The organism is Acetobacter farinalis (genome assembly GCF_011516935.1).
Classification (GTDB): domain Bacteria; phylum Pseudomonadota; class Alphaproteobacteria; order Acetobacterales; family Acetobacteraceae; genus Acetobacter; species Acetobacter farinalis.
Genome location: NZ_WOTF01000004.1, coordinates 1 through 56,152 on the forward strand (window position 1 = coordinate 1; position 56,152 = coordinate 56,152).

At 59.5% G+C, this 56,152-nt stretch carries 53 protein-coding genes, 2 tRNA genes and 2 pseudogenes; 21 read left to right on the plus strand and 36 right to left on the minus strand.

Features of this window, described 5'->3' with window-relative positions; all coding sequences use genetic code 11:
- Positions 1 to 475: 475 nt before the first annotated feature.
- Positions 476 to 1,147 (plus strand): DUF6010 family protein, encoded by a 672-nt coding sequence (locus GOB82_RS13265; protein WP_194300397.1) that lies wholly within the window; start codon positions 476 to 478, stop codon positions 1,145 to 1,147.
- A 147-nt stretch (positions 1,148 to 1,294) separates the two neighbouring features.
- Here the strand turns inward: GOB82_RS13265 and GOB82_RS13700 are convergent.
- Both GOB82_RS13700 and GOB82_RS06095 read right to left on the minus strand, forming a co-directional pair.
- Positions 1,295 to 1,907 (minus strand): annotated as a pseudogene (locus GOB82_RS13700) (IS481 family transposase); the annotation flags it as partial.
- A 120-nt stretch (positions 1,908 to 2,027) separates the two neighbouring features.
- Complete coding sequence (locus tag GOB82_RS06095) at positions 2,028 to 2,906, minus strand: LysR family transcriptional regulator (RefSeq protein WP_242007232.1); 879 nt, start codon at positions 2,904 to 2,906, stop codon at positions 2,028 to 2,030.
- A gap of 143 nt (positions 2,907 to 3,049) precedes the next feature.
- On the opposite strand from GOB82_RS06095, the gene GOB82_RS06100 reads away from it, so the two are divergent.
- Positions 3,050 to 3,835, plus strand: a complete 786-nt coding sequence (locus GOB82_RS06100; RefSeq protein WP_166121122.1) for an alpha/beta fold hydrolase — start codon at positions 3,050 to 3,052, stop codon at positions 3,833 to 3,835.
- Positions 3,836 to 3,871: 36 nt separating this feature from the next.
- On the plus strand, positions 3,872 to 4,045 hold the full coding sequence (locus GOB82_RS13270; RefSeq protein WP_194300406.1) for a hypothetical protein: 174 nt from the start codon (positions 3,872 to 3,874) through the stop codon (positions 4,043 to 4,045).
- Between the two features lie 15 nt (positions 4,046 to 4,060).
- On the opposite strand, the pseudogene GOB82_RS06110 reads toward GOB82_RS13270, so the two are convergent.
- From GOB82_RS06110 to GOB82_RS06125, 4 genes and pseudogenes are all read right to left on the minus strand, one after another.
- Positions 4,061 to 4,395, minus strand: a pseudogene (locus GOB82_RS06110) (transposase); the annotation flags it as partial.
- A 77-nt stretch (positions 4,396 to 4,472) separates the two neighbouring features.
- Positions 4,473 to 5,276 carry a GIN domain-containing protein gene (locus GOB82_RS06115; RefSeq protein WP_166121125.1) on the minus strand — a complete coding sequence of 268 codons (804 nt, stop codon included), beginning with the start codon at positions 5,274 to 5,276 and terminating at the stop codon, positions 4,473 to 4,475.
- Positions 5,277 to 5,320: 44 nt separating this feature from the next.
- A complete protein-coding gene (locus GOB82_RS06120) occupies positions 5,321 to 5,893 on the minus strand; it encodes a DUF1700 domain-containing protein (protein ID WP_166121128.1) in 573 nt (190 codons plus the stop codon).
- A gap of 13 nt (positions 5,894 to 5,906) precedes the next feature.
- Positions 5,907 to 6,287, minus strand: a complete 381-nt coding sequence (locus tag GOB82_RS06125; RefSeq protein ID WP_166121131.1) for a helix-turn-helix transcriptional regulator — start codon at positions 6,285 to 6,287, stop codon at positions 5,907 to 5,909.
- A 246-nt stretch (positions 6,288 to 6,533) separates the two neighbouring features.
- On the opposite strand from GOB82_RS06125, the gene GOB82_RS06130 reads away from it, so the two are divergent.
- Positions 6,534 to 10,565: an amino acid adenylation domain-containing protein gene (locus GOB82_RS06130; RefSeq protein WP_265794435.1), complete on the plus strand. Its 4,032-nt coding sequence runs from the start codon at positions 6,534 to 6,536 to the stop codon at positions 10,563 to 10,565.
- On the opposite strand, the gene GOB82_RS06135 is transcribed toward GOB82_RS06130, so the two are convergent.
- From GOB82_RS06135 to GOB82_RS06145, 3 genes are all read right to left on the minus strand, one after another.
- A complete protein-coding gene (locus GOB82_RS06135; protein WP_166121134.1) occupies positions 10,528 to 11,784 on the minus strand; it encodes a glycosyltransferase in 1,257 nt (418 codons plus the stop codon). The two genes, GOB82_RS06130 and GOB82_RS06135, sit on opposite strands and share 38 nt — an antisense overlap.
- A gap of 133 nt (positions 11,785 to 11,917) precedes the next feature.
- On the minus strand, positions 11,918 to 12,295 hold the full coding sequence (locus GOB82_RS06140; protein ID WP_166121136.1) for a nuclear transport factor 2 family protein: 378 nt from the start codon (positions 12,293 to 12,295) through the stop codon (positions 11,918 to 11,920).
- A 110-nt stretch (positions 12,296 to 12,405) separates the two neighbouring features.
- Positions 12,406 to 13,503, minus strand: coding sequence for a branched-chain amino acid aminotransferase (locus tag GOB82_RS06145; protein WP_166121139.1), 1,098 nt, complete (start codon positions 13,501 to 13,503; stop codon positions 12,406 to 12,408).
- A gap of 213 nt (positions 13,504 to 13,716) precedes the next feature.
- Here GOB82_RS06145 and GOB82_RS06150 point away from each other — a divergent pair, with 213 nt between their 5' ends.
- Positions 13,717 to 15,180 (plus strand): protein adenylyltransferase SelO, encoded by a 1,464-nt coding sequence (locus GOB82_RS06150; RefSeq protein WP_166121142.1) that lies wholly within the window; start codon positions 13,717 to 13,719, stop codon positions 15,178 to 15,180.
- A gap of 26 nt (positions 15,181 to 15,206) precedes the next feature.
- Here GOB82_RS06150 and GOB82_RS06155 read toward each other — a convergent pair whose 3' ends face one another.
- Entirely contained in the window at positions 15,207 to 16,037 is an 831-nt protein-coding gene (locus tag GOB82_RS06155; protein WP_166121145.1) for an ABC transporter ATP-binding protein, read from the minus strand.
- Positions 16,034 to 17,122, minus strand: coding sequence for a FecCD family ABC transporter permease (locus GOB82_RS06160; RefSeq protein WP_166121148.1), 1,089 nt, complete (start codon positions 17,120 to 17,122; stop codon positions 16,034 to 16,036). Before GOB82_RS06160 ends, GOB82_RS06155 begins: the two co-directional genes overlap by 4 nt.
- Before the next feature lie 308 nt (positions 17,123 to 17,430).
- Here GOB82_RS06160 and GOB82_RS06165 point away from each other — a divergent pair, with 308 nt between their 5' ends.
- From GOB82_RS06165 to GOB82_RS06175, 3 genes are all read left to right on the plus strand, one after another.
- Positions 17,431 to 18,411, plus strand: a complete 981-nt coding sequence (locus GOB82_RS06165; RefSeq protein ID WP_265794440.1) for an RluA family pseudouridine synthase — start codon at positions 17,431 to 17,433, stop codon at positions 18,409 to 18,411.
- Positions 18,412 to 18,838: 427 nt separating this feature from the next.
- Positions 18,839 to 19,726 carry an RNA polymerase sigma factor RpoH gene (rpoH, locus tag GOB82_RS06170; RefSeq protein ID WP_166121155.1) on the plus strand — a complete coding sequence of 296 codons (888 nt, stop codon included), beginning with the start codon at positions 18,839 to 18,841 and terminating at the stop codon, positions 19,724 to 19,726.
- A gap of 16 nt (positions 19,727 to 19,742) precedes the next feature.
- Positions 19,743 to 20,363, plus strand: coding sequence for a GNAT family N-acetyltransferase (locus GOB82_RS06175; RefSeq protein WP_166121158.1), 621 nt, complete (start codon positions 19,743 to 19,745; stop codon positions 20,361 to 20,363).
- 86 nt (positions 20,364 to 20,449) lie between these two features.
- Here the strand turns inward: GOB82_RS06175 and recJ are convergent, their stop codons facing one another.
- The 5 genes from recJ to GOB82_RS06200 form a co-directional block, all read right to left on the minus strand.
- On the minus strand, positions 20,450 to 22,243 hold the full coding sequence (gene recJ / locus GOB82_RS06180) for a single-stranded-DNA-specific exonuclease RecJ (protein ID WP_242007243.1): 1,794 nt from the start codon (positions 22,241 to 22,243) through the stop codon (positions 20,450 to 20,452).
- A 59-nt stretch (positions 22,244 to 22,302) separates the two neighbouring features.
- Complete coding sequence (gene glpX, locus GOB82_RS06185; RefSeq protein ID WP_166121164.1) at positions 22,303 to 23,304, minus strand: class II fructose-bisphosphatase; 1,002 nt, start codon at positions 23,302 to 23,304, stop codon at positions 22,303 to 22,305.
- Between the two features lie 64 nt (positions 23,305 to 23,368).
- A complete protein-coding gene (locus GOB82_RS06190) occupies positions 23,369 to 24,685 on the minus strand; it encodes a homoserine dehydrogenase (protein ID WP_166121168.1) in 1,317 nt (438 codons plus the stop codon).
- Entirely contained in the window at positions 24,682 to 25,911 is a 1,230-nt protein-coding gene (locus tag GOB82_RS06195; RefSeq protein WP_166121172.1) for an LL-diaminopimelate aminotransferase, read from the minus strand. Before GOB82_RS06195 ends, GOB82_RS06190 begins: the two co-directional genes overlap by 4 nt.
- 159 nt (positions 25,912 to 26,070) lie before the next feature.
- Complete coding sequence (locus tag GOB82_RS06200) at positions 26,071 to 27,168, minus strand: OmpA family protein (RefSeq protein WP_242007233.1); 1,098 nt, start codon at positions 27,166 to 27,168, stop codon at positions 26,071 to 26,073.
- A gap of 187 nt (positions 27,169 to 27,355) precedes the next feature.
- Here GOB82_RS06200 and GOB82_RS06205 point away from each other — a divergent pair, with 187 nt between their 5' ends.
- Both GOB82_RS06205 and GOB82_RS06210 read left to right on the plus strand, forming a co-directional pair.
- Positions 27,356 to 28,039: an ATP-dependent Clp protease proteolytic subunit gene (locus tag GOB82_RS06205; RefSeq protein ID WP_194300398.1), complete on the plus strand. Its 684-nt coding sequence runs from the start codon at positions 27,356 to 27,358 to the stop codon at positions 28,037 to 28,039.
- 127 nt (positions 28,040 to 28,166) lie between these two features.
- Positions 28,167 to 29,171, plus strand: coding sequence for a ferritin-like domain-containing protein (locus tag GOB82_RS06210; RefSeq protein WP_166121175.1), 1,005 nt, complete (start codon positions 28,167 to 28,169; stop codon positions 29,169 to 29,171).
- A gap of 38 nt (positions 29,172 to 29,209) precedes the next feature.
- On the opposite strand, the gene GOB82_RS06215 is transcribed toward GOB82_RS06210, so the two are convergent.
- The 6 genes from GOB82_RS06215 to pqqA form a co-directional block, all read right to left on the minus strand.
- Positions 29,210 to 29,959, minus strand: a complete 750-nt coding sequence (locus tag GOB82_RS06215) for a DUF2987 domain-containing protein (RefSeq protein ID WP_166121177.1) — start codon at positions 29,957 to 29,959, stop codon at positions 29,210 to 29,212.
- Between the two features lie 44 nt (positions 29,960 to 30,003).
- A complete protein-coding gene (pqqE, locus tag GOB82_RS06220; RefSeq protein WP_166121180.1) occupies positions 30,004 to 31,095 on the minus strand; it encodes a pyrroloquinoline quinone biosynthesis protein PqqE in 1,092 nt (363 codons plus the stop codon).
- Positions 31,092 to 31,415: a pyrroloquinoline quinone biosynthesis peptide chaperone PqqD gene (pqqD, locus tag GOB82_RS06225; protein WP_166121183.1), complete on the minus strand. Its 324-nt coding sequence runs from the start codon at positions 31,413 to 31,415 to the stop codon at positions 31,092 to 31,094. The genes pqqE and pqqD overlap by 4 nt, the downstream gene beginning before the upstream one ends.
- Entirely contained in the window at positions 31,415 to 32,170 is a 756-nt protein-coding gene (pqqC, locus tag GOB82_RS06230; RefSeq protein ID WP_166121185.1) for a pyrroloquinoline-quinone synthase PqqC, read from the minus strand. Before pqqC ends, pqqD begins: the two co-directional genes overlap by 1 nt.
- Positions 32,167 to 33,078 (minus strand): pyrroloquinoline quinone biosynthesis protein PqqB, encoded by a 912-nt coding sequence (pqqB, locus tag GOB82_RS06235; protein ID WP_166121188.1) that lies wholly within the window; start codon positions 33,076 to 33,078, stop codon positions 32,167 to 32,169. The genes pqqC and pqqB overlap by 4 nt, the downstream gene beginning before the upstream one ends.
- A 68-nt stretch (positions 33,079 to 33,146) precedes the next feature.
- Positions 33,147 to 33,227, minus strand: coding sequence for a pyrroloquinoline quinone precursor peptide PqqA (pqqA, locus tag GOB82_RS06240; RefSeq protein WP_043550231.1), 81 nt, complete (start codon positions 33,225 to 33,227; stop codon positions 33,147 to 33,149).
- A gap of 369 nt (positions 33,228 to 33,596) precedes the next feature.
- Between pqqA and GOB82_RS06245 the strand changes: the two genes are divergently transcribed.
- From GOB82_RS06245 to GOB82_RS06255, 3 genes are all read left to right on the plus strand, one after another.
- On the plus strand, positions 33,597 to 34,922 hold the full coding sequence (locus GOB82_RS06245; protein WP_242007234.1) for a lipopolysaccharide biosynthesis protein: 1,326 nt from the start codon (positions 33,597 to 33,599) through the stop codon (positions 34,920 to 34,922).
- 78 nt (positions 34,923 to 35,000) lie between these two features.
- Entirely contained in the window at positions 35,001 to 35,993 is a 993-nt protein-coding gene (locus GOB82_RS06250) for an ELM1/GtrOC1 family putative glycosyltransferase (protein ID WP_276510321.1), read from the plus strand.
- A gap of 115 nt (positions 35,994 to 36,108) precedes the next feature.
- Positions 36,109 to 37,149: a glycosyltransferase gene (locus tag GOB82_RS06255; protein WP_166121191.1), complete on the plus strand. Its 1,041-nt coding sequence runs from the start codon at positions 36,109 to 36,111 to the stop codon at positions 37,147 to 37,149.
- 256 nt (positions 37,150 to 37,405) lie between these two features.
- On the opposite strand, the gene GOB82_RS06260 is transcribed toward GOB82_RS06255, so the two are convergent.
- Positions 37,406 to 37,481: transfer RNA gene (locus GOB82_RS06260), tRNA-Ala, on the minus strand.
- A gap of 113 nt (positions 37,482 to 37,594) precedes the next feature.
- On the opposite strand from GOB82_RS06260, the gene GOB82_RS06265 reads away from it, so the two are divergent.
- The gene (locus GOB82_RS06265) at positions 37,595 to 37,894 is read left to right on the plus strand and encodes a YggT family protein (RefSeq protein ID WP_242007235.1); all 300 of its coding nucleotides are present in this window, start codon (positions 37,595 to 37,597) and stop codon (positions 37,892 to 37,894) included.
- Between the two features lie 81 nt (positions 37,895 to 37,975).
- Here the strand turns inward: GOB82_RS06265 and GOB82_RS06270 are convergent, their stop codons facing one another.
- The 10 genes from GOB82_RS06270 to GOB82_RS06315 all read right to left on the minus strand — a co-directional run bounded on the left by GOB82_RS06270 (position 37,976) and on the right by GOB82_RS06315 (position 46,729).
- Positions 37,976 to 38,260: a hypothetical protein gene (locus GOB82_RS06270; protein ID WP_166121193.1), complete on the minus strand. Its 285-nt coding sequence runs from the start codon at positions 38,258 to 38,260 to the stop codon at positions 37,976 to 37,978.
- A gap of 242 nt (positions 38,261 to 38,502) precedes the next feature.
- Positions 38,503 to 38,799, minus strand: a complete 297-nt coding sequence (locus tag GOB82_RS06275; RefSeq protein ID WP_166121196.1) for a hypothetical protein — start codon at positions 38,797 to 38,799, stop codon at positions 38,503 to 38,505.
- 452 nt (positions 38,800 to 39,251) lie between these two features.
- Positions 39,252 to 39,327 (minus strand) — tRNA-Phe (locus tag GOB82_RS06280).
- A 55-nt stretch (positions 39,328 to 39,382) separates the two neighbouring features.
- A complete protein-coding gene (locus GOB82_RS06285) occupies positions 39,383 to 39,565 on the minus strand; it encodes a DNA gyrase inhibitor YacG (RefSeq protein ID WP_166121199.1) in 183 nt (60 codons plus the stop codon).
- Positions 39,562 to 40,647, minus strand: a complete 1,086-nt coding sequence (locus GOB82_RS06290; protein WP_166121202.1) for a ribonuclease E/G — start codon at positions 40,645 to 40,647, stop codon at positions 39,562 to 39,564. The genes GOB82_RS06285 and GOB82_RS06290 overlap by 4 nt, the downstream gene beginning before the upstream one ends.
- Positions 40,644 to 41,276, minus strand: coding sequence for a Maf family protein (locus GOB82_RS06295; RefSeq protein ID WP_166121205.1), 633 nt, complete (start codon positions 41,274 to 41,276; stop codon positions 40,644 to 40,646). Before GOB82_RS06295 ends, GOB82_RS06290 begins: the two co-directional genes overlap by 4 nt.
- A gap of 4 nt (positions 41,277 to 41,280) precedes the next feature.
- A complete protein-coding gene (gene infA, locus GOB82_RS06300) occupies positions 41,281 to 41,499 on the minus strand; it encodes a translation initiation factor IF-1 (protein WP_003622234.1) in 219 nt (72 codons plus the stop codon).
- Between the two features lie 70 nt (positions 41,500 to 41,569).
- Complete coding sequence (gene hisD, locus GOB82_RS06305; protein ID WP_166121208.1) at positions 41,570 to 42,883, minus strand: histidinol dehydrogenase; 1,314 nt, start codon at positions 42,881 to 42,883, stop codon at positions 41,570 to 41,572.
- On the minus strand, positions 42,880 to 43,629 hold the full coding sequence (gene hisG, locus GOB82_RS06310; protein WP_166121210.1) for an ATP phosphoribosyltransferase: 750 nt from the start codon (positions 43,627 to 43,629) through the stop codon (positions 42,880 to 42,882). The genes hisD and hisG overlap by 4 nt, the downstream gene beginning before the upstream one ends.
- Positions 43,630 to 43,762: 133 nt before the next feature.
- Positions 43,763 to 46,729 carry a ribonuclease E/G gene (locus GOB82_RS06315; RefSeq protein ID WP_166121213.1) on the minus strand — a complete coding sequence of 989 codons (2,967 nt, stop codon included), beginning with the start codon at positions 46,727 to 46,729 and terminating at the stop codon, positions 43,763 to 43,765.
- Between the two features lie 592 nt (positions 46,730 to 47,321).
- Here GOB82_RS06315 and GOB82_RS06320 point away from each other — a divergent pair.
- Both GOB82_RS06320 and GOB82_RS06325 read left to right on the plus strand, forming a co-directional pair.
- On the plus strand, positions 47,322 to 48,197 hold the full coding sequence (locus GOB82_RS06320) for an N-acetylmuramoyl-L-alanine amidase family protein (RefSeq protein ID WP_166121216.1): 876 nt from the start codon (positions 47,322 to 47,324) through the stop codon (positions 48,195 to 48,197).
- Between the two features lie 112 nt (positions 48,198 to 48,309).
- Positions 48,310 to 49,989 (plus strand): S10 family peptidase, encoded by a 1,680-nt coding sequence (locus GOB82_RS06325; RefSeq protein ID WP_166121219.1) that lies wholly within the window; start codon positions 48,310 to 48,312, stop codon positions 49,987 to 49,989.
- 53 nt (positions 49,990 to 50,042) lie between these two features.
- Here GOB82_RS06325 and GOB82_RS06330 read toward each other — a convergent pair whose 3' ends face one another.
- The 3 genes from GOB82_RS06330 to GOB82_RS06340 are packed head-to-tail and all read right to left on the minus strand — an operon-like array spanning position 50,043 to position 52,150.
- Positions 50,043 to 50,336: a hypothetical protein gene (locus GOB82_RS06330; RefSeq protein WP_166121222.1), complete on the minus strand. Its 294-nt coding sequence runs from the start codon at positions 50,334 to 50,336 to the stop codon at positions 50,043 to 50,045.
- Positions 50,333 to 51,802, minus strand: coding sequence for a PepSY-associated TM helix domain-containing protein (locus GOB82_RS06335; protein WP_166121224.1), 1,470 nt, complete (start codon positions 51,800 to 51,802; stop codon positions 50,333 to 50,335). Before GOB82_RS06335 ends, GOB82_RS06330 begins: the two co-directional genes overlap by 4 nt.
- A 15-nt stretch (positions 51,803 to 51,817) precedes the next feature.
- Entirely contained in the window at positions 51,818 to 52,150 is a 333-nt protein-coding gene (locus GOB82_RS06340; RefSeq protein ID WP_166121227.1) for a hypothetical protein, read from the minus strand.
- A gap of 130 nt (positions 52,151 to 52,280) precedes the next feature.
- Between GOB82_RS06340 and GOB82_RS06345 the strand changes: the two genes are divergently transcribed.
- The 5 genes from GOB82_RS06345 (at position 52,281) to GOB82_RS13530 (ending at position 56,133) form a co-directional block, all read left to right on the plus strand.
- The gene (locus tag GOB82_RS06345; protein WP_166121229.1) at positions 52,281 to 54,521 is read left to right on the plus strand and encodes a TonB-dependent receptor; all 2,241 of its coding nucleotides are present in this window, start codon (positions 52,281 to 52,283) and stop codon (positions 54,519 to 54,521) included.
- Positions 54,522 to 54,683: 162 nt separating this feature from the next.
- Positions 54,684 to 55,076, plus strand: a complete 393-nt coding sequence (locus GOB82_RS06350) for a hypothetical protein (RefSeq protein ID WP_166121232.1) — start codon at positions 54,684 to 54,686, stop codon at positions 55,074 to 55,076.
- Positions 55,073 to 55,489: a cell wall hydrolase gene (locus tag GOB82_RS06355; RefSeq protein WP_166121235.1), complete on the plus strand. Its 417-nt coding sequence runs from the start codon at positions 55,073 to 55,075 to the stop codon at positions 55,487 to 55,489. Before GOB82_RS06350 ends, GOB82_RS06355 begins: the two co-directional genes overlap by 4 nt.
- Positions 55,486 to 55,818 (plus strand): hypothetical protein, encoded by a 333-nt coding sequence (locus GOB82_RS06360; RefSeq protein ID WP_166121238.1) that lies wholly within the window; start codon positions 55,486 to 55,488, stop codon positions 55,816 to 55,818. The genes GOB82_RS06355 and GOB82_RS06360 overlap by 4 nt, the downstream gene beginning before the upstream one ends.
- A gap of 192 nt (positions 55,819 to 56,010) precedes the next feature.
- The gene (locus tag GOB82_RS13530; RefSeq protein ID WP_265794433.1) at positions 56,011 to 56,133 is read left to right on the plus strand and encodes a hypothetical protein; all 123 of its coding nucleotides are present in this window, start codon (positions 56,011 to 56,013) and stop codon (positions 56,131 to 56,133) included.
- The last annotated feature ends 19 nt before the right edge of the window (positions 56,134 to 56,152 follow it).

Consider the following 56,152-nt stretch of genomic DNA (forward strand, 5'->3'; position numbering starts at 1 on the left):
ACAACCTTGTGGGATGCCGCCGGATCAGTCCTGGATGCTTTCACTCCTGACGAATGCGCCAACTTCTTTACAGCCGCTGGATATGAGCCGGAATAAAGTGGACGTGCTCTAACTGGCGGCGGTGTAACGGCAGGTATCGATTTTGGACTGACGCTTTTGAGTGCGCTTCAGGGTGAAAGAGTTGCAAAAGTTCAAGAGCTTGCCATGCAATATGATCCACACCCCCCATTCAATGTTGGAACTCCGGAGAAGGCTGGTCCGGATGTCACTAGAGACGCTATCGCTTGGATACAGGCCTATGGCGTTGACATGATAGGAACCGCTCATGCGGCTAAAGAAGATATGCAGAAGTACACCATTTTGGGTAGGTAAGATGAGTCCTGTGCATAATCAATATTAATGTCCTGCTTCTACGTTGAAAAACTCTTCTTTTTAAAAATGTTTGTTTTTGGAAAGTAAACGGCCAATGCCACCAATGTCTCCGACATCTGCCACTGTCCTGATGACAATTTCGCCTGTATTAGTTGCGCTAATTGCGATTGCCATTCTATCCCTTCCTTCAGAGCCATCTCGTCAAAGGTTTAGTGCAATTTTTGTGGCCGGGGCGGGGGCCGCTTACCTTGGAGCAGGCTTGGGTCTGTTTGAATTGGTCTTTTGTGGTGTAGTAACATTCCTTGCTTATCGCGGATTGAGTGATTATCGTGCGGTCGGTTTGGCTTGGGTATTGCATTCTATCTGGGATGCAACTCATGATCTATGGGGCCAGCCCATTCTACCCTTCGCCCCCACTTCATCTTACGGTTGCTTTGTTTGTGATTTTTGGCTTGCTGCCTGGTATTTCGCCGGGGCACCAAGCCCTTGGCAACGCGTGACTTGGCATCAAAATTTTTATAAGTTCACTTCTGTTCTTCAGGGTTGCACATTGATTGCGCTTGTGTGCATTGCGGTTCCGGCACAATTTCTGTTTCATTTAAAAGGCGCAATTAGAGTCGCGTTAGTTAGTCATATCATTGTCGTTAGTGTCTACGCCTATGCTATGGGTGGCAAGCTAAAGCGTGATGAGCTGGCTTTTGAGGCTTTGGTTCCCTTTGCAACTTTTTTACGTATCAGAATATGCAATGCGTCATCGCCAGATACTCTTACTTGACCATCAAACAGGGGCAGCATTGTGAAGCACAGTCTTGGGTTTCAAGAAACATGTTTCGATGGACATGAAGTCCGGATTGTATGGCGGAAGAACACGTTGTTCGAATCTGATAATTTCATTAACTTCCGCATGCCGGTCAGGATATGCGGTAATCCGGAAAGGAAAGGCCTCTTTGATAGCTTTGGAGAAATCAACTGAATTATCTGCATTTTCCGCGTCATAGACGGCCAGATGCACTGAACTGGAGCGTCGATCGATAGCGACATACAGAAAACGTTTCCGCCGGTCTCCATTCGCTGTCTGCAATTTTGGAAGATGTTTCTCGTCGATATGGACATAACCGGGATCGCAATCCCGGAACTTTCCCTGTCCACGCATAGATCTGGCCTTTGGAGCGGGAGGAAGCCTGTTCAATCCAGCATCTTTCAGAATACGCCGGATACTATCCCGTTTCAGATACGGCAGGAAATGCCGCACGACAAAAGTCAGATAATTCAGGCCAAAACCGGCAGAACGCCGCAGTTGGCAGACAACGGAGCGCTCTTTCTCCGAGGTTTTACAGGCCAGTTTCCGGGGACAGCTGCTGCGGCCCTGGCAAGCGTCTGAACCACGTCACACGCTACGCCATTTACGGACAGTTTCATCGCTGATCCCATAACGTCTGGCGAGCACGGATGTCGGTTGTCGGTTCCGACGAACGGGCTATGTCAGCCCTGACGGCGGGTGTCGTGCGTGCCTGTAGGTGAATCTGAAGTATCATTCGGTCTCCCTGCAAACGGAAGAAAACCGTGGAGTGTAACGCGATATCGCCCACGCTACATCATCCCAATGACGTTTCGCAATCTGACAGCTAGTGTCACTACGATGACACCGAGGCATTTCAGAATATAGTGCGGCCAAATTGTACAGCAAGATGGTCTATGAAGCGACGCAGCTTCAGAGAGACATGTCTCCTTGTCGGATAGACTGCATGAATCGCTAATTCTGACGTTTTGTAGTCCTCTAATACAAGCTGAAGAGCTCCGCTTGAGATAGATCCCCCGAAAACAAAACTCGGACCGTAAGCGATACCAGCACCTGTCAATGCTGCGGACAGCAGCATCTGCATATTATTGGATGCAAGCCGGACAGGTCCATCAATGATATGCATCTGCCCATCTGGGCTGGTTAAAGTCCAATCTCCGGGGGAAACACCCCCAGTGAAAGCTAGTCTTGGTGCTTTACGCAAATGCTCTATTGTTTCAGGCATACCATATTGATTAAGAAACGATGGCGCTGCGCAATAAACCATACGACATGGAGCAAGACGCTTCACCACAAGATCGGAATCCTGTAGTTTTCCAATACGGATTGCCAAATCGACGCCTTCAGCAACCAAATCAATATAACGATCACTTAGCAGAATTTCAATCGAGACCTCAGGATACATTTCAAGAAAACTTGCTATTATAGGGCCAAGATGCATAGTGCCAAATGTGTCCGGCGCGGCAATCCGCAGCAAGCCCCGCACGTTCTCCTGCGTTTCCCGCACCTCAGTATTTGCATCTTTGACTGCTTCGAGAATTTTCTTACAATGTTTATAATAGACGCTTCCGGCTTCTGTTAATTTCAACGTTCGAGTGCTTCGTTGGAGCAGCCGTGCTTGCAATTCTCCTTCAATTGCCGAGACATGCTTTCCCGCCATAGAAGGTGATAGCCCGAAACGCCGTGCGGCTCCTACAAGACTTCCTTCCTCTACGGCGGAAACGAACACGGCCATGCTGGTTAATTGATCCATTCCACCCTCAACTCGATAATTATATTATCAGACCATGATTTTTTTCGCAGTATTTTGTCTGAAAATTATCAGATGTAAAGTTTCTGCATCGGCCACAGAAGGCCGCACAAATGAAAGGTCTGTAAATGAGAGTCTTATCAAATGGAATTTCTCTTCATGTCGATGAGCAAGGCAAGGGCAAGGGAGAACTCTCCTTAGTCTTTTTACATTATTGGGGTGGATCTTCTCGTACGTGGAAATTTGTTATTTCAGATCTTACATCGACTTTCCATACGGTCGCTATTGATCATCGGGGGTGGGGGGAGTCCGAAGCTCCGGACTCTGGATATTCTCTGGCTGATATGGCTGCGGATGCCGAAGGGATAATTGCAACTCTGAATCTGCGCCGTTACGTTTTAGTGGGGCATTCCATGGGCGGAAAGGTTGCGCAATTGATGGCATCGCGTCGACCTACTGGTTTGGTAGGCCTGATTCTTGTCGCACCATCTCCGCCTAGCCCAATGGCTCTTTCAGTGGAGGCGCGCGAAATGATGGCGAAAGCTTACGATAGCCGCGCAACGATCGAGGGAACGATCGACCATGTGCTTATCGCTAAACCACTCTCGGAAGAGATACGTGAGCAGGTGATCGAGGATAGCCTGAAAGGCGCACCGGTGGCGAAAAGTGCGTGGCCGCGCGCCACTAGTCAGGAGGATATCACGGAGAAGGTCGGCAACATTCATTGTCCAGTCTTGGTCATCGCTGGTGAGCTTGATAAAGTAGATAAGATTGATGTGTTGCGATCAGAAGTAATGACACGACTGCCTCAGGCTAAAATGCATGTGCTCCCAGGAACAGGACATTTGTCGATGCTGGAATCACCTCGAGAAGTAGCGACACTCATTCAAAGCTTTTGCAAACATATATTTTGAACAAGGGGACGCCTCGAAAAACTTCTCGCGCTTAGCATGGTTGAATGCTTCACTGCCGTTGGCGGCGTTGGCGGCGTTGGCGGCGTTGGCGGCGTTGGCGGCGATGGCGGCGATGGCGCGGTAGGCAAGGTTCTGGGGCTACGGGGGGGGGGCAGGCCGCCGTATGACCCGGTTCTGATGTTCAAGGTCTTTGTGATGCAGGTTTTGTAAAACCTGTCGGACGGTCAGGCCTCCTTTCGTACGTCCGATATGGCGGGGAAAAGCCCCTTTTTGGGTAGGGAAGCCACTGTCCGCTATGCTTTCAGATGTGTTGCATCAATCATCAGGCGCTTTGAACGATCAGCCTGTTCTGTCAGGGCGACGAAGATCCGGTCAAAGACACCGAGACGGCGCCACCAGATAAAGCGATTGTATAAGGTCTTGTGCGGGTCATAGGCTTTCGGGGCATCTTTCCACTGAAGACCATTGCAGATCCCGTAAACAATCCCGCTCAGAACTCGCCGGTCATCCACTCGCAGAACGCCGTGGGTCAGCAGAAAATACGGCTTAATCCTCTCCACCTACCCCTCAGACAGCAAAAATAACTCACTCACAGGCTCACTCTCCATCGGTAAGCCTGTGACTCACAACCTGACAGCTAGAAAGAGGCTTCGTCCTCCTCGTCCTCTCCGGCCGTCTTGTCCTTGTCGGCTGTATGGCCTTTGTCCGGCTGGGGCGAGGGGCCGGGGGCGGTATGCGCTCCGGGGTGCGGGGTGCTAACGGAGCCGATGCCGTCAATGTCCTGAGTGAGAGATTGCGGCGTGTTGAGGAGCTTCACGGAACCCGCGCCATCAATGGAGATTTTGACATGGCCGGTCGGCCCGGCTTTGACAGACCCCGCACCATCCATGGACAGATCAAGATCAGAGAGGATCAGGTCTGTCAGGTTGGCCGAGCCTGCGCCTTCGAGAGCCAGCGTGAGGCTGTCCGCACGGCCATGGACCGTCACTGTGGCTGCCCCGTTAATGGTCAGGGCAAGATGCGGCTGCTGAAAATCCTGCATATCCAGAGAGCCGAAGCCGTTGAGGGTGAGCGTATTGAGGGCCGGAGCCGTGACAGTGATGGTCAGTGAACTGTTACGCCAGTGGAGGGAGTGGATGTGGCCTTCCCCCATATCCAGCGTGTTGTCATGCAGCCTGACCTGATCAACCAGTTTTTCTGAACCGCTGAGCGTGATGCCGGGGTGTTCACCCTGTTTGCAGATAATGCGGGCCGGAAGGTTGAAGGTCAGGGCGTTACTGCCCTGCCAGTCCAGCGTGCGGGTTGTGGTGGCGGAGGATGTGTCCGAGAAGACGGTATCACTGCTCCACAGGACAACCGGCCCGCGGGAGGCCGCCGCGCCAAAGCACAGGACGGAAAGGGCAGCGCCGCCGAGCGCGATCATTGTAATGCCACGGATCATGAGAAAAGTTCCTTGAGAAAGGCCGGATCAGGGAGAATGGCAAATCAGGAGGGAGTAGCGCGGACAATCAGGCGGTAATGCGCGCGGCCATAGCGCACGAGCAGGTTGATGATGCCGAGGGTAAACAGGACACACACCGCCACCACGGACGCACCACCGCTGGCCATGCCGAGGCTGATCAGCACGCCCTGAAGCCAGTCCCCCTCAAAACCGGGGATCAGATTGACCAGGGCGAGGGGCAGCAGAAGGCTTCCTGCCAGACAGATACAGCCGCCAGCTATGAAAAATGCGATGTCAACGGAGGCAACTGTCATCAGCACGGGCAGCACCACGAGCATATCGAGTGCCGCAAGGCCGAGCACGCCTACAATGGCCCCCAGCGCATTGCTCAGGCTGCGCTCATCCTCCCAGCGGCGCAGGCCGGCTTCCGCCCGCAGTTCCCGCGCCAGCCGTGCAGGGTCTCCCAGCGCGCTGGCAATCGCGCTGTCTGAACGGCCTGCTGTATGGCCGTCATCAAAATGCGCGGTGTATTCTGAAAGGATATCCTCAACAACAGAACGCGGCAGGCCTTTCAATCCTGCCCGTAGCTGGTCAAGGAACATCTGTCTGCTGTTCATATCGTTATGTTCCTTATGCTTTCTGCACGGTCAGGGTGGTGGAGCCGTGGGGGGCAGGTGTGGCGGAGGGGGTGTCACGCTGCCCGAGGATGGAGGCGACAGCTTTGGTAAAGGCGGTCCAGGCCGCGTTCTGCCTGTTCAGGCTCTGGCGGCCATTTTCCGTCAGGGTGTAATATTTGCGCGGCGGACCTGAAGAAGATTCGACAAAATATGTTGAGACAAGACCATCTTTCTGCATGCGCCGCATAAGCGGGTAGATGGTGCCTTCTCCCATATCAATGGTTTCAGACAAGCGGCTGGCAATGTCATATCCGTATGAATCCGCCTGAGAGAGCAGGGCGAGCACACACAGTTCCAGCACGCCTTTTCTAAACTGAATAAGGTTGGGTTCCACGGTGTTTCCTGTCCTGGGAAGCCCGCCCGCCGGGGTGCCGGGCGGCTGACGACTCCTTACTGGCTGTCGATAGCTACTGAATACAGAATGGAACCATTCAATGCAAGGTAGTGGTTTATAAATTTATCCCTTTCCCGCATCTCGGAAAATCATCGCGGTTTGTTAACGCAAAGCAAAGACTTCTTCCTGTAGTCTCGAAACGCAGGATTCTGCTCTTCCGGTTTTACAGTTTGAGGCGATAGAAAAGTGTCTGGAACTCCGCTGCCACTGACCACCGCCCAGCGTGGCGTCTGGATGGGATGCCTTCTTCAGACACAGGAAGGTACGTTCAATATTGCCGAAGCTGTGGAAATTCACGGTCCGGTTGAACCGGGCCTGTTTCGGCAGGCGCTGGAACAGGTGGCGCAGGAAGCGGAAACAACGCGTGTCAGTATCCGGATGGGCGTGCGTGGGCCGGAGCAGCATATCCTTCCCCAGTTACGATGCCCCTTGCCTTATCTTGATGTTTCACAAAACCCAGACCCGGACGCCAGCGCGCAGGACTGGATGATGCAGCGTGTGATGGCTCCGGTGGATCTGGCGGAAGACCCGCTCTGGTATTCCGCATTGCTGAAACTCTCGGCGGAGCGGTTTGTCTGGTTCCATTGCTGCCATCATATCGCGATGGATGGGTTTTCCGGTGGGCTGGTCGTGGCGCGGGTGGCGGAACTGTATTCCGCATTGGTGGAAGGGCGGCAGCCGGAGCCGTCACCTTTCCTTCCCCTGCGCCAGCTTATTGAGCAGGAAGCGGCGTACCGGGAGAGTGCGCGGCGGGAGGCGGACCTCCACTACTGGCGGGACTCCCTGCGCGCGCCACCACCGCCCATAACCCTGGCCTCTCCCCTGCATGTCGCGCGGGGTGTGGCAGCGCAAGTGCAAAAACTTGGCTTTATAACACGCAACTGGACCATTCCGCCTGCCATGGCCACGCAGATGGAGCAGATTGGCAAGGCAGGCGGCGTGACGCTGCCACAAATGCTGACAGCCCTTCTGACACTCTACCTGTTCCGCATGACGGGGCAGGAAGATCTGACAGTGGGGATGCCTGTCACCGGGCGGACAGACCGCGAAATGCGCCGGGTGCCGGGTATGGCGGCCAATGCCGTTGTGCTGCGCCTGGCTCCTGCGCAGACACTGCCTTTTTCTGATCTGCTGGCGCAGGTGCGGCGGAGCATGCGCGGGGCGCTCCGGCATCAGGGGTTCCGGTATGAAGACCTGCGCCGCATCCTAGGCTTTCACGATACACAGGCGCATCTCTCGCGCATCGGCATCAATATCGAGCCGTTTGATTATCATCTCTCCTTTGGTGGCCACCCGGCGCGGAACCGGAACCTGAGCAACGGCGCCATGGAAGACCTGACAATTTTTGTGTTCGACCGTCAGGATGGGCAGGGTTTGTCCCTCGCGCTGTACGCAAACCCGGCTTTGTATGATGGGGCTGATCTGGAACGGCATCTGGCGCGCCTTGTGCGCCTGATGCAGGCTGTTCTGGAAGATCCGACCCAGACACTGGGGGCGTATCCCGTGTTTTCCGAAACCGAGCGTGCTGTGCTGCTGGCGGATGAAGCCCGCACGGCACGGCGGTGGGAAACGCAGGACTGCAAGACGGATCTGGCGCGCCATGCGGCCCGAACACCTCGTGCGACAGCCATTGTGGATGCGCTGGGCACAGTTACGTACGCGGAGCTTTCCGTTGCGGTCCGTAGTCTGGCTAAACGGCTGCGTGGCATGGAGATTGGCGCCGGAGATATTGTGGCGCTGATGCTCCCGCGTGACCGGCGGCAGGTGATAGCCATGCTTGCCACGGCCTCTGTCGGCGCGGCGTGGCTTTCTCTGGATGTGGCCGGGCCGCGTGAACGCAACGCGACAATTATTGCCAATGCGAAGCCTGCCCTGTTTCTGACAGAGGCTGTTCTGCCCACGGGCCTTCCCGACGGAGCCGCCACACTGGGGCTGACGGCTGAGGGTCTGCCCGCCACACTCTACGGGCAACCGGCAGGGCAGAGGGCCGCAGGTGTTCCGGCTGGCACGGCGTATGTCATTTATACATCAGGCACTACCGGAGCCCCCAAGGGGGTTGTGGTGTCCTGGCGGAGCCTGACCAATCTGCTGTGCGCCATGAAAGATGCCCTGTCTTTCGGGAGTGGGGAATGCTGGCTGTCCGTCACATCGGTCACGTTTGATATTTCCATTCTGGAACTTCTGCTGCCGCTCAAAACCGGAGCCAGACTGGTGATCGCCCGGCGTGAGACTGTGCTGGACCCGGCCTTGCTGGCGGAAGCGCTCAGGCACCACGGCGTGACACTCATGCAGGCCACGCCCACCTTATGGCAGATGCTGGTGGGGGCCGGGCTGGGGGCCAGCCTGCGGCAGGTTCGTGTGCTGTCTGGGGGAGAGCCGTTACCGGCTGTGCTGGCCCGGCATCTGCTGGCCTGTGCGCGTGCGGTCTATAATGTGTATGGCCCGACTGAAACCACAATCTGGTCCAGCTTTCAGGGGGTGGAGGAAGAAAACTGCCGTGAGGGCGCTGTGGTGCCTGCCGGGCGCCCGCTGGCGAACACGCAGTTTTATTGCCTTGATCCCTCGGGCGCGCTGCTGGCTCCCGGCATGCCGGGGCAACTCGCCATTGGTGGGGAAGGCGTTGCATCGGGTTATCTGCACCGGCCTGAGCTGACACAGGCGGTGTTCAGGCCCGATCCGTTTACGGCGCGGCCTGAGGCAAGACTGTATCTGACGGGAGACCGCGCTGTTCGGCAGGCGGATGGCACCCTGACGGTGCTGGGGCGCATGGATGCGCAAATCAAGATCAGAGGTGTGCGCGCCGAGCCTGCGGAAATTGAGGGGGCGCTTGTCCGGCTTCCGGGGGTTGCGCAGGCTGCGGTCCGGGTCTGGGAGCGCCCGCATGGTCCTGTTCTGGCGGCGTATCTCGTGCTTGCCGCGCCACAGGATGCCGCTGGTAGCGCAGGTCTGGCTGAAAATGATCTGGTGCTGTTCCGGGAGCATTTGCAGGCCATGCTGCCCGTGCAGATGGTGCCTTCCTGCTTTGTCGTGCTGGAAAGCCTGCCTCTGACAGCCTCCGGCAAGCTGGACCGCAAGGCACTGCCGGAACCGGTGTCTGATGAATGTTCCGCAGAGCGGGCAGAACCCCGCACCGCGGAAGAGCATATACTGGTGGCCCTGTGGTCCGATATTCTTGGTATAAAAAACATAGGCCTGAACGATAATTTTTTTGATCTTGGGGGAGACAGTCTCGGGGCTGTTCATTTTGTCACAGGACTGGCCGAGAAAGGGTATGACCTTCCCGTGGCGGCCCTTTTTGGCGCGCCTACCATTGCCCGGCTGGCCCCGCTGCTGCATCAGGCACAGTCCCTTGAGAATATCCTGCTGGAAACGCTGCTGCCGCTACGCCCGGAGGGGGCAGGGCAACCCGTTTTCTGCCTGCACCCCATTCTTGGCGTGTCCCTGAGTTTCTCTTCTCTTTTGCCGTTCATACCGGAAGACAGGCCGGTTTACGGCCTGCAGAATGCCGGGCTGATGCAGGGGGCGGATGCTCCGGGCACCCTGCAAGCTCTTGCCGCTCTTTATCTGGAGCAGATCCGTGCCGTGCAGCCGGAGGGGCCCTACACAGTTGTCGGCTGGTCCATGGGCGGGCTTGTTGCCCATGCCGTGTGCGCGGCGCTGCAGAAGGAAGGGGAGCAGCGCGTCACACTGGTTATGCTGGACTCCTATCCCCTGCTGTCGGAGCCGGGGGCGGCGCAGCGGAGCCTGACGGATCAGGAACTGATCATGCAGGCAATTCCTTTATTGGGAATAGAATTTTCTGAAACCCTCCCGCAGACACTGGATGCTCTGGCGGATCAGATTGTCAGTGAGATGATGCAGGGGGATCTGGTGATCCCAGCCGAATTTGGGGATGTGGCAGCGCTTTGCGCGCAGTTGCGGTCTGTGGTGGAGCGGAACCTGCACCTCATGCGGACATGGAAACCCGATCCTGTGAACGCTGATCTTCTGTTTTTACGCGCAACCCAGCGTGGGGCCGGGTTGGTGCGGGATGATCCCGCTGTCTGGGCAGACTATGTAAAGGGGCATCTGGTTGTGCAGGATGTGCCCTGCACACATGGCGCCATGCTGCACCCGGAGCATGCCCGCCAGATTGCAGGCAGTGTGCTGGCGTTTGAAGCCCGTGCGGAAGCGGTTGAGGTTACGGCTCAAGCAGCCGCCAGTCCGCCATCTGTTTGATGGCGCGTGCCACGCCATCTTCCGCGCGCACCTGCTGGCCAAGGCGGGCTGCGGCCTGAACCATGGCCGGGTGCGTTGCCTGCCGCAAGGCTTCAGCCAGCGTGCTGGCGGACATGGTGCGGATAGCCTGCGCGGGCGTGGCAACACCAATGCGGCCCAACTGCCAGCCCCAGAAAAACTGGTCTCCCACAAAAGGAACTGGCACGGTGGGTATGCCGGCCCGCACGGCGGCGGCGGCGGTGCCCGCCCCGCAATGATGCACAGCCAGACGCACCCGCTGGAACAGCCATTCATGCGGAATACTGTCCACCACATGCAGGTCCGGCGTGTTGTCCAGAAACCGCTTCAGCCCGGACCACCCGCTGCCGACAACAGCCCTCAGGCCACTTCTCTGCACGGCCTCCTGCACCATGCTGGCAAGCCGTGCGGCTTCGCTGCTCAGCATGCTGCCAAAGCCGATATAGACCGGTTTTTCTCCCGCTTTCAAAAAAGCCTCGAGGTCCGGCGGGGGCTGCCACGCGGTAGGGGTGGGGGCAATGAAATAACCCGGCATGGCAATCCGTTCCGGCCACTCGGGCTGGCGGGGCACAACATGCTGGCTGAATCCGTACAGGATATGCGTCCCTTTTGCCCGCTGGTCATGCCACGGGCCGCGCAGACCATAAGGGGAAAGATGAAGCTTTTCCCTTACGTTATTTGCAATGGAGCGGGTGAGCAGCCATGCCGTTTGCCGCAGGGCGTGGTGCAGCATGAGGTTCATGGAGCCCGGCAGGGAGTGCGGCCGGAACCAGACAGGCGGCAGCGCCCGGCTGGCTTCCAGCGGTTGCAACTGTGTCTGTATAAAAGGCACTCCGGCGCGTTCCGCCAGACTGGCGGCCAGCAGCGTGACATTGCCTGAGCCGATCAGCAGTGTGGCATTTTTTGCCGCAGCCATGCCTTCTTCAGGCCAGTGCTGTGCCATTCGCCGCGTTTCTTCCACCACCACGCGTGCCACGGCGGCCCCGCTGCGCCCATCCAGCGCCTGAGGGTGTCTGCGCATCATGCCTGCAAAATCCGCCGTCAGAGGCGCAAATTCCAGTCCCGCCTGTGTAATGGCGGGCGCAAATCCGGGGTCTGCCGCCAGCCTGACGGAATGGCCGCGTGCTGCCAGCCCGGCACCCAGAGCAATATGGGGGCGGATATCTCCCTCGGTTCCGACTGTCATGATGACAACTGTCATGCGCGCTTCATTCTCTGGTGTTTAAAACCTGTTTCAGGGAAACTTTATTTGAAAAAGATTGAGGATCTATTGAATGTTGGAGAGAGGGGTGGAAGGGATGATAAGAGGGCGGTAAGGGGTGTGATGATGCGCGCTATAGTCCGGGGCTGTGCAGGCGGCGTTCTCCAACCTTGAACCATGCCTTGGCAATCTTGCCGTTCTGAACTTCGTAAATGCACAGGACATCTATTTCACCCGGTCCTTCAGGAAAAGTCCGCTGCACGCGTTCATGATCAACCACGATGTTGTCGAGAGCAAACCGTGAGAGAAGCTCTCCAAAAAGATCCGGTTCCATGAAGCGCTGGATATGGCGTTCACGGATTTCCGCTGCGCCGGACGCAAGCACTGTCGATGGAAAGGCGTAATACTGGCAGTCTTCTGCCCACCAGGCCATGAAGGCGTCTATATCACGCGCATTGTAGGCTTCCAGTTGTTTCTGGACGGGAGTGAGAATGTCCGCTTGCTGAGGCATGTGCGGCTCCTGAAAAATATTCCTCACCTGTTGCGGCGCGCATAAAAAATCCCGCCCGGACAACCATGCCGGGCGGGACTCAAGACAGTATCCTGAATGGTCAGGAGAAATCAGGAAACGCGCTTTACCCAGCCATGTGTATCATCGGCTTTGCCATACTGGATATCACACAGGGCCTTGCGCAGGGCGGTTGTGACTTCGCCCGTTACCCCGTTGTTGATCACGCAGGTGCCTTCAGCGCTTTTCAGCGTGCCGATCGGGGTGACGACAGCCGCCGTCCCGCAGGCGAAGATTTCTTTCAGGCGGCCGGATTTTGCATCGGCATAAAGCTGGTCAATGGCATAGGGTTCTTCACGAACCGTCAGGCCTTTGTCCCGCGCCAGTGTCAGCAGGGAATCCCGGGTAATGCCGCGCAGGATGGTGCCTTCCAGCGGGGGGGTGAGGATGCTGCCGTCATCAAACACCATCACGATGTTCATGCCGCCCATTTCCTCAATCCACTTGCGCTCCACAGCATCAAGGAACAGCACCTGATGGCAGCCATTGGCCTTGGCTTCCATCTGTGCCGTAAGGCTCCCGGCGTAGTTCCCACCGCATTTGGCTTCCCCCGTGCCACCGCGGGAGGCGCGCACGGTGCGTTCCTCAACCCACACGCTCACCGGGCCGGCGTCTTGGGAGAAATATTCCCCTGCGGCGCAGGCAATCACCAGAAACTTGAATTCAGCAGAAGGCTTTACGCCCAGAGCCGCTTCCGTGGCGATCATGAAGGGGCGCAGATACAGCGTGCCGACATCGGCGGCCGGAATCCAGTCTTTGTCAATTTTCACGAGCTGCGTCACAGCATCCAGAAACAGCTCTTCCGGCACCTGTGCCATGGCCATGCGCTCGGCAGAGAGGCGGAAGCGGCGGGCATTTGCGTCCGGGCGGAACAGCAGGGCGCTGCCATCGGGAGCGCGATAGGCCTTCATGCCTTCAAAAATTTCCTGCGCGTAGTGCAGCACAGAGGCTGCCGGGTCCAGCGTGAGCGGCTGGCGCGGGAGAATTTGCGGAGTGTGCCAGCCTTTACCTTCCGTGTAGGTCACCACGGCCATATGTTCGGAAAAGACGCGGCCAAAACCGGGGTTGGCGAGCAGGGCGGCCCGCTCGGCCGGAGAGGCCGCATCGGCTTTTGGCGTGATCTGGAAGGTGGTCTGGGTCGAGGTGCTCATGAGGTGTGGCGTCTCCGCGGCCTGCTGTGCAGTGTTTTGGGGGTGGCATCGACGGGGGTCATTTCGATGCAGGTGTTAAGTAACATGATCAGAAGTGTGTTGCCAGAGGAGGGCCTTCGTCCCCATATCAGCCATACTCAGGCGGTCTGGCTGCGCTTTTTCCGCCAGCACCGCAGTTTTCTCCCGGCTGTGATCATGAGTAAGGGCCTGTGCATGACCTCCTTTTCCCTGCGGCAAACCTACAGCCAGTTGCCGGAGCATTTTTACGCCTCTGCGGCCCTCACGCCCGTTGCTGCGCCGCGTCTGGTCAAGCTGAATGTCCCGCTGGCGAAAGCCCTGGGGCTGGACCCGGCGTGGCTTTCCGGGCCGGAGGGGGTGGCCATGCTCTCCGGCAGCTATATGCCGCCGGGTGTGCAGCCTCTGGCGCTGGCCTATGCGGGGCACCAGTTCGGGCAGTTCGTGCCGCAACTGGGGGACGGCAGGGCGTTGCTGCTGGGGGATGTGACGGACGCCAGCGGCGCCGTGCGGGAGATCCAGCTCAAAGGGTCCGGCCGGACCGCGTTTTCCCGCAGGGGGGACGGGCGTGCGGCGCTGGGGCCGGTGCTGCGGGAATATGTGCTGAGTGAGGCGATGGCGGCCCTGGGTGTGCCGACCACGCGCGCGCTGGCGGCTGTGCTGACCGGTGAGACGGTCATGCGGGAGGCCGCATTGCCCGGCGCGGTGCTGACGCGTGTGGCGTCCAGCCATATCAGGGTGGGCACCTTTCAGTTCTTTGCCGCCCGGCAGGACAGGGCGGGCCTTCGTCTGCTGGCGGATTACGCCATTGCGCGGCATTACCCGCAGGCGGCGGGGGCCGATGCCCCCTATCTCGCCCTGCTGGAAAGCGTGATTGCCGCGCAGGCGGAGCTTGTCGCGCAGTGGATGCTGAAGGGCTTCATCCATGGTGTCATGAACACGGATAACATGGCCATTTCCGGCGAGACGATAGATTACGGTCCCTGTGCCTTCATGGAGCAGTATGACCCGGCGACGGTCTTCAGCTTTATTGATGAACGGGGCCGCTATGCCTATGGCAACCAGCCCAGCATGGCGCTGTGGAATCTGACACGTCTGGCGGAAGCCCTCCTGCCCCTGCTGGCGGAAGAGGAAGAGCAGGCCATTGCGGTTGCCCAGCAGGCTCTGGCCGCCTTTGAAAGCCGCTTTCAGGCGGCTTATCTGGCCGGTTTGCGGGCGAAAGTCGGGCTAAAGGCGGCGCAGCCGGAAGATGCCGCCCTGCTGGGCAGCCTGCTGGAGACCATGCAGGCCGAGCAGGCGGATTTCACGCAGACCTTCCGTGCCCTGAGCACGGCAGAAGCTATCAGCGGAGAGACTGTGCCAGATGACCTCGCCCCGTTTGGCGCGTGGTGCGCGCGCTGGCGGCAGCGGCTGGCGCAGGAGGTGCCGGAGCCTGCCCCGGTCCGTGCCGCCGCCATGAAGCGGGTCAATCCGGCCTTCATCCCCCGTAATCATCTGGTGGAGGCCATGATCAGGGCGGCGGTGGAGCAGGAGGATTTCACACAGTTCGAAACGTTGCTTGAAGTCTGCACCCGCCCGTATGACGATCAGCCGGGAAGAGACGCCTTTGCCCGCCCGGCAGAGCCCGGCGAGCGTGTGCGCCATACATTTTGCGGGACGTGAGGGCAGCGGCAGCCTGAGAGTCCGGTTCAGGCAATGCCCTCCACACTGACAAATTTCCGGCCATCCGCGCCGGTGTCCACCCGGGCGCGAACGCGGTAGGTCTCGCGCAGCAGCTCCGGTGTCAGCACAGCAGCGGGCGGCCCGGAGGCTGTAATGCGCCCTTCGTGCAGAACGGTGACATGGTCCGTCAGGTTCAGGGCGCTGTTCAGGTCATGCAGCACCAGCACCGTAACAAGCTGATGCGCGGCTGTTTCCCGGCGCAGAATATCCATCACGGCAAACTGGTGGTGCAGGTCCAGCGCGCTGAGCGGTTCATCCAGCAGCAGGGCTTTGGGTTTGCGGCTCAGGGCCTGCGCCAGCCCAACCAGTTGCCTCTGCCCCCCGGAGAGTTCATCCATGGCCTGCATGGCCAGATGCGGAATGCCGAACAGGCTGAGGCTCTCCAGTGCCGCCTGAATGGCATCCTCTTCCGCAGGAGCGGAGGGGAGGGGAGTTCTGACAGTCTGGCGCGCCGCCATCAGGGCTTCCAGCACGGGCAGTTGCACGGCGGCAGGCAGCGCCTGTGGCAGATACAGGCAGCGCCGCGTGCGGTCTGGCAGGCTCATGCGGGACAGGTCTTCCCCATTCAGCGTGACATGGGCTGAGGAGGGCACAAGCCCGGCAATGGCGCGCAGAAGGGTGGACTTCCCGCTGCCGTTCGGCCCCAGCAGGGCACAGACCGTGCCGGGAGCGAAGGGGCCAGCGGTGACATCATGCAGCACAGCGCGCCGGCCATACCGGACCGAGACATGCGCCGCACGCAGCCCGGCGTGTGGAACGAGGGAAGGGGAGGGCTGTGTCATGAAGGGGTGTGTCATGACAGGCCCCGCTGCCGCAGCACGATGCTCAGAAAAAACGGAATACCAACCAGCGCGGTGACAATGCCGGTTGGAATAATCACGCCGGGGATCATCATGCGCGCGGTGACAGAGGACAGGGAGAGGATCAGCGCCCCGGCCAGCATGCTGCCGGGGAGATAAAACCGGTGATCTTCCCCCAGCAGCCGGCGGGCAATATGCGGGGCCACCAGCCCCACAAACCCGATCACGCCGACAAACGAGACCGCGAGGGCGGAAAGCAGGCTGATGCGCAGCAGGGCCGCCCGCCGCACACGGGGCACGTTCACACCCAGACTGGCGGCCCGTTCTTCCCCCATGCGCAGGGTTGTCAGGCTCCACGCGGCACGGAAAGAGAAGGGAGCCACCACCGCCCCAAGAGCCGCCAGCAGGGCCACCTTGGGCCATGTTGTGCGGGTCAGGCTGCCCATGGTCCAGAAGACCAGATCCTGCAACGTATCCTCACTCGCCATGAACTGCATGAGCGAGACGAGCGCCTGAAATGTAAACACCAGAGCAATGCCGAACAGCACCACGGTGCTTGTACTGGCCTGGCGCAGGTGCCCGACCAGATCGAGCAGAAAAACCGAGCCAACAGCGCAGACAAACGCATTATCCGCAATCACCCACGTGTCTGGCAGGCCGGGCAGATGCAGCCCCAGAACAAGGGCGAGCGAGGCCCCGAACGCCGCGGCGGCGGAAACCCCGAGCGTGAACGGGCTGGCCAGCGGGTTTGCCAGAATGGTCTGCATTTCCGCGCCGGAAAGCCCGAGCGCCGCCCCGACACAGACTGCCATCAGCGCATAAGGCAGGCGGATCTGCCAGACGATAATCCGCTCGCTGTCCGGCACGGCGGCGGGGTGCAGCAGCGTGTGCAGCAGTTGGGCGGGGGAAAGCCCTGCCGGGCCCAGAGAGAAATCCAGCAGCACAGACAGCAGGATTGCCCCGCCAAGCAGCGCCAGAACACCCATCCGCCGGGCCAGAAGCGCCTGATAGGCCGCTCTGATCTCTCTCAGGGATGCCGTGGCGGAGGGCTGGGCTGGGCTGGAAAGGCTGGGGCGTGTCATGAGTGGGTGTTGGTCCGGCATCTGCCCCGTCATGCCGGGGCGCATGAAACGGGGGCGCGTGAAAACTGTTTCAAAGGCTGATCTCCTGCCTAGCACCCGTTGCCTTATGATAAAACCACATGCGGCACTTGGGGCTGCGGTGTGGCCTGTTCTTGACGCCGTGGGGGATAAAAGGCTTTGTGCTCTCGCTTTTTGCCCCGCCTGAAGGAAGTGGAACAGTTTTGACGCAAACCGGCACCCCCCAGCCAGACTCCGCTTTTTCAGGCTCTGCTTCCCCAGCCTCCGGGAGCAGCGGGAGCACCGATGGTGTGTCCCTGCATTTCACGGCGGCAGAGGAGCATGGGGGAGACCGGGTGGACCGGTTTGTTTCCGCGCAGTCCGGCACTCTTTCCCGTTCGCGCGTCAAGGCGCTGATTGAAGAAGGCCATCTGACCTGCGGCGGTGTGCCGGTTCTGGAACCAGCCGATACCGTAAAGGCAGGGCAGATCTACACCCTGCGCATTCCCGCCGCCACGCCCGCCGTGCCGGAGGGGGAGCGTGTGGCGTTTGATGTATTGTATGAAGATGCGGACCTGATTGTTCTCAACAAGCCCGCAGGTCTTGTGGTCCATCCCGCACCGGGGAATGAGACCGGAACACTGGTCAATGGCCTGATTGCCCATTGCGGGGAGAGCCTGAAAGGCATTGGGGGCGAGCGGCGGCCCGGCATTGTGCACCGGCTGGACAAGGATACGTCCGGCCTGATGGTGGTGGCCAAGACGGAGCAGGCGCATCTGGCGCTCTCGGCGGATTTTGCGGCCCGGCGCATAGATCGCGCCTATCTGGCCTTCTGCTGGGGCTGCCCGCAGCCGGGCGAAGGTGAGTATGAAGGGGATATCGGGCGGGACAAGCGGGACCGCAAGCGCATGGCCATTGTCACCCATGGGGGCAAATGGGCACTCACCCGCTACCGTATCCTTCAGGCGTTTGATATGGGGGCGGCTCTCGTGCAGTGCCGTCTGGCCACGGGCCGGACGCACCAGATCCGTGTGCATTTCTCAGCCAACGGGCACCCTCTGGTGGGGGACCCGGTTTATCTGCGGCGTATTCCCGCCGCAGCCAAGGGGCTTTCCGCCTCAGCACGGGCGGCGGCTCTGGATTTCCCTCGGCAGGCGCTCCATGCCGCCCGCCTCGGGTTCACACACCCGCGCACAGGGGAGCAGATGCTGTTTGAAGCCCCGATGCCGGAAGATATGCTGGCTCTGGGAGAGGCCTTGGGCCTTGATCCTGAAAAGGCCGTGGTGCTCTGAAGGCAAGGCCACGCGTTGTGGGGCGCCGGGTATGAGCGGGGCATTTTTTTGTCACGCCGGAGGGGAACTCTTCCATTCCCCGTGCGTCAGGGGGACCGTGCCGGGCCTTTCTGTTTGAGTGCGAGTCTGCCGGGCGTTTTGGCAGGGCTATCGCACTATCCATTGAGCAGACTGCGGATTTATGAGGTTTTCTTGACAGGAAAGTGATTCCGGCGCACCGTCATCGTCCTTATCAGGCCCCTGACCAAGGTGCCTGACATGGATGTCTCTTCCCTCGTGCTGCTCATTCGGGGGGCGAAGGAAGAGGATAGAAACATCTTATCCGCTTATTAGTCGGAAACTCGCCTAGTCTGTGCAGGGCGCTTCAGATTTCCAGGGAACCTGAAGCCTTGCAGGGAGCTTTCCAGCTAAGAGGAGTGCTCAGTCAATGGTCGCATCTGTCATTAATGTTGGTCCTGAAAACAATCTTTCAAGATACCTTCAGGATATCCGTAAATACCCCATTCTCACACCGGAAGAAGAACTCCGCCTTTCCCATTTGTGGAAGGACAAGGGGGATGTAAAGGCCGCACACACACTAGTGACGTCCCACCTGCGGCTGGTTGCCAAAATCGCCATGGGCTACCGGGGCTATGGTCTGCCGGTTAATGAACTGATCAGTGAAGGCAATATCGGCATGATGCAGGCCGTGCGCCGGTTTGATCCGGACAAGGGCTTCCGTCTGGCCACCTACGCCATGTGGTGGATTCGTGCCGCCATTCAGGAATACATTCTGCATAGCTGGTCTCTGGTGAAGATGGGGACTACCGCCGCGCAGAAGAAGCTGTTCTTTAATCTCCGCCGCCTGAAAGGGCAGATGCAGGCGATTGATGATGGTGATCTTCAGCCGGAGCAGGTGAACAAGATTGCCACCACGCTCGGTGTGTCCGAGCAGGATGTGGTGAGCATGAACCGCCGCATGGCGGCACCAGACCACAGCCTGAATGCCCCCATGCGGGCTGATCAGGACAGCGAGTGGCAGGACCGGTTGGTGGATGATCACATCAATCAGGAAGAAACCTACGCTGAAAGCGAGGAACTGTCCGGCCGCAAGGCTCTGCTTGCGAACGCCATGAGCACGCTGAATGAGCGTGAGCGGCATATCTTTACGGAACGGCGTCTGACGGATGAACCGTCCACACTGGAAGATCTGGCACATCATTACGGGATTTCCCGCGAGCGTGTCCGGCAGATTGAAGTGCGGGCGTTTGAAAAAGTGCAGGCCGCAATGAAGAAAGAAATTGAAGCCCGTCGCGGAGCCGCTCAGGAGGGCTAACCCCTCTTGAAACCTGATGACGGAAAGACACTCTTTTCCTGAAGCCCCGCTCTGCCTGACTGGCCAGCATGTGCAGCTTGTGCCCCTCTCCCTCAGCCATGAAGAGGGACTGAGGGAGGCTGTGCAGGATGGAGAGCCGTGGAAGCTCTGGTATACGGCTGTACCCCGGCCTGATGAGATGCGGGACGAGATCACGCGCCGTCTGGACTTACAGAAAAGCGGGAGCATGCTGCCTTACACGGTGCTCAGCCTGCCGGAGCGTCGTATTGTGGGCATGACGGCGTTCATGAGCATTGATCACACAGGCCCGCGCGTGGAAATTGGTTCCACATGGTATGCGGCCAGTGTGCAGAGAACGGCGCTTAACACCGAAGCCAAAATGCTGCTGCTGTCATGTGCGTTTGAAACGCTGGACTGTCTGGCTGTGGAATTTCGCACGCATTTTCTCAACCAGCGCAGCCGCAGGGCTATTGAGCGGCTGGGCGCAAAGCTGGACGGCATTTTGCGCAGTCACCGGCGTCTGGCCAATGGCACCGTGCGGGACACCTGCGTTTACAGCGTGACGGCGGTCGAGTGGCCTGCTGTGCGCACGCACCTGAACTGGTGCCTGACTGAAAAATACCAGACGCAAAAATAGCAACCCGAGAACGAGCTCCTAGAAAACCGGCTCCCGGAAAACCAAATCTCGGAAAATCAGGATCACGCCCTGAAAGGGGCGGCCCCTCAGGCGTGGGCGGCATCCTGAATGAAGAAGGTGGCGTCCGTGCGCCCGTTCCATGTTTCCGAGCGCAGATAGCCCGCCAGATGGAGCGGGGGGCGTGTGCTGTCTTCCAGCGCGATGGCCAGAGGGTTGTCATTCGCGCGGAACAATAGGGCTTTCAGGCGGCCGCCATCCTGCCCCTTCAGCAGCAGGCGGAGTGTGTTGCCATCCCGGCCAATCCGGTCTGAGCGGATAATCTGGGCGTTGGAAACGGCAATCAGCGGTTCCGCATTGCCTGCGCCAAACGGGGCCAGCATGGCCAGATTTTCCGCAAGTTCGACCGTGGCCCCTGAGACAGACAGGGCAATATCCAGCACAACATCCACCGTATCAGGCAGAACGGCGGCCTGTGCCAGACGCGCATCCAGAAAGGCATGAAAGCGGGGAATGTTGTCCGCAGGCAGGGAAAAACCCGCCGCCATGGCATGTCCGCCGCCGGTGCTCAGCACTCCGGCCTGACGGGCTGCAATAATCACCGTGCCCAGATCCAGCCCCGGCACAGAGCGGCCCGATCCTTTAACCGAGCCGTCTTCCAGCTCTGCGCCCACCAGTGCGGGGCGGTTGAACTGTTCCTTGATCCGTCCCGCGACAATACCGACCACACCCGGATGCCAGTCTTTCCCGGCTAGCAGGATAACCGGGTGGCCAGCCTCCCGCTGTTCAGCCGCCTGCGCCATGGCGCGGTCCAGAATTTCCGCCTCCACCCCCTGCCTGCGGCGGTTTACGGCGTCCAGACGCTCAGCCATGGTGCGGGCGTCATGCGCGTCCGTGCTCCGCAGCAGGGTCAGGCCCAGCCCGGCTTCCGCAATGCGCCCCCCGGCGTTGATGCGCGGCCCGAGCGCAAACCCGCAGGTAAACGCATCCGGTGCCTTGGTGACCCCGGCAATATCCATCAGCGCTGAAAGCCCCGTGCGCTCGCGGCGGCCCATGATTTTCAGACCCTGCGTCACAAAGGCGCGGTTCAGCCCCTGCAGCGGCATGACATCACACACCGTGGCAAGGGCGACCAGATCAAGCTGGCGCATCAGGTCCGGCGCGGGCCGGGTGTCATGAAACGCGCCATTGCGGCGCAAATCCCGGCTGGTTGCCACAGCAGCCAGAAACGCCAGAGCTGCGGCGCAGATATGCCCAAGCCCGGAGGTACAGTCCGGCCGGTTCGGGTTCACCGTGGCCAGAATGGGGGGCAGGGCGTCTTCTGATTTATGGTGGTCCAGAACAATCAGATCGGCCTGGCCCGCCAGTTCCCCCAGAACGCTGCCCGCCGCCGTGCCGCAGTCCACACAGATCAGCAAAGAAGCCCCCTGCGCCACCAGCCCTTTCAGGGCGGGCACGTTCGGGCCGTAGCCTTCCGTCATGCGGTCTGGAATATGCGTGTGAACAGTGCAGCCGAGGTCTTCAAAAAATGAGGCCAGGATGGCGGATGCGCAGGCGCCATCCACGTCATAATCCCCAAAAACTCCGATTGTCTCACCCTGCTGCACGGCCTGCGCCATACGGGCGGCGGCCTTGTCCATATCCTGCAGGCAGGAGGGGTCAGGAAGCAGGGCGCGGAGTTTGGGGGCGAGAAAATGGGAGGCCTGCTCCACCGGAATGCCGCGCAGCGCCAGAAGCCGCCCGACAACGTCCGGCAGGCCCGCCCGCTGGGCGATGGCCGCGCCCACGCGCAGCAGGGCAGGGTTTTCGGCCCCGTCCCGCCACACCCACCGGCGGCCTGTCAGGCTGCTTTCCACACCAAGGGCCGCGCGGGCCTCTGGCATGGGGAGCAGGGTCTCTTGTGTTTCAGGCAAAACAGCGTGCATTCCGGCTGATGCGCGCGTTATTGCGGCGTCCAGGTTTTGGTGTTGAAGTTATGGTAGCCTTCAATGAACCGCACCGTGCCAGACTTGGAGCGCATGACCAGAGAATGCGTGACCGCATGGTTCGGATATTGGTGAATGCCCTTCAGCAGTGTGCCAGAGGTCACGCCGGTTGCGGAGAACAGCACGTGGCCAGCCGCCAGATCAAGCAGCCCGAGCTTGCGGTCCGGGTTTTTGCCGGGGTTCATTTTCTGGGCGCGTTCGCGCTGGGCGTCATCTTCAAACAGCAGGCGGCACTGCATCTGTCCGTTCACGCAGCGGACAGCCGCCGCGGCCAGAACACCTTCCGGTGCGCCACCTGAACCTGCGTAAATATCAACCTGGCTGGTGTCCAGACAGGCGGCAATGGCCCCGGCCACATCCCCATCGGTCAGCAGGCGCACACGTGCTCCTGCTTCGCGCGTTTTGGCAATCAGCTCTTCATGCCGTTCACGGTCCAACGTGCACAGCACCAGATCCCGCACGGCTTTTTTCTTGGCCTTGGCCAGATTGCGCAGGTTGGTCTCAATGGAGGAGTCAAGATCCACCACGCCGTCCGGCAGGCCCGCGCCCACTACAATCTTGTCCATGTAGACATCGGGCGCGTGCAGGAAGTTGCCTTTTTCAGCCAGAGCCACAACCGTAATGGCGTTGGGCATGTCCTTGGCGCACAGGTTTGTGCCTTCCAGAGGGTCCACCGCGATATCCATGGCAGGTCCGCCGGAGCCGACCTTTTCACCGATATACAGCATCGGCGCTTCGTCCATCTCGCCTTCGCCGATCACAACGGTGCCATCAATGGCTACGGTATCAAAAGCCGTGCGCATGGCTTCAACCGCAGCGCCGTCAGCTTCGTTTTTCTTGCCGCGTCCCGTCCAGTGGGCGGAGGCCAGAGCCGCCGCTTCTGTTACACGGACCAGTTCAAGGGCCAGATTGCGGTCAGAGACCACAAAACTCGGAATCGGCTCATTCGCGTCAGACATAATAGAGATAATCCTCTCTGTTTTAGGACCTGGTTTAAAATCCGGGCTGGGCTTCGGATGGCGCTCAGTCCGTTTCAATCCGGATCATCACCGGGGTGTCCGTCACCACATCAAGTCCGTCAATGCGCGTTACGGCATCCTGCATGGCTGCCTCGGATGTCTGGTGTGTCACCAGTACCAGCGGCACGTAAGGGTCTGCATCATTCTGCTCCGGGGTGTGCTGCAGCATGCTGCGCAGAGACACGCCACAGTCACGCAGCACAGCCGTAATATCCGCAATCACACCGGGGCGGTCTTCCACCAGCAGGCGCAGGTAGAATGCGCCGGTGCCGGCAGAAACCGGATTGGCCTGCAAAGGTGGCGTATCTGTGGCCTGCACGCCCCAGACAGGAATGGTATGGCCGCGGGCAATATCAATCAGGTCAGCCGCAACCGCGCTGGCTGTGGGGCCAGCCCCGGCCCCGCGCCCCTCGATCATCAGGCGGCCAGCAAAAGCGCCTTCGGCCACCACGGCGTTAAACACGCCGTCCACCTGCGCGATGGGAGCATTTTCCGGTACGAGGCAGGGGGTTACGCGGGCTTCAAGCCCGGCTTCTCCCATCCGCGCCATTCCCAGCAGCTTGATGCGATACCCCAGCGTACGGGCAAAGCCGAGGTCCAGCGCGCCAATGCGGCGAATGCCTTCCACATGGAGCGAGTCAAACGCAACCGGCTGCCCGAAGGCCAGACCAGCCAGAATGGCCAGCTTGTGGGCGGCGTCCAGCCCGTCAATATCCGTTGAGGGATCGGATTCCGCATAGCCCAGCTTCTGGGCATCGGCCAGAACAATGCCGAAATCCTTCCCCGTTTCCCGCATGACGGTGAGGATATAGTTGCAGGTGCCGTTCAGAATGCCGCCAATCCGCAGGAGGCGGTCCGCCGCCAGACCTTCACGCACCATCTTGATGGCCGGAATGCCTCCGGCCACAGCGGCCTCAAACAGCAGGGGGGCGGATTTTTCAGCGCTGAGGCGCGCCAGTGCCGGGCCATGGATGGCCAGCAGGGCCTTGTTGGCGGTCACAACCGGTTTGCCCGCGGCAAGCGCGCTTTCCACAACGGCGCGGGCCTGCCCTTCGGACCCGCCGATCAGCTCTACAACCACATCCACATCCGGGTCCGAGACCAGATCGGGGGCGTTGTCATACCAGCGGATGCCGGAGAGATCGACACCACGGTCCCGCGTGCGGTCCCGCGCGCTGACAGCCGTGACTTTCAGGGGGCGGCCCGCACGGGCCGTGACCAGATCGGCATTGGTGGCCAGCAGGCGGAGAACACCCGCCCCCACAGTACCGAGGCCGGCAATACCAAGACGAAGGGGAGTGGCGGAAAGAGGGGACGTCACGATTCAACAGACTCCGGCTTGCTGGCGGAAGAAGGAGGCGCTTTTACGCCGTGGGCAGAAAGAAAACCGCGAATGGCGCGGGTGGCCTGGCGCAGGCGCTGGGTGTTTTCCACCAGCCCGATCCGCACATAGCCTTCCCCATGCTCCCCGAACCCGAGGCCGGGGGCCACGGCCACGCCGGCTTCTTTCAGCAGGAGCTTGGAGAAGTCCACACTGCCCATGTCACGGAACGGTTCAGGAATAGGGGCCCATGCGAACATGGAGCCTTCCGGAGAGGGGACATCCCACCCACCGGCATGCAGCCCGCGGATGAGCACATCCCGGCGCTCCTTATACAGCGCGCGGATATCGGCCACGCAATCCTGCGGGCCGTTCAGCGCGGCCACGGCAGCCACCTGAATGGGGGTGAACGCCCCGTAGTCCAGATAGGATTTGATGCGGGTGAGCGCGGCAATCAGCCGTTCATTCCCCGCCGCAAAGCCCATGCGCCAGCCTGCCATGCAGTAGGTTTTGGAGAGGGAGGTGAACTCAACCGCAATATCCTTCGCACCCGGCACGGCCAGAATGGAGGGCGGGACGAGGTCTCCAAAATAGATTTCCGCATAGGCCAGATCGGAGAGGATGAAAATTTCCTCCCGGCGGGCAAAGGCCACCAGTTCCTTGTAGAAATCCAGATCAGCCAGATAGGCCGTCGGGTTGGACGGGAAATTGACAATCAGCGCCGTGGGCTTGGGCACGGAGTGGCGCACCGCGCGTTCCAGCGCCCGCAGCATGGTATCATCCGGCGTGGCGGGAATGGAGCGGACAGAAGCCCCGGCAATAATGAAGCCGAACTGGTGAATGGGGTAGGAGGGGTTTGGTACCAGAATGGTGTCCCCTGGGCTGGTAATGGCAGCCGCCAGATTGGCCAGACCTTCCTTGGAGCCAAGGGTGGCAATCACCTCGCGCTCAGGGTCCAGCTTCACGTTGAAGCGCCGCTCGTAATAGCCTGCCAGAGCCCGGCGCAGGCCGGGAATACCCTTGCTGACGGAATAGCCGTGCGCCCGCGGGTTCTGCACGCTTTCAATCAGCTTCTGCACGATATGCGGCGGGGTGGGGCTATCCGGATTGCCCATGCCCAGATCAATAATATCCTCGCCCCGCGCTCGGGCTGCCGCCTTGGCCTGATTGACAGAGGCAAAGACATAGGGCGGCAGGCGGCGGATGCGATGGAATTCGTCGGTCATGGACTTCAAATGCCCTTGATGGGAAAGGGGTCAGGCCCCGCACGATTGCGGGGGATAAACATAGTAATGACAGAAACGGAACAGGCAACTGCCCCGCCGGGATAATCTGCCGCTACAGGGCAGCTTATCCTTCGGGTTCCGGGTGGAATGGGGTGGGGGTTATGGCGTTGTGGCGACCCTGGCCCCCATGCCAAAGGCATCACCCCGGATATGAATGGCCGAGGCAGGGACATTCAGGCTGATAAGTTTTTTGGCAATGCTCTGGGCGCGGAGCAGCCCCAGCTGCACGGCATCGGCCTGATCCTGCGCGCTGAGTGACACCGCGGAACCAAAGCCCCGCACGTAGAAAGGCCCGTGCGGTGTCTTGGCGACCAGCTTTGCAAACGTGTCATCCTGCCCGGAGGAGATCATGTCAGACTGCGGCACGCAGTGAATGGCCGTGCCTTTGGCGTCGGACAGATCATAATTCGGGTGGACCATATCCGGCACGGTGGCGTCGGAGGGGATGTCAAACCCGGGGAAAGAGGGCGGGGCCGGCGGGCCGTTGGGAATTTGCGGCATGGCGCTTGCGGGTGTGGGAGATGCCTGCGCGGTGGATTTCACCTCCGGCAGACCCACTTCCGGCATGGCGGCTTCCGCCTCTTCAGCAGAAGGAGCCGCTTTTTTGCCTGCACCGGCAAGCAGGCCGGCACCGGGAGACTTTGCATCGGGCAGCGCAGGTGCGTTGGGCTTTCCCGCTGGCGGTGAGGCAGCCTCAGGCGTCTGCGGCGGTGCTTCCGCCGCGTCCATAATGGCGCCAGCCGCGCCTTCAGGGAGAGAGGGCGGCTGTGGAGCGGTGGTGCTGCCTGCGGATGCCGTGCCCCCGGCCTTGGCGGGGGCCTTGGCGGCTGCCGGGGCGGCGCTGGCGGGCGGCGGCGGGAAGGCCGGCGTCAGGCTGCCATTGGCGGCAACGGTGCGATACATCAGGTTACGGTCACGGATCAGCTGCTGCGTGATCATGGTCCGCGCCTGAGGAGAGGGCAGGTCCGGTGCCTTGGTGGGGGTCAGCCCCACATGCGGGTAGGGGTCATAAATTCCCGGCGGCGGCGGGCGCTGTGAGGCAATCACCCCGCCACGCATATGCTGCATCCATTCCAGCGTGCGGTCTACGGGGTCCTTGTGGCTGCATCCTGTCAGGCAGAGCATGCCTGTAGCGACCAGCAGCCCTGAACGAAACGGGTGGGTCTGACGGAAAGCGCGGGTCTGGTGGAAAGCCATGTGAACACGGTGCCGGAAAGGCCGGTCCTGTTCTGGGCACGCTTGCTGCATGACGTGACGGTTGCTCCGCTGGCGGGGTGAAAACAGCAGGCACTCTAGCCGCTTCGGGGCGTTGTGGCGAGATAGGCGATCATCACTGCATGATTGCCCCTTGGCACGGGCGCGCAGGCAGAGCAGGATAAGAGACATGAACAGAGAAACAGAACGTGCGGAGACTGGCATGACGGGCATTTCCCCCTGCGATCGTATCAGGATGGATGATGAAGATCCGGATTCATCGGACGCACCCGAAAAAGAAGAAGGCAAAACCCCGGCAGCCCCTGAAGGGGAGCTGGAAAGCAAGCTGTTCAAGCAGCGCAAGGTGCTGATTTTCGGCGGGATCAATGACAAGATTGCGCGCGATGTCACGGCCCGTCTGCTGGCGCTGGCCGGAGAGTCGGACAAGCCGATTGATATCTATGTGAATTCACCCGGCGGCCATGTTGAAAGTGGTGACACCATTCATGACATGATCCGCTTTGTCGATTCGGTTGCTCCGGTCAACATGATCGGCACAGGCTGGGTTGCATCCGCCGGTGCCCTGATTTTTGCCGCCGGGCGGAAAGACCGCCGTTTCTGCCTGCCCAACACCCGCTTCCTGCTGCATCAGCCGATGGGTGGTGTGCGTGGTCCGGCAACCGATATCGACATCGAAGCGCGTGAAATCATCAAGATGCGCGAGCGCCTGAACCGCCTTTTTGCTCATGAAACGGGCCAGCCTTACGAGAAAATCGTCAAGGATACGGACAGAAACCACTGGATGTCCGCCAAAGAAGCAATTGATTATGGTCTTGTGACAAAGATCATTTCGAAGCTTTCCGATATTCACTAAACGGAAAAAACCGCGCTTCTTTCCCCATGCCGGGGGAAGAAGTCAGTTTGTTCTCCCGGGTCATGCGTCACCTGCCTGCGGTTGCAGTGCGGGGAGGCGTATCACCCCCAGTAAGCAGGGTCCTCCCATGGGTTCTCTGAGTGATATTTACTCCCGCCTGCCTGACAGCATTGATGATCTGCCACCCCCGCCTGACGCGCAGGCTGTTGTTGAGGCGGATTACAAGGCCCGCCACTGGGTCAGCCCCCATAAAGGGCCGCTGAAGCCGGGGTCTGCCGAGCACAAGCAGGCCATTGCGGCCATGTTCCGTGAAACGTTCAATCCGTACCGTCCATCCGTGATCGATTGGCCGAAGCTGGACCCGGAAACGCTGCACCGCATCACGTCCCTGCCGATCTGGGATATTGCCGTGCAGACCGAAGGCAAGGCCCGCCTGCGGATGGCGGCTTATGCCCGTCTGGTTACGGATGCGGATATCAAGGACGCCATCTCCCGGAATGCGTGGGAAGAAAACCGGCACAAGGAAGTTCTGTCCCGGCTGGTTGAAGCCTATGACATCAAAATGGCGCCCGAGCCGCCGTATATTGAACCAAAAGATGTCGAATGGGCTTATCTTGTCACCGGTTTTTCCGAGTGCGTGGACAGCTTCTTTGCCTTCGGTCTGTTTGAACTGGCCCAGCGCTCCGGCTTTTTTCCGCCGGAACTGATCGAGACATTCGAGCCGGTCATGCAGGAAGAATGCCGCCATATTCTGCTGTTTGCCAACTGGCTGGCCTGGTATCGCGCCGTCATGCCCTGGTGGCGCCGCCCGTTCTTTGAAGCGAAGGTGTGGGCTGTCTGGGCCTTCCTGGCTTACGAACGCATGAGCCTTGCAACCTCTGTGGATGACAAGGGTCAGGTCCACACACAGGACAACAACTTCACGGTGACCGGCGCAAAAGACATCGCCAACATCGAGTTGAACCTGCCTGAGTTCATGGACCTGTGTCTGGAAGAGGATGAGCGGCGCTTTGCGGGCTATGACCATCGCCTGCTGCGCCCCACAACGGCTCCGGCTATTGCCCGTGTGATCCGGGATGTCGGCCGTGGGTGGCAGTTTGTGTCTGGTCTGGTGCGCGCAAACCGGCGTTAGACCAGAGGCAGGAAACCGTCAGGACGAAACGGAATGTTTCAGGATTTCCGTTTCATCTTGGCGTGTGGATCAAGCGGAATTTTCACCAGAATCCGGCTGAAAGGCCGGGTGCTGCGGAACACCGTATCGCGCGGGTAATCCTGCGGCCGGAACATGAAGCTCTGCGGGGTATCGCTCGCGTTATCAAGCAGAAGCTGTGTCTGGTTGTTCTGAACCGCCTCCAGCCTGCTGTGTGGTGCAACGGAGACAATCAGCCGGTGTGCATCAGGCAGCAGGAAAGCCACCACAAACCCCACCACATCTTCCATGCAGTTATTGAGCTGGCGCAGCCAGTGCCGGGCTTCGGCATCGGTAAAGGTACCAGGGTGCGGCGGGCTGACGGCAATCTGGAATGTAAAGCTGATGAACGCATCGGCTTTCAGGTTTGCCTGCAAGGGCGGGTTTTCTGCCCATAGCGCCTCTGTCAGCGGTACCGTCAGTTCGTCATTCTCAGCATTAAACAGGGGAATGGGGCCGTTCCGGGTTTGCAGATGCAGGCCGGAGGCTTTCAGCGGGGCATCACCCGGCTGAAGTCTGCCCAGAACATGAAGGGAGAGGTTGGCCCGGTCCTGCTCCGGCAGGGCATTGAAGCGCCGGAATACCCGCGCCACGGCTTGATAGGTCTGCACTGTCACGGGGCGTGTGGCATGAACTTCCACGTCTTCAGGCTGAGGCGGCTCCGCCTGCGCAGGGGAAAATGCAGTCAGACACCCTGTGGCCAGCAGCCCGAAAAAACCGTGTTTGCGCATGAGCACTCTCTTGCGAGGGATGAGAATGCCCTCAGTCATACCGGTTATTCTGCGTTATGATAACGCCGATAACGGAACGCCGGAGGTGTGGCGGGTCTTTTCGCAAGAGCCTGTATAATCCGGTCATGGGCCGGGGCGCGATGGCAGACCGGGTCTGTGGCGTCGGCCTGTCCGGCCAGCGCCAGAGCCTGACAGCGGCAGCCTCCCCAGTCGTCTTCCTTGAAGGCGCAGCTCTGGCATGGTTCGGGCATCCAGTCTGTGCCGCGATACAGTCTGAACAGGGGGGAGTCCTGCCAGATGGACTCAAGGGCTTCTTCCTTCACGGAAGGGAAGGTCAGCCCCGGAATGCTTTCCGCCGCATGGCATGGCAGCACCTTGCCTGAGGGCGAGATGTTGAGGAAGCGCTGCCCCCAGCCCCCCATGCAGGGTTTCGGGCGTTCCGCATAATAATCCGGTGTGACGAAATCTATGGCCATCCGGGTGCCGAAATGCGCCCGGGCGGCGGCCACGGCTGCTTCCGTGGCTTCAAGCTGTGCCCGGTCCGGCAGCAGGGCATCCCGGTTCAGCAGGCCCCAGCCATAATACTGGGTGTGTGCAATTTCGACCCGCCGTGCGCCAAGCTGCCCGGCCAGATCCAGCATGGCGGGAACGCGCTCGGCATTCTGCCGATGAATGACAAAATTGAGGGTCAGAGGAAGACCCTCCTCGACAATCAGGCGTGCGGCTTCCAGCTTTTTGGCCTGAGCCCCGGCCATTCCGCCAATCCGCTCGCCCTCGCTGGCATCCGCATCCTGAAAGGAGAGCTGGATATGGTCCAGCCCGGCTTCAGAGAGCGCGCCCAGAGTCTCCCGGTTCAGCAGGACACCGGAGGTAATCAGGTTGGTATAGAGCCCCAGAGAGACAGCATGTGCGACCAGATCAGCCAGATCAGGCCGCGCCATGGGCTCGCCCCCGGAAAAATGAACCTGCAACACCCCCATGGCCGCCGCTTCATCCAGCACGCGTTTCCATGTTGCCGTGTCCAGTTCTCCCGCGCGCGGGTCCAGCCGGAGCGGGTTGGAGCAGTAGGGGCACTGAAGCGGGCACCGGTGCGTCAGCTCCGCCAGCAGGCTCATCGGGGGTGGGGCTTTGGTCATGCCAGCAGCAGAACCTGCCTGTCTGCCAGCTCCTGCGCCATGCGCAGAACATCCTGTGCAATCACATCACGCGGGGCGGAGAAGTGCTCTGAAAGCTGTGTAATGATTTGCTCCAGAGAGCGTTTTCCATTCACCAGTTGCAGGATTTCTGCGGCAGTCGCATCCGCCAGAAAGGCCCGTTCCGGTGCCTGCACAAACCATTGCTCCCGTATGCGGTCATATTGCAGGCGGGTGCCGCGGGCAAAGCGGGGCACGGAGGCTTCCGTAGCGGGTTCCGAGCCCGAGCCCGAGGCCGTGGCAGGTGCGGTTGCGCTGGCCATCACGCAGCGTTTCCTGCCGTATGGTCTGCCGGGCGGAAAGCGCCGGGCGGGATACGGGCCGGGGTGACGTAAGCGTAATCCAGAGCATCCAGCATGGACCACAGGACATTGCATTTGAATTTCAGCGCGCCAAGAACGGCCTGCTGCTGCTCTACCGTGCGGGCATGCTCTTTCACATAGCCCAGCGCGAAGGCGGAATCCTGCGGGGCTTGTGTCAGGCGCGGTGCGAAATAGGCCAGCGTTTCTTCCGTCACAAACGCATAGTTCCGCAACATGCCGGAGACACGTTCACTGATAATGGTGGGAGAAAACAGCTCGGTGAGGGAGGAGGCGATGGCTTCCAGAATCGAGCGTTCCCGCACGAAATGCACATAGGCTTCCACAGCAAAGCGGGTTCCGGGCAGCAGGCCTTCCAGAGATTCCACATAGCTCCGGTCCAGCCCCAGACCATCGGTCAGTTTCAGCCAGCGGGCCACACCGCCTGTGCCGGGTTCCGTGCCATCATGGTCAATCAGCCGCCGCCGCCATTCGCGCCGCAGTTCCGCAGTGGGCAGGCGGGCCAGAAGGGTGGCATCCTTGGCGGGAATGCTGGCCTGATAATAATAGCGGTTCAGGGCCCAGGCCTGCACCTGCCCCTTGCTGAGCTTTCCATCATGCAGGGCGCGGTGGAAGGGGTGCAGGTTGTGATACCGCTCCGCACCAATAGCCCGTAAGGCAGCTTCCAGATCTTCGGGGGAAAGCAGCCGGTCTGTCATAATGTTATCCTCATGCCATCAAAGGCGACGTCCCAGCCTGCGGCTTCAGCCTGCCTGCGTTCCGGCGTGTCCGCCAACAGGATGGGATTGGAGTTATTGATGTGAATCAGCACCTTGCGGCGCACATCCAGCGTGAGGAAGGCAGCAATGGTGCCATCCGGTTCATCCGCAATGGACATGTGCCCCATGCGGCGGCCTGTCTTGGCCCCAAGCCCGGCCCGGACCATTTCATCATCAGTCCAGAGGGTGCCATCGAAAAACACGACATCAGCCCCGTTTATCCGCTCACGCAGAGCGTCCGTCATCATGGCGCAGCCGGGAATGAAGAGCGCACGGTGCTGGCCATCCGTGATGTCCAGACCGATGGTTTCACCATTCGTCATGATCTCGGCCGGGTTTTCTCCGCGCTCCGCATAAAGCGGCACTTTGCCGGGCACAGAAAAGGGGGTGATGCGCAGCCCGCCGGGCATGAGCGAGAAGGGCTGGTCCAGCATCATGGTATGGCGGGGCACAAGGGTGCGGTCCAGTGCATCAAAAATCGGATTGGCATCAAGCTGGGCCAGAACCGGGGCTGTGGCGTAAAGCCCGTAGGCCTGCCGTTCCCGCATGGTCAGCAGCCCGATAATGGCGTCAATTTCGCCACTTGTCAGCACAACACCGGAAATGGGCGTGGAGCGCAGCCCTTCTCTGGGGTGGAGGGCCGGAGTCTGGTTGATCTGCGTGCGCAGATCAGGCGAGGCATTGAGGATAAACCAGTGCTCACCATCCCCGCTTACTGCGAGGGACGCCTGCGTGCGGGCCGGGGCGTCAGGGTCTCCGGCGCGGGCGCGTTGGCAGCCGGGTGCGTTGGAGTTCCACTGGGGAAAGCCGCCGCCGGCGGCTGCGCCGAGTACAAGAAGATCAAGCATACAAGGCTTTTAGAAAAAAAACGCCGCCAGAGCGAGCCTGTTCTGCTCACATCCGGCGGCGAAAACTTTTATTTCTTCTGGCCGCAAACGTAGCTGTTGATTTCAGCGCCGAGCGGGATTTCGGTGATTTTCGGTGTGGTCCAGGCCATGGGAACTCTCCGTAAACAGGTCAGGTGACATACGGCCTCCTGTTCGGGCAACACATGCACGAAAGGACACAGGCCGTGTCTTTCGAGTGTGAGCAAAAGTTCAGGCAGTGCAACCCTGCAGGCGTTAAAGTGAGACGTTTTTCATGCTTTTCACGGGACTGTGATGAGTGCGTCTCTCGACCATGCTGCATGGGCCGTTCCCGGCGTTCAGGGTGGAACTGCGGCTTTTCGGGTGGAAGGGATTTGCTATTTCGGCCAGAGGGCTTCTAAACACACTCCGGCATGGTGCGCTGCGCAAACGCATGGCCGGGTCTTTCCTGCAGGGATGTCCAGCCCATTTCAGGCAGAAAGAGAGAAGCATGAGGGCTGATGAATAGTCAGATCAAGGCGTTGTTCGGGCGTGTGTTCCGCAACACAGGCTATCTGCTGAGCGGCAGGGGGGCCATGGCCGTGCTCGCGCTGGGCAGCACGGCTCTGGCCGTGCGCACGCTGGGGCTTGAAGAGTACGGCATCCTGCTGCTGATGAGTTCCTTCGTGCTCTCCTGCGCGGTGGCAACCCGCTTTCAGGCATGGCAGCCGCTGCTGCAATACGGCACGTCTCTCTATAAAGCCGCTGAAAAAAAGCCGTTTCATACACTCCTGCGCCACTGCATCGCGCTGGATGCCGCAGGGGCCGTGCTAGGGCTGGCGGTCGCCCTGTTTTCAAGCGTGTGGCTTGGGCATCTTTCGGGGTGGGCCGTGGCGTACGGGCATATCCCGCTATGGTATATGTCCGTCATCCTGTTCATGAACACCGGGTGCGCCATGGGGGTTCTGAGGCTGGCCAACCGGTATGAACTCGCGGTTCTGGCGGATACGGCCAGCTCTGTTGTCAAATTCGCGGGGTGTATCGCCGGGTTTTTTCTGAGCTGGACACTGCGGGATTTTCTGGTGCTTTGGTACGGTGCGACAGTCGTGGCGTTTGTGCTGGATTATGGCCTGGCGTTCTGGGTCATGGCGCGGACAGACAAGCTGCGCGGTTTCCGGCTGCTCAATGTGCCATGGCTCAGCCAGATCAGGGGTATCTGGCGGTTCACGTTTTCCACCAGTCTGGATCAGGCTCTGGGGCGTCTTGGTTCCCGCCTTACGGTGCTGGTTGTGGGGGCTGTGCTGGGGCCGGAAAGTGCCGCCATCTATAACGTGACCTGGCAGATTTCAGATGGCATGGCCCGGCCCGCGCAAATGCTGACACCGGCTCTGTATCCGGAACTTGTTGCCCTGCGCGACAAGCGGGACTGGACTTCCATCCGGCAGGTGACAAACCGTATCCTGCAGGCACTGGCACTTTTTTCCGCCGTTGTGCTGGTTGTCGCGACTGTTGTGGGGCCGTGGTTGCTGCATGTGTTGCTGACTGTTCCGTGGACAGGCACACGCACCCTGCTGCTGCTCATGACGGTGACGGCTATTCTGGATTTATGGGATGTCCCGCTGGAGCCCCTGCTGGTTTCTCTCAACAAGGCACATCAGATTCTGATTGGCCGGGTGGTGACGATGTGCTTTTCCCTGCCGCTGCTGTACGTGCTGGCGACTGCGTGGGGGATGACGGGCGCTGGCGTTGCGACTCTTTTAAGCGAGCTTGCTATTTTTCTGACACGCCTCATCCCCTATCTTGTTATGAACCGTAACAGGATGTTTGAGGGCAAACCCGGAGCCTGAGGAAAATGCCGGGTCCATAACGCGGAAGCGGGAGAGTGTGACCTGAGCAGTTTTTTTTCATCCGAACCGGTCTGGATTCTGGACACGGGAAGAGTTGGAGAGCGCGCGCAGTGCGAGAGAGTGGCGGAAGCTCTGGGGCTTCCTTTCAGAAATGTGCCGCTCAACCCGGATTTTACGGCTCCGGCGCGCTGGCCTGACACCAGCGGCCTGCGTCTTATCCTGTCTTTTGGCAACGCCGTGCGGGCGGCCCAGGCGTTGCGGGCTTCCTGTGCCGTGCGCCCTCTTGTGGTGCAGATAGGTCGGCCCAGCCATGTCCCCATAACAGATCTGGACCTGATTATTTCTCTGCCACAGGATGATTACCCCTCCGGGCCCAATATCCTGAAAAGTGCATGGCCCCTTAACGGTGCATCGCTCCAGCCCCTTCCTGTGATTCCCGAAGAGCAGCGGACTGCGGGGACGGTTGTGCTGTATGGCGCGCCGTCCCGCCAGTTTTATATGGGGCACACGGAAACACAGCGTTTGCTGCGTTTTGCCACGGAACTGGCCAGAGCCAATGGTGAGCCGCTGCATCTTATCGCAAGTCCGCGGACACCCCCTGACCTGTGGGATTACCTGCAGGCGCACGCAAAAACCTCCGGCTTCTCCCTGTATCCCTTCAGGCGGGAGGACAACCAGTTCGACAGGCTTCTGCAAACAGGGAGCCGGTTTGTTGTCACGGCGGACAGCGCCTCCATGCTGGCGGAGGCATGGCGCACCAGAGCGCCGGTCTGGTTGTTTCCCTTGCCCCGGCGCGAAACGGGGATGACAAGAGCCCAGCGGACTCTGGACGCACTGGGCCTGAGGCCTGTCCGATATACGCTTGTGCGCCGTGGAGTGCTGGGGAGCGGGGCCAATTTCGCCCACTGGCATAAGACCCTGATCCGCGGGGGGGAGATCCGCCGGGCGGACCTGCCCTTGAGCGCAGAGGCCTTGCGCTGGCGTCCATCCAGCCACAGGCCGGAGGAGGATCTGCTCCGGCTCCGGCGCAGTATTCTGGCTCTTCCCGGGTTGCAGAAGGAACGCACCTGACCTGATATGCGGATGATCTGGCATGTGCATTTCAGACATGCTTTCATGCCAGATGTGTCTCCTGACACCCGCTCTGTCCCGAAGCGGATGAAACACCTCTGACGGGACGAACAGGATGCGGTCTGAGACCCTCACAGAGCAGGCAATTCTGGATGGAACCTGCGCTGTTATCGTAACATATGGCAGTCGCCTTGTTTTTCTGGAGCAGGTTCTTCAGGCGGTTCTGCAATGCGGCGCCGGGCATGTTGTTCTGGTGGATAACGGAACAGCCCCGGACGTTTCGGATAAAATAAACGCCTTTACACACCAGTGGGGGGCGGCCCGCACATCCTGCATCAGGCTGGCGCGAAACGGGGGATCCGCCGGTGGATTTGCAGCAGGGATTGCGGCCGCGGCGCGAAGAAGACAAACCCTGCATATCTGGACGCTGGATGACGATACGGTTCCCGAACCTGATGCCCTGAAGGCACTGGCGCGCACATGGGTGCTGATGGGCAGCTCTCCTCTCTGCTGCCTTGCCAGTTTCCGTCAGGACAAGCGGACATACGTCAAGCTTGTTCGCAACAACAAACCAAATGCCATTCAGAATAATTCATTTTTCGGATTTTCCGTGCAGTCCGTGTTTCAGAAAAAAACTGTGGCCATCTGGGACAAAGATGGACTGCCTTGCCGCGCGATGGAGATGGGGGCATATGGCGGATTATGGCTGCACAGGGACTGGGTTGATCGGATCGGCCTGCCAGATGAACGATTTTTCCTGTATTTTGATGATTATGACTACACCTTGCGCATAACCCGCCAGGGCGGTGTTCTCTGGATGTGCCAGAAAAGCATTCTGAGGGACATCGAACAGTCCTGGACCGAGGCGCCGTCTTTCCTGCACCCATGGTTGCAGTATGAACAGGGCGCGGTCCGCCCGTATTTTTCCGTAAGGAACAGAGTTTTTATCGAGCGGAAGAGCAGAAAATCCCGGAGTGTTTACACTCTGAACATGGTCCTGTTTCTGTTGATCAAGGTCTTGTGCCGGACATGGCGGAGTGTTCTGTATCACCTTGTGCATCCAGTCAAAATGCTGCGGCGCTGGCGTATTCTGTTTGTGGCGATTCAGGATGGTTTCTCCGGAAATTTCGAAAACAGTATTCTGGAATCAAAATAAATCTGAAGTCCGGAAAAGCGTTCATGAACGCATAACGTAGGCTTGCCTGCCTGAAGGGAGGATGCCTGAAAAGGTGCGGGTAAAACCGGAAGAAGGGCAGCCGGAGGCCTGAAACCTGCCCTGTAGTGTTGGGGCTGGCGTGTGGGGAGGAGGATGTTTTTTGCCGAGATAGCCGCATATGGTGCCTGGCGTATGACGCTTACAGGCGGGTATTCGGATTATTTAATTATGAAAATCAGGTATTTATAAAGGCGTTTGGTGGAACTGAGGGGAATCGAACCCCTGACCTCCTCATTGCGAACGAGGCGCTCTCCCAACTGAGCTACAGCCCCGCCTTTATAGATTTTGGATAGAGGGCTTACCAATAGACTGTCAAGCTGTATTGTAAGGCGCTGAAGCCCGGAGAGAAGACCCTGATTCGGGCATGTGATGCGGAGACTAATTCTTGCTGTTCGGTCTTTTTACGCTGTTGATGCGCCTTCTGGAGATATACTGCTGGATTCTGATCGCATCCTGCATTTATATAAATCTCTGCCTGTTCGGGGTTCTGGACAGCCGAAACCAGATTGTCTGGAAAATAGGGTATTTTCTGAACCGGGTAACGGAACCTGTTCTCGAGCCTGTGCGGCGTATCCTGCCATCCCTCGGGGGGGTGGATTTCAGCCCCATGGTGGTGCTGCTGGGGATTCAATATGTGCTTCAGCCCGTGCTGGTCAGTCTCTTCAGGACAATAATCTACCGTTGAAGCACGGCACAAAGGGTTCGTCCCCCCTGCGGAGCACGAACCCTTCTGATTTTTCAGTTCGGCAAAAAATCAGGCACCAGATCAGTTGGCCTTTGCGGCTTCAATAATCCCGGAAATCCCTGCACCGATCTGAGAGATGGCATCGGGGATGTTGGCGGGGTTAAAGATGGAATCCGTAATCAGACCGATTCCGTTGCCCAGAGTGGAACTGGCCGTTACAGCGGAAATTGCCGGGGCATGGCCGTTAATGGCTGTGTATCCCATATCGACCGTCTGGCCGATAGCGCTGCCAAGGGCACTTCCGAAATCACCAAAAAAGCCACCACCGCTTACGGCATTGAGTTCATTGTTTTTGAGGTCGCGCATTGTTTTTACTCCTTAGTAAGTAAGGATTTTATTATTGATGGCCAGACACTCTCGACCATCTGAAATAAACATAAATAAAAATTAAATAATATACAAATTATAAATATATAAATTAGAATTATAAATATAAAAAATGAATAAAAACGCTTTCTATATGAAGCATGGGCCGTACAAATAAATACAGCCCATGCTCATTTAGTCATATTTGAATATGACTAAGGCGTTTGTATGGAAAATATACTTCAGCCGAAGAGGATGTGCAGGCTTTTCCCGACATCCGGCAGTGCGTTTGCGAAGGCATCAGCCTGCTTCTGGGCAGCAGCCATATCAGTCTTGGCGGTTTCAATGGCTGTGTTGGGCGTGACATTGCCGCTGAACAGGGCCTTGAACTGAGAGCTCAGAGTCTGAGCATCCTGATTCAGGGTTGTGCGGACGTTTGAAACAAAATCCACCAGGCTGTTGGCAGCAGCCACCTGGGCATCGCTCATGGTGCCGCCGCTTACGGCTGTCTGTTCGGTTGTGGTCAGAGAACGCATCATTATGCCTCCAAAAAGTTAACTGAAATTAATCCGTATAATTTTTGAGACATCACTGCAAGCGTTAAAGAGCGCCCCTTGTTTATCACAAAGCCTGCACTGCTTATCCACAAGCTTACCCTCGCAACTATCCGCAGAATCTGGGGATAAGTGCCCGCAGAGAAAATGAGCCAGATGAAAGGATGGGGGCGGGACGCATCATGGCCACAGGCAGGGGGTATGCCGTTAGAGGGGCAGCCGAAATTTTTAATTCTATGAGCCATGGGGGAGGGGAGTGCGACTGGCCAGCAGAAGCCGGATTCCGAATAGCCTGAGGGCTCTCACGGGCTATGTGCAGAGCATCGTGAGGGGGGAGGCTGCTGTGGGCAGTGTATAAGGCCTGAAAACACGCACAAAACGTGACTACGCCAAATTACACCAAATTGTAAGGAAAATGGCAGTTTTCTGCGCTAAAATGGTGCCCAAGACCGGGATCGAACCAGTGACACTGCGATTTTCAGTCGCATGCTCTACCAACTGAGCTACTTGGGCACCGCAGCCGTGCGGCGTGAGAGAGCATTTATCTCAGCCGGGGAGGGAGATCAAGTCACCTTTCGTCATTTATCTCAGGTTTTTCAGCATTCTCTTCATCAGCCGGAGGGCCGGGAACGCGGTATTGCCCGGAAAACCAGCGGCCGAGGTCAATATCCGCGCAACGGCGGGAGCAAAACGGCCGTGTAGCCTCCTGAGTGGGGGCGCCGCACATTGGGCAGGTGCTGCTTTTTGTCATGGTTGTGTCGTCCAGAAAAAATCAGGCAAAGCGGGGTCCAGCGTCAGACTCAGGGGTTTGCCCCGCTGTGTCACGCAGTCTGCCAGAGCCTGAGGGTCCTGTTCCAGTGCGGTGATAAGCCCTACACCCCCCCGGAGCACGCTTGCCTGTGCCTCCCGTGTGGCACAGGCGCGGAGCGCGGCCAGTGCTCGCCCGTGCGGGGAGGAGAGCAGTTCCGGCAGTGAGGGGTGAATCCGCGCCCGGACCAGTTCAATCAGCCCCAGCGCGGTAATGCCGAGGCAGCGCGGCTTCAGCGGGTCATCCTGCAGTGCGGCTTTCACAGGCTCCAGAAGTGCTTGCCGTTTGCGCGTGGCCAGACCTGCGGGGTCAATCAGAATGGCTCCTGAAAGGTTACGCAGGCGGATCTGGCGCATCAGGGCAGGAAGCGCATCCCGGTTGGCGGCAAACTGGGCAGTCTGCTTGGGCCAGCCGCTCTGGGCCGGGGGCGCGTCCATATCAATGGCAACCAGAGCAGGGGTAGGGGTGATGCTGGCCTGCATGCCGCTGGGCAGTGAGACAACAGGCTCCTCCAGAGCCGCGCAGGCCTCCGTGATCTCTTCGGGGAACGGCAGGAGTTCCTGAAGGCGGCGCGGGCGGAGAGCGGGGGGAATACGGGCCGCAGCGGCGGGAGAGTCGACCACAAGCGTGGCGTCAGGCCATCTGGCAGCCAGACGCTCCAGCGGTGTCGGGCCGGGGCGGATCAGGCCGGGTCTGGCGGGGAGCGGTTCTGAAAGGGTTTCGGCCCGTAGTCTGACACCCTTGCCACCCTGTGCCGCCCGCACGATCCGCACCGGCAGGGCCTGACCTTCCGGTAGCGAGTCGGTTTCTTTCTGGTCTGGCAGAAAGCCGCTGGCACCGTTGCCCAGATCCACAAAGGCACCGCCCATTCCGGCCGCACGTGCGCTGATACGCCCCAGATAGAGATCTCCCACCCCATCCGGGGCAGCAGGACGCCAGAGTGCGTAATCAAGCAGGGTGTCGTCCTGCGTCACGGCAATGCGCAATTCGCCCGGAAAGGTGGCGATGCGCAGGAAGGTGCTCACGGCAGCCAGTGTCCCGGTTGGCCACGCAAAAGCTGTGCTGTTTCAAACAGTGGCAGGCCGATCACGGCGGACGCACTTCCTGAAAGGAAGCGGATAAACGCCGCGGCGTGCCCCTGCAGGGCATAACCGCCTGCCTTGCCCTGCCAGTCACCCAGATCAAGCAGGCTTTCAATCTGGTGAGAGGTCATGCGGGAAAATGTGACGGCTGTTTCCACCACCCGTTCAGACCGGCGGCCTTCCGGCCAGCCAGCGGAGGGCACGAGGGAAAGCGCTGTCAGCACGGTATGGCGGCGGCCGGAAAGCTGTTCCAGGCACGCACGCGCTGTTTCACGGTTTTCCGCCTTGGGGAGGATGCGCCGTCCAAGAGCCACAACCGTATCCGCGCCGAGCACAAGAGCGGGCTCGGTCAGGCTGGCTGCAACATGCTCCGCCTTTTCTGCGGCCATACGGCGCACATAGGGGCGCGGCAGTTCAGTCCGGGCTGGGGTTTCATCAAGGTCGGCAGGGAGAATGCGGTCTGGCACCAGCCCGATCTGACGCAGAAGGTCAAGCCTGCGGGGGGATGCCGAAGCCAGCACAAAGTGGGGGCGGCCCACACTCTCCGTGCCGCCCGGCCCGGATGCTGTCATCGTCTTACTTGAAGCGGAAGGTAATACGACCTTTTGAAAGGTCATACGGTGTCATTTCGACGTTCACCCGGTCACCAGCCAGAACACGAATACGGTTCTTGCGCATTTTGCCGCTGGTGTGGGCCAAAATCATGTGTTCGTTATCGAGTTTTACCCGGAACATCGCGTTGGGCAGCAGTTCGGTAACCGTGCCGCTGAATTCAATCATGTCTTCTTTAGACATGGCGTCCTTCGTTCATTTTCAAGCCTCGTTATGGTTGGATGTGCAGATATGGGTGAGGGAGCGGGTTCGGTCAAGCTTCAGGCGTGGTTTGGGCCAGCGCATCAAGCCGGGCAGAGATGCTCAGCGCGTGGGCTTCCAGCCCTTCCGCCTGTGCCAGCGCCACACCGGCGGGGCCAATGCGCCGCAGGGCATCCGGGCCACCGGCCAGGAAGGTTGTCCGCTTCATGAAGTCAAAAACAGACAGGCCCGAAGCAAAGCGCGCCGTGCGGGAGGTGGGCAGGACATGGTTGGGGCCACCCACGTAATCCCCCACCGCCTCAGGGCAGAAGCGGCCAAGGAAAACCGCGCCAGCGTGCCGCACGCGGGCAAAAAGCGCCTCCGGGTCATCCACCATCAGTTCCAGATGTTCGGGAGCCAGACGGTTGGCCAGAGCCACGGCCTCTTCCAGATCGCGCACAACCAGAACGGCGCCGTTGCGCTCCCAGCTTGCGCTGGCAATGGCGGTGCGGACCAGCGTGTTCAGTTCTGTCCTGACCGCCTCAATCACCTTGTCGGCAAAGGCGGCATCCGGGGTGATGAGCGTGGCCTGCGCCAGTTCATCATGCTCGGCCTGCGCCAGAAGATCGAGGGCGATCAGGCGTGGATCTGTAGCCGAATCGGCAATCACGACAACGTCTGACGGTCCGGCGATACTGTCGATCCCGACATGGCCGAATACCTGCCGCTTGGCTTCCGCCACAAAGGCGTTACCAGGGCCGACAATCCGGTCCACCGGGCGAATGGTCTGTGTGCCAAATGCCATGGCCCCCACAGCCTGCGCGCCGCCAACACGGTAGATTTCCGTCACACCGGCGCGGTGTGCGGCGGCCAGCACCAGCGGGTTGATGACGCCGTCCGGAGTTGGCACGCACATGGCCAGACGTGAGACACCGGCCGCGCGGGCCGGAATGGCGTTCATCAGTACAGAAGAGGGATAAGCGGCTTTCCCCCCGGGCACATACAGCCCCACGGCATCCAGCGGAATCCAGCGCATGCCCAGTGTCATGCCGGCATCATCCGTGTAGCGGATGTCAGAGGGCATCTGGGCTTTGTGGAAGGACTCAATGCGCTGTGCAGCAACATCGAGTGCGGCCATCAGCTCCGGGCTGACCTGCGTGCAGGCCTCGGCAATCTCATCGGCGGTAAAAGCGAGCCGGTCCGGGGTAAGGGGAAGGCGGTCAAACCGTTCTGTCAGGGCGCAGAGGGTAGCATCTCCATCACGCCGCACAGATGCAAGAATGTCGGCAACCGGTTTGTGAACTTCCTGCCCCTGTTCTTCACGGGCTGTGAGGAGAGAGGCGAATTCTGCCTCAAAACCGGGGTCGCGTGTATCAAGCCGTTTCATGAAGACTGTTCTGCCTTGACCTTTTCCGTGACCGGAGGGGTTGCCTCCAGCGCAGTGCGAAAGCTGTTGATAAGAGCGCCGATTTCTTCCGGACGCGTTTTGAGCGCCGTGCGGTTTACAATGAGACGGCTGGTGATGTGGGTAATGGTTTCCACCTCACCCAGCCCGTTAGCCCGCAGGGTGGAGCCGGTATCGACCAGATCAACAATCAGCCGGGACAGGCCAAGCATCGGGGCCAGTTCCATGGCGCCATGCAGGTGCACGATATTGGCGTTGATGCCGCGCGCCGCAAAAAAACGACGGGTGATGGCGGGGTATTTGGTGGCGACCCGCACTTCGGACCAGCGCGCCCATTCTTCCGGGTCGTGCGGCAGGGTGACAGGTTGGGCCACTGAAACCCTGCATCCGCCAATACCCAGATCAAGCGGGGCGTAAATTTCAGGGTAGTCGAATTCCATCAGCACATCAGCGCCGCAGATTCCGATATGCGCGCCGCCGGAGGCCACAAAAGTGGCAACATCAAACGAGCGGACACGAACAACATCCAGCTTTGGGTTCTGGGTGGGAAAGCGCAGCTTGCGGCTGTCATCACCCAGACAATCGGCGGAAGGAGCCATACCCGCTCTCTCAAGGAGCGGCGTGACAGCTTTGAGAATCCGGCCTTTGGGGAGAGCCAGAACCAGTTGGCCCCGGTCCTGCGTTCCGGAGGAACGCGCGGGCTGACGATCTGGCTGGGGCACGGTCATGAAAACTCCGGTGGGCGGGGGAGGTCAGTTTTATGAGAGGCATTACCTAGCATAAGGCCGCCGGTGGTCAAAAGAGGCATGAGTCCGGCTGGGGGCGGGTGGAATAAACCCGCCCCCAGCCGTTCAGCAGGGTTTAGCGGCGCCACCATCCTGTGCGACGGTTGGAGACAGGTTTGTCATCCTCAATCACAATCGGCTGTACGATGGAGGCATCCGGCGCATCGTCCTTCCGGCTGGCAGGCTGGCTGGCCTCAGCGGCTTCGGTCTCAACCGCAGCGCTCCTGCTGGGTGTGGCCGTGCTTTTGGCTGCTGCCCGACGGCGGCGCGGCGCGGGTTTTTCCGCATCAGTGCCGGTGCCATCCGCCTGCGGTGCCGTTGCCTCTTCCGCCGGTGCGGCCGCTTTCCGCCGTGCCGGTGTCTGGCGGCGCGCGCGGGGGCTTTCACCCTCAGCGCCGTCTTCCGTTACGACATCAGCCGACTTCCGCGCAGCGCGGCGGCGGGGCTTCTGGGCCTCTGCCTCGGCGGCCTGCGTTTGGGCAGCAGGTGCGGTGTCGGTCACGGTTTCAGGTGCTTCCGCCTGAGCCGTTGCCGGAGAGGCATCACCCGCTGTTGCAGCCTTGCGGCGGCGTGCGGGGCGCTTGCGGGCCGGTTTTGCGTCCGTGGCCGAAACCGCATCGTCCTGAACGTCCGGTGTGGCTGCAACCGGTTCGGGTGCTTTTACAGGTGCTGCGGGTGTTCCGGTAGCCTGAGTCCCGGCGGGCGTTCCCCATGTGCGGGCCGGTCTGGCAGAGGCTCTGGCGGCTTTTTCCGCCTCGGCTTCCGCAGCTTCCATGGTGGAATTTTCGATCAGATCAAAAATATCCAGACTGCCACCAAACGGGTTGGCCGGGGTCGGCCCCTGCCAGGTTGTGCGGCGCGGCTGGGGGGCCGGACCTTCCTCAATGTCTACCCGCACTTCCGGTGCGTCCGTTCTGCCGGAGCGTACGCGGGAGTGGCGGGTGCGGCGGCGGCCGGGAACCAGATTGGTCTGTGTATCGGCCGGTGCGGCGTCCACCTGCTCATCATCAGCCTGAGACTGGGGCTCGGACTGCGCCTGCCCCTGTGCCTGAGTCTGATTCCGGTTGTGGCCCTGAGGCGCTTGCGCAGAGGCACCCTGTTCCGGTGCAGCGGAATTGTCCTCACGGTTTCCGTTGCCACCACGACGGCGACGGCGACGGCGACGGCGGCGCGGCTCTTCTTCCCCGCTGCCTGCTTCAGCCACCGGTGCGGGTGTGTCCGCGCGGGGGCTTTCCTGCTGCGCCACGACTTCTTTGGGTGCGCTTTCGATAACGGCTTCTTCCACACCGCTTTCAACGGGCGGCAGAAGGGCAGGATTGCGCCCGATTTTGGGGGGCTGGCGGCGCTCAATGCGGATTTCCGGCACGGGCAGGGTAGCATCCGCCGCGAACAGGATTTCCATCTGATGGCGCTGCTCGATTTCCGCCAGCCAGTCGCGCTTGTTGTTCAGCACGTAGAAGGCAATCTCGGCGGCCACATGAACGGTAATGGCAGAAGCGCGGCGGCGTGCGCCTTCTTCTTCCACAGCGCGCAGCACATGCAAGGCGGAGCTTTCAATACCGCGCACCATGCCGGTACCCTGGCAATGCGGGCAGGGCGTGAAGGCGGCTTCTGCCACGGAAGGCCGCAGCCGCTGGCGGGACATTTCCAGCAAACCGAAATGCGAGATCGAGCCCATCTGGATACGGGCGCGATCATGGCGCAGCGCGTCCTTCAGGCGGCGTTCGATCATGCTGTTGTGGCGGCGGGATTCCATGTCAATGAAGTCAATGACAATCAGCCCGGCCAGATCCCGCAGGCGGAGCTGGCGGGCTACTTCATCCGCAGCTTCCTGATTGGTGCGGAAGGCTGTTTCTTCAATGTTGCGCTGGCTGGTCGCCTTGCCGGAGTTGACGTCAATGGCCACCAGAGCTTCCGTCTGGTTGATAACCAGATAGCCACCCGAGCGCAGGGACACGACCGGGGAGAGCATGGCGTCCAGATGCCCTTCCACATGGTAATGGGCAAAGAGCGGCTGGTTTTCCTTGTTCCACAGCCGGACTTTTTCAGCGTGCTGCGGCATGAGCAGGCGCATGAAGTCCCGCGCGGCTTTCCAGCCCTGTTCCCCATCAACCAGAATTTCGCTGACTTCACGGGTATACACATCGCGGATGGCGCGTTTGACGAGGCTTGCTTCCTCATAAATCAGCGCCGGGGCGACGGAGCGCATCGTCAGGTCACGGATATCGTCCCACAGATGGAGCAGATATTCGCAGTCCCGCGTGATTTCCGGGCCAGGCCGCTGTGCGCCCGCCGTGCGGACAATCATGGCCATGCCGCGGGGCAGATCAAGTGCGGAGATAATATCCCGCAGGCGGCGGCGGTCCGGCACGGAGGTGATCTTGCGGGATACACCACCGCCCCGCAGGGCGTTGGGCATCAGCACACAGTAGCGCCCGGCAAGGGAGATGTAGGTGGTCAGGGCTGCGCCCTTGTTGCCACGTTCTTCCTTGACAACCTGCACAAGCAGAACCTGCCTGCGGCGGATCACTTCCTGAATGCGGTAGTTGCGCAGGAAGCGGGCAATCCGCTTCTGGATCAGCGCTTCTTCACCCGTATCGGTTTCACCGCCAACATAGTCAGGGGCATCATTCCGGCGGGCCGGGCGGTTGCCGTCCTCATCGCCGGTGGCGTCCTCAAGCTCATCAGAAGCGGGGGAGGGAGCATCCTCATCCTCTTCTTCAGTGGAGGCTTCGCCTGCGTCGATCAGGGCTTCTTCTTCAGCCTGAAGGGCCAGAAGCTTTTCCCGGTCAGCAACCGGAATCTGGTAATAGTCGGGGTGGATTTCGCTGAAGGCCAGAAACCCGTGGCGGTTGCCGCCATATTCGACAAAAGCGGCCTGAAGGCTCGGCTCTACGCGAACAACGCGGGCAAGATAGATGTTTCCTTTAAGCTGCTTTTTAGAGGCGGCTTCAACATCGTAATCTTCAAGTCTGTTTCCATCCATAACAACGACACGCGTTTCTTCCGCGTGCGTTGCATCGATCAGCATACGCTTTGACATAAAAAGAAAAACTCCGGTGTGCCGGTGGCCGGCCTGTCCGGTGGAGCCGTTTGAACGGCTGGACACGGGATGGGGACACTTCCGGCAGGCATAGATCTGTATGTGTGAGACAATGGGAGGCGGATGCCAGGCCAGGCACTGAGGTGACAGCAGAGGCGCGGAAACAGGCTGCTGCTTCCGGTCTGGTCATGCACTCCAAGGTAGTGGCCAAGGCGATAGTCATAGATCCTTCAAAACAATGTTTCCTGCCCCGTCTGCGCCGGGCGGCGGTCTGACGCCAGCCGCGCCCTTAGCTTTCACAGGGGCGGAAACAGGATGCATAACGGGCAATCCTGCCTTGAGCCATGCTTGTTGAACATGACCCAAACCGCAACAAACCGCAACCCATTCAGAAAGACTGTTTTTCATTCCTCTTTATTTGTCTCTCTGATTCTGACACGGTTTCGACATTATCTATGTGCAGAATTGCCCCGATTACAGAAGTGTGAAGCGTGTTATGAAGCCAAAGTCTGAAAAACCAGCCGGTTTTCTCCCATTGGCCGGGCGCCTTGGCCCCACAGGAGCGCCCTGTGCACCCGAGGCAGGAAAAAAGATGTCTGACCGACGCACGCTTCTGGTGACAGGTGCTGGCCTGTTGGCGGGGGGGCTGCTGGCCGCTCCGGCCCGTGCGGCAGGGGGGGCACACCACACGCTTTCGCGCCCGGCCGGTCCGCTGGCGCCTCCCGTCGGGCGCGGGCTTCAGGCTCCAGCCATTATCGGGAAGGCACGCCCGGCTCTGCCGCTTGTCATGCTTGACCCGGGCCATGGGGGCAAGGACCCCGGCGCGATCGGCTATAGCGGGACTTACGAGAAATATGTTGCGGAAGCAGCGGCAACGGAGCTTCGGCAGCAACTGCTGGCAACGGGCCGGTACCGTGTGGCCATGACACGCACCAGTGATCATTTTGTGCCGCTGGACGGGCGCGTTGAACTGGCTCAGCAGCATGGGGCGTCCCTGTTCATTTCCATGCATGCGGATGCCCTGCACAATGCCGGGGTGCGGGGGGCCAGCGTGTATACGCATTCCCACGGGGCGTCAGACAGCCAGACGGCGGATCTGGCCAAAACCGAGAACAGTGCAGACCGCTATGGCGGCCCTCTGGTGCAGGGAACCTCGCCCGAGGTGCAGCAGATTCTGGCCAGTCTGGTGACAGAAGAAGCCAGACGCGGGTCCGCGCATATGGCCAGTGCCGTGGTCTCGGCTTTTCAGTCACGGATTAATCTGCTGACACACCCGCATCGTCACGCGGCATTCGCCGTGCTGAAATCGGCCCAGATTCCGTCTGTTCTGGTGGAAATGGGATTCATGTCTAACCGGATGGATGAAGCCGCCCTGCGGCAGGCTGGCCACCGGGCGATGGTGGCCGGAGCCATGTGCACGGCCGTGAACCGCTATTTCGCCGCAGCAGGGGTAGGGCTGGCGGGGTAGGCCACAGTGCGCCCGACAAAGGCTTTGTTGCGAAAAAGAAACAGGCTAGGCGAGCCAGACTCTTCCTGATACCATGATATAGTATAACATGGTCTGAAGGATGAGAGTGTCTATGCGCGCACAACAGACGGGTTTGAAACTGGCGGGCCTGCTTGCCACGGTTTCGGTGCTGGCCGCCAGTGTTACGGCCCAACCGCAGGCGCGGGCGGTGGAAGCCCATCAGGCGGCGGATGCGGCAAAACAGAAAACCAGCGTGGAAGATTTTCTGGGGAAACCGCAGGCCGTGACAACAAGCGGCTCTGTAACAGTCCACGGGGCGCATATTGATTATGAAGCCGTTTCCGGAACGCTGATTGTTCATAAAGCGGACTGGGATGATTCCGCCCTGCCGGATACGGACAAGGACAAAACACAGCCTGACGCGACAGCTTCTGTGTTTTACGTCGCGTATTTCAAAAAAGGTGTGCGCCCGGAAGGCCGCCCGATCACGTTTGTTTATAACGGTGGACCGGGCTCTTCCAGCGTCTGGCTGCATATGGGGGCGTTCGGCCCTAAAAAAGTGGTGACAGCGGATGATACCCATACGCCCGCCGCACCCTATGCAATTGTCAATAACAATGACAGTTTGCTGGATGTTTCCGATCTGGTGTTTATCGATGCACCCGGCACCGGGTATGGTCGCCTGATTGGCAAAGACAAGGAAAAGGCCTTTTTTGGCACGGATGCTGATGCCGGGGCCTTTACCGATTTTATTGCCCAGTTCCTGTCCCGCTACGGGCGGTACAATTCTCCCAAATATCTGTTTGGTGAAAGCTACGGCACAACCCGTTCCGCCATTGTGGCCAACAAGCTGGCTGATGAAAAAGGCATTGATCTGAACGGTGTTATCCTGCTTTCGCAGATTCTGAATTATGACAATGATATTGATGGGGCTGCCATGAACCCGTCAATTGATCAGCCTTATGTGCTGGCTCTTCCCAGCTATGCGGCAACGGCCTGGTATCACAAATGCCTGCCGGAACAGCATCCGGACCTCAAGGCCTTCCTCAAAGAGGTCGAGCATTTTGCGCTGACCGAATACACGGCGGCCTTGCAGGAAGGAAATGCAATTTCTGATGCCCAGCGCGATGCCGTTGCGCAGAAGCTGCATGCGTATACTGGCCTGCCGGTGGACTACATCAAAAAGGCGGATCTGCGCATCAGCGGCGGGGAGTTTGAAAAAACCCTTCAGGGTGAAAAGGGTTTGGATACGGGGCGTCTGGACAGCCGCTTCTCTGGTCCGACCATGGATAAGCTTTCCCAGTTCGCGGATTATGACCCGCAGTCTTCCGCCATGTCTGCCGCCTATATTGCCGCGTTTAACGATTACGCCCATAACACCCTGCATTATGGAAATTCACCATCCTTTGGTGATGGGTATCAGGAATACAAGTTCTTCTCTGATGCAATCATGAAGTGGGATTTCTCACACAAACAGCCCAATACGGAATTCCCGATCCATGGGGCTGTCAATGTGCTGCCTGATCTGGCCTCGGCCATGAAGCACAATCCCAGCCTGAAAGTCATGCTGAATCAGGGGTATTTTGACCTCGGCACCCCCTATTTCGAGGGGATTTACGAAATGAAGCATCTGCCTGTTTCGCATGAGCTGAGCAATAATATTCAGATTGTTCAGTATGAATCCGGCCATATGGTCTATGCGCATCAGGACTCTCTGGCGCAACTGCATGACAATGTTGCCAAATTCATCACCCAGACCCACACCGCTGTGGCTCCGGTGGCGGCAAAATAACGAGGCCACGAAACAAAACCGGGTGCGGGTCATTCTCCCGCATCCGGGAGCGCCTATAACGGGGGCTTGCCTGCAGGGGCACGCCCCCGTTTGTTTTTGAGCACGGCCATCAGCACGCTGGTGCAAACACCACACACAGAGCCAAGGCCGAGCCAGAACAGCACCCCCAGCGCGGGCGAGTGCATCAGGCAAAGAGCCAGCGCCAGACAGGGGGCGAGAGCACGAACGCCTTGGTTCAGCCATACGGCGCGTACCGGCATCGGGAAGGTAGTGCGGTTTCTGGACTGCAACCACTCATGGCATCGGAAGGCCACACACCAGAGCACGCAAGCCAGCAGCAGTATCATGTGGCGGGCCTCCGCAGGTGCTGTGCGGCAAATAGGGCGATCAGCCCGCTTAGAAACGCCAGAGCGTCTACAGTCACAAAAAGCATCGCGCCGTCTCCCCACGGGTGGGAGCCGGAGAGAAGATCCACCAGTGGGAGCATGCCGCCTGCCAGCGCGAGGCAATACAGGTGCTGGCGCCACGCAGCGGCGGCATGCCGGCGCAGGCACAGCAGCAGGGCATGTATGGCGAAGAGCGTCCAAAGGGTAAAAAAGAGATCAATCTCGGCCATGATGCGCCCCGTGAGGGCAACAGGCAGGCAGCGGTTCGCCCAGAACAGCCCCAGCGTGGCAATGGGGAAGCCCGTTATCACGGTCAGGGTCAGTGCTTCCGCAAGCCGGAAGAAGGCGTTTTCTCCAGATGAGCGGCGGCGCTTCATGAGAAACACAACCAGCCCGCTGCCCGCCAGCGCGGTGGCCGCCAGCCCGGACAGAAAATACAGCCATCGCAGGGTGAGCGGCGCATAGCGGGCGTAATGTAATCCGCGCACAAGCTGCATGGTGGCAACCGTTGGCGAACTGCGTGTGACAGACCGGAGGAAATGCCCGTCTTTCCGGCTGAAGTCCGCGTGATCTCTGGTCAGGAAGGGGCCGGATGCGTCGCTTCTGAAAATGCGTACGTCATCCGCGGTGAACAGGACAAGATTACCGTCCGGGCTGTGCAGCCTCTCCCGGCCCTGCGTTATCAGAGGGGCAAGAGGCGGCAGAGGAGGGCCAGCCTGCAGGAGCCTGCCTTTCGGGGCGCTCTTTTTAGGAGGCCCGGCGGGAGAGGGGGAGAAAAAGGACTGGGCCGGAAGCAGCACCCGGGCATGAATAGCCGTGCCCGTATATGCCATGAACAGGATGAAGGGCAGGAACAGCACACCGGCAATCAGGTGCGCATCCACCCAGGCGCGGGGCCGTGGCCCGAACGGGCGGAGCAGCACAAGGTCCGGCCAGAGCGCCTTGAGGTGAATAACAAGGCCGGACCCGAGCGTGACCAGAAGGCAAAGCCCCAGAAAGGTCACAAGCTGCACGCCGGGGTGGTCTCCGCCCCGGAGTGAGAAGTGGAAATTATAGAAAAACTGCCCGCCAGCCGTCTCGCGGGGTGCAAAAGAAGTCCCGGTTTCCGGGCTGAGTGCTGGGCCGGTAAATTCGTAACCATCATAATGCAGAACCCGCAAAACAGGGTCCCGATGGGAAGGGAGGGAGAGAAACGTGGAAAATCCTTGCCGTTCCGAGGCTTCAACCGCTTGTGCGGCGGCGTTCAGGGCTGCGGGGGTAAGGGCGGTGCGGGTGTGCAGTGGAACTTCCGGCTGCATCCAGTGGGTGATTTCCGTATCAAACACGGCCAGCGTGCCGGAGGCAAAAATGCAGAGCAGCAGCAGGCCCGCCAGAAAGCCAAGCCAGCTATGGAGCCACCCCATATGTACGCGGAGAGTGTCACGCATGGGCGGTTTTTCTCATCAGCGCGGAAGGAGAGCGGTCAGGGCCGCCGCCCCGCAAGCCAGCAGGCAGAGCGTGATGCCCCATAGATGCCGGCGGCCCGCAAAACCCATGAGAACCAGAACGGGTAGAAGGGCCGCAACCAGCATGCCACCCAGATCTGTTTTCAGGCGCGTATCTTCATACGGCAGGCGGAGGGCCGCCAGCATGATCAGATGGGCGGTCAGAAAGCATACGGCACAGACGCCAGCCAGCAGGGCAAGCCTACGGAGAACGGCCTTCCGCTTCTGAGCGGCTTTTGTGCCGGAAACGAGAGAATCGCTCACACTCTGGATGTTGTTTGTGAGAAGCATTCTCATTCTGCTAGGTGTTTGGAGAGGGGCTGTAAACCCCGAAGAGGGAGAATAGCCTCAAAACGATGTTGCGAATGTCTCTTAATTGCGTCTATCAGCGTAGTCAGTCTTTCATTCTGGATCCCATGTCATGATGCATGCCCGCCTGCCGGTTTTCTGTTTTGCGCAAGGATGCAGGCATTCTGCTGTGCTGCTGGCAATCCTTGCGGCCTTCAGTGGCAGCGGTGCGGCTATGGCGGACTCTCACAAGGCAGAGGCAACGCGGGACGCCGGGAAGGCGGCCACGGCTGCGGCCCCTGTCGTCCCGTCCCGCAAGGATGAAGCTATTCTGGTAACCGCCAGACGCCGAAACCAGATGGACGTGCGCAGCGGCGGCCAGCTTGGCGCGCTGGGGAACAAGAAAGGGCTGGATGTTCCCTTCAATATCCGCAGTTATGGCGCGAGCCTTATTCTCAACCAGCAGTCCCAGACGCTCGGGCAGGTTCTGGAAAATGACCCATCTGTCCGCACAACATATGGATACGGTAATTTTTCCGAAATTTTTGTTATCCGTGGCTTCCCTGTTTATGGGGATGATGTCGCGATCAATGGGCTCTACGGCATCACACCCCGTCAGCTTGTTTCCCCCCAGCTTTATGATCAGGTTCAGGTGCTCAATGGAGCCAGTGCGTTTCTGAACGGCGCGGCCCCGGGCGGGACAGGCATTGGAGGGGGGATCAATCTGATGTTCAAGCATGCCGGGAACACCCCCATCACCCGCCTGACGGGTGATTACGCCAGTCAGGGCGTAGGGGGTGGCAGTCTGGATGTCGGGCGTCGTTTTGGGCAGGACAAAGCCTATGGTCTGCGGCTGAATGTGGCGGGTCTTTCCGGCCAGACATCCGTGGAGCACGAACGCCGCCATTCCGCAGTGCTGGGGGCGGATTTTGACTGGCATGATGACAGAACCCGCATTTCTCTGGATATGAATTACCAGAATCAGGGGGTGCAGGGCGGGCGTCCCGGTGTGTTTCTGGGGGCGGATGCCACATCTGTTCCGCGTGTTCCCGGTGCCGCTCACAACTACGGGCAGCGTTGGACCTATAATGATCTGAATTACATTTTCGGTATGCTCAATGTAGAGCATGATTTTTCAGAACATATCACGGTGTATGGTGCTTTTGGCGGATTAGGGGGTGATGAGAAGGGAAATTACTCCACACTGACAGTCCATGACTCCGGGACAGGAGCCGCCACGGCAGGGGCGATGTATGTGCCCTATACCCAGACGAATGAAAGCACACGCGGTGGTGTGCGCGCGCATTTCAAGACGGGGTTTGTCAAACATGAAGTGAATGCCGGTGGTTCTGCCCTGTGGGAAGAAAGCCAAACAGCTTACGCCATGGCGGAAAACGCGTTTGATACCACTCTGTATGATACGGCTGCTGTTCCGCCTCCTGCTGAGAACCTGACAGGCGGTAATCTGGATAATCCGTTACCGACCAGCCGGACACAGCTTTACAGCCTGTTCTTTTCAGACACGATGTCTTTCTGGAAGGGCCGTATCGCGCTTATAGCGGGCTTCCGGTATCAGAACATGCTGATCAACGGGTATGATGCCTATGGAAATGGTGCGCGTACGGCCTATTATAATGAGGGGGCCATAACCCCGGTGGTCGGGTTGGTGGTGCATCCGACGCGTCGTACGTCCGTGTATTTCAACCGAATTGAAGGGTTGTCACAAGGGCCTACGGCGAGCGGCAGCAATCTGGTCAATCTGGGCCAGATTTTCCCGCCGTTCAGAAGTGTTCAATATGAGGTGGGGGCCAAATACGATACCGGACGTTTCACCACCACACTTGCATTTTACCAGATTGCGCAACCCAATTCCTACACAGAACCGTATGGCGATGGTGGCCAGTTCATTTTCCGTGAAAATGGTTTGCAGCGGAACCGTGGTGTGGAGCTGAATGTAAATGGCCAGATCCTGCCGGGGTTGCGCTTCAATGGCGGGGCAACCCTGATTGATGCGGACCTGCGGCGCACAGCGCAGGGGCTGGATAACGGGCATACCGCTATTGGTATTCCCAATTATACCATCAATGGAAATCTGGAATATGATCTGCCATTCCTGCGTGGGGCAACGGTGGTTGGGCGTGTGGAAAACACGGGCAGACAATGGGTGAATACGGCCAACACCCTGCATCTGCCTGTCTGGACACGGTTTGATCTGGGCGCGCGCTATACCTTTGCTGTGGCGCATAAACCGCTCACCTTGCGGTTTGACGTGGAGAATATTGCGAACACGCGGTATTGGGGTTCAGCTTTCAATGGTTATCTGCTGCAAGGGTTGCCCCGTACCTTCAAGTTTTCCTTTACGGCTGATTTGTAAGGGTGCGCGGGCACAGGGCCGTGTGCCCGGTGTAAGGCCTGTTGATACCCCGCGTGGTCATGCTTAAAGCTGGATAAGGTTCGGGCAGAAAGACCATATCTCTTCTGGCCCGTTTTCATAAAGCCACCCGTTTGGGTGGCTTTTCTTTTTCCGGGCAAAATAATGCAAGACCAACGCTGCGCAACAGCCGAGGAAGTCGCACTTCTGCGCGAACGTGTGGCGCGTGTTGAAGGGGGGCATGACCACCTTCAGGATGGGCTGGATACACTTTCAAGGCAGTTTTCAGACCTGCGACGTGATCTGACACAGGCTGTGGGAGACCACGCCGCACGCACGCGCCATGAAATCATGACGCGTGTGGACGAGATAAACCGGGACGCGCAAGTGCGGGATGCGGAGGTTTCCGAACGGCTGGCGCGCATAGAAGGCGGACTCCGGCTGGCAAACTGGGTGACAGTCACCTGTATTGCGCTGGCAACCAGCCTGTTGAGCTGGGCCCAGATGGGGCAAGCTATCTGGGATTTCTGCACGTCCCTGATCGGGGGTGCGTCATGAAAAGCCCTGTTGATATCGCGGCCCGTACGGCATGGGGCGAGGCGCGGGGGGAAGGTGTGGCAGGCCTTCACGCCGTGCTGAACGTGATTGCAAACCGCGTGGCACAGCCGGGTTGGTGGGGGCACGATATTGTATCTGTCTGCACGGCCCGCAGCCAGTTTTCCTGCTGGAACATGACAGACCCGAACAGGAGCGCGCTCTTGCGGGTCACGCGGGCCGATCCGCAGTTCCGGCAGGCCCTTGATCTTGCTCTTCTGCTCCTTCGCCAGACGCTCCCGGATAGTACGGGGGGCGCTGATCATTACTATGACTGGCGCAGCAAGGCGCCCCTCTGGGCGCAACCACAGTTTTACACAAAAACATTAGGCCATCACGCATTTTACCGGATTGGCCTCAAAGGAGATGCATCATGAAACAGACACTGCTCACCGGCGCCAAAGTCAGCGGCGTTGTCACGCTTATTCCCACACTCATGGCATATGTGCCGGAAGCCTGGAACACCCTGATCTGTATGGTGATTGTTGTTTGCGGGGCTGTCAGCACCGTTGTGCCTGTGCCGCATGCCGGTTCATTCTGGACGGGAATTTATAAGGCTGTTTCTCTGGTCGGGTTGAATTTCGGGTGGGCGGCCAACCGCCTTGCATCAGCTCCCTCCACGTCCGGCCAGCCGGAGCAGAAAGCTGGTGCGGAAGCGGGTGCGTCTGGTGCTCCACAGAGCAATGCACCGTCTGCGGGTGCATGAAGGACTCACAGCGCGGGCTGCCTTGCTTTGGCTTTTTTTGTGGGAGAGGGTTAACACCGCAGGGTTCTTGTCCTCTCTGCTTTCTGGTGTCCGGGTGCTGATGGTGCCCATGATGTGATTCTGGAAGAGCAGCATGGGTGGGAACGGTGCGGTGTGCGGAACACTTCCGCTTTGAAAAGGATGGCGTGTGTGATGGAAAAACTTTCTGAAGACATGAGAGAGCGCCAGAAGCCGGTTGCCCGTATTATTGTTCTTGTGAGTACGGCTGTTGCAGGATTTCTGATCATGCTGGTCCGGCTGATGCGGAAATCCTGATTCTTCCTGAAAAACATCT

Coding starts and splice junctions, on each gene's coding strand:
- GOB82_RS06205 (WP_194300398.1), top strand. CDS start 27,356: ATGAACAGAGAAACAGAACGTGCGGAGACTGGCATGACGGGCATTTCC.
- GOB82_RS06275 (WP_166121196.1), bottom strand. CDS start 38,799: ATGATGCGTTCTCTGACCACAACCGAACAGACAGCCGTAAGCGGCGGC.
- GOB82_RS06195 (WP_166121172.1), bottom strand. CDS start 25,911: ATGACCGACGAATTCCATCGCATCCGCCGCCTGCCGCCCTATGTCTTT.
- pqqB (WP_166121188.1), bottom strand. CDS start 33,078: ATGCTTGATCTTCTTGTACTCGGCGCAGCCGCCGGCGGCGGCTTTCCC.
- GOB82_RS06350 (WP_166121232.1), top strand. CDS start 54,684: ATGCAAGACCAACGCTGCGCAACAGCCGAGGAAGTCGCACTTCTGCGC.
- GOB82_RS13530 (WP_265794433.1), top strand. CDS start 56,011: ATGGAAAAACTTTCTGAAGACATGAGAGAGCGCCAGAAGCCGGTTGCC.
- GOB82_RS06210 (WP_166121175.1), top strand. CDS start 28,167: ATGGGTTCTCTGAGTGATATTTACTCCCGCCTGCCTGACAGCATTGAT.
- GOB82_RS06175 (WP_166121158.1), top strand. CDS start 19,743: ATGACGGAAAGACACTCTTTTCCTGAAGCCCCGCTCTGCCTGACTGGC.
- GOB82_RS06140 (WP_166121136.1), bottom strand. CDS start 12,295: ATGCCTCAGCAAGCGGACATTCTCACTCCCGTCCAGAAACAACTGGAA.
- GOB82_RS06340 (WP_166121227.1), bottom strand. CDS start 52,150: ATGCTTCTCACAAACAACATCCAGAGTGTGAGCGATTCTCTCGTTTCC.
- GOB82_RS06160 (WP_166121148.1), bottom strand. CDS start 17,122: ATGACACGCCCCAGCCTTTCCAGCCCAGCCCAGCCCTCCGCCACGGCA.
- GOB82_RS06115 (WP_166121125.1), bottom strand. CDS start 5,276: ATGATCCGTGGCATTACAATGATCGCGCTCGGCGGCGCTGCCCTTTCC.
- pqqC (WP_166121185.1), bottom strand. CDS start 32,170: ATGACAGACCGGCTGCTTTCCCCCGAAGATCTGGAAGCTGCCTTACGG.
- GOB82_RS06215 (WP_166121177.1), bottom strand. CDS start 29,959: ATGCGCAAACACGGTTTTTTCGGGCTGCTGGCCACAGGGTGTCTGACT.
- GOB82_RS06095 (WP_242007232.1), bottom strand. CDS start 2,906: ATGGCCGTGTTCGTTTCCGCCGTAGAGGAAGGAAGTCTTGTAGGAGCC.
- rpoH (WP_166121155.1), top strand. CDS start 18,839: ATGGTCGCATCTGTCATTAATGTTGGTCCTGAAAACAATCTTTCAAGA.
- pqqE (WP_166121180.1), bottom strand. CDS start 31,095: ATGACCAAAGCCCCACCCCCGATGAGCCTGCTGGCGGAGCTGACGCAC.
- GOB82_RS13270 (WP_194300406.1), top strand. CDS start 3,872: ATGGTTGAATGCTTCACTGCCGTTGGCGGCGTTGGCGGCGTTGGCGGC.
- hisG (WP_166121210.1), bottom strand. CDS start 43,629: ATGACCGTGCCCCAGCCAGATCGTCAGCCCGCGCGTTCCTCCGGAACG.
- GOB82_RS06335 (WP_166121224.1), bottom strand. CDS start 51,802: ATGCGTGACACTCTCCGCGTACATATGGGGTGGCTCCATAGCTGGCTT.
- GOB82_RS06255 (WP_166121191.1), top strand. CDS start 36,109: ATGCGGTCTGAGACCCTCACAGAGCAGGCAATTCTGGATGGAACCTGC.
- GOB82_RS06360 (WP_166121238.1), top strand. CDS start 55,486: ATGAAACAGACACTGCTCACCGGCGCCAAAGTCAGCGGCGTTGTCACG.
- GOB82_RS06270 (WP_166121193.1), bottom strand. CDS start 38,260: ATGCGCGACCTCAAAAACAATGAACTCAATGCCGTAAGCGGTGGTGGC.
- GOB82_RS06120 (WP_166121128.1), bottom strand. CDS start 5,893: ATGAACAGCAGACAGATGTTCCTTGACCAGCTACGGGCAGGATTGAAA.
- glpX (WP_166121164.1), bottom strand. CDS start 23,304: ATGTCTGACGCGAATGAGCCGATTCCGAGTTTTGTGGTCTCTGACCGC.
- GOB82_RS06150 (WP_166121142.1), top strand. CDS start 13,717: ATGACCTCCTTTTCCCTGCGGCAAACCTACAGCCAGTTGCCGGAGCAT.
- pqqA (WP_043550231.1), bottom strand. CDS start 33,227: ATGGCCTGGACCACACCGAAAATCACCGAAATCCCGCTCGGCGCTGAA.
- hisD (WP_166121208.1), bottom strand. CDS start 42,883: ATGAAACGGCTTGATACACGCGACCCCGGTTTTGAGGCAGAATTCGCC.
- GOB82_RS06325 (WP_166121219.1), top strand. CDS start 48,310: ATGCGCGCACAACAGACGGGTTTGAAACTGGCGGGCCTGCTTGCCACG.
- GOB82_RS06100 (WP_166121122.1), top strand. CDS start 3,050: ATGAGAGTCTTATCAAATGGAATTTCTCTTCATGTCGATGAGCAAGGC.
- GOB82_RS06135 (WP_166121134.1), bottom strand. CDS start 11,784: ATGACAGTTGTCATCATGACAGTCGGAACCGAGGGAGATATCCGCCCC.
- GOB82_RS06330 (WP_166121222.1), bottom strand. CDS start 50,336: ATGATACTGCTGCTGGCTTGCGTGCTCTGGTGTGTGGCCTTCCGATGC.
- GOB82_RS13265 (WP_194300397.1), top strand. CDS start 476: ATGTCTCCGACATCTGCCACTGTCCTGATGACAATTTCGCCTGTATTA.
- infA (WP_003622234.1), bottom strand. CDS start 41,499: ATGTCTAAAGAAGACATGATTGAATTCAGCGGCACGGTTACCGAACTG.
- GOB82_RS06245 (WP_242007234.1), top strand. CDS start 33,597: ATGAATAGTCAGATCAAGGCGTTGTTCGGGCGTGTGTTCCGCAACACA.
- GOB82_RS06315 (WP_166121213.1), bottom strand. CDS start 46,729: ATGTCAAAGCGTATGCTGATCGATGCAACGCACGCGGAAGAAACGCGT.
- GOB82_RS06155 (WP_166121145.1), bottom strand. CDS start 16,037: ATGACACACCCCTTCATGACACAGCCCTCCCCTTCCCTCGTTCCACAC.
- GOB82_RS06345 (WP_166121229.1), top strand. CDS start 52,281: ATGATGCATGCCCGCCTGCCGGTTTTCTGTTTTGCGCAAGGATGCAGG.
- pqqD (WP_166121183.1), bottom strand. CDS start 31,415: ATGGCCAGCGCAACCGCACCTGCCACGGCCTCGGGCTCGGGCTCGGAA.
- GOB82_RS06355 (WP_166121235.1), top strand. CDS start 55,073: ATGAAAAGCCCTGTTGATATCGCGGCCCGTACGGCATGGGGCGAGGCG.
- recJ (WP_242007243.1), bottom strand. CDS start 22,243: ATGCCAGAGGCCCGCGCGGCCCTTGGTGTGGAAAGCAGCCTGACAGGC.
- GOB82_RS06200 (WP_242007233.1), bottom strand. CDS start 27,168: ATGGCTTTCCACCAGACCCGCGCTTTCCGTCAGACCCACCCGTTTCGT.
- GOB82_RS06320 (WP_166121216.1), top strand. CDS start 47,322: ATGTCTGACCGACGCACGCTTCTGGTGACAGGTGCTGGCCTGTTGGCG.
- GOB82_RS06295 (WP_166121205.1), bottom strand. CDS start 41,276: ATGACAGCATCCGGGCCGGGCGGCACGGAGAGTGTGGGCCGCCCCCAC.
- GOB82_RS06285 (WP_166121199.1), bottom strand. CDS start 39,565: ATGACAAAAAGCAGCACCTGCCCAATGTGCGGCGCCCCCACTCAGGAG.
- GOB82_RS06145 (WP_166121139.1), bottom strand. CDS start 13,503: ATGAGCACCTCGACCCAGACCACCTTCCAGATCACGCCAAAAGCCGAT.